Below are 41,453 nucleotides of genomic sequence, written 5' to 3' on the forward strand. Positions count from 1 at the left end.
ATTGGACACTACAGCAAACCGGTGGCAATCTTTATGCCCTTTTCAATAATGGCGCTTACGGCCAGCCAGGTGCCGTTGAAGATTTATCCCGCGATGTACTACGACAGCAGTTTGAAACCAACCTGTTCGGCACATTGGAACTGACTAATTTACTGATTCCGCTTATGCGACGCCAGGGATATGGCCGTATCATTCAAAACAGCTCAGTGCTGGGGCTAATCACCATGAAGTACCGGGGGGCTTATAATGCCAGCAAGTTTGCACTGGAAGGCCTCACCGATACACTACGACAAGAGCTACATGGCAGCGGTATTTTCGTCTCACTGGTTGAGCCCGGGCCTATTACCAGCGACTTTCGAAAAAACGCATATGAAAAGTTTAAACAAAATATCATCGTAAAAGGCAGTGCTCACCAGCAGACCTATGAAGCCGTAGAAAAACGCTTGGCGGCCGATCCCGACCTTGATAGAAAGGACCCTTTCACGTTAGGGCCTGATGCCGTACTGAAAAAAATAATCCACGCACTCGAAGCCAAAAAACCAAAAGCGCGCTATTACGTTACCGTTCCGACCTACCTGTTTGCATATTTAAGAAGGCTGTTGTCGGCCAACATGTTGGATATAGTGCTGCGCAAGGCTTCAGATAGTGAGAATAAGTAGGAGAGAAAATGTGCATTTATCGACATGCACTGCCAAAATTGATAGCTTTTCGACATAAACAAAAGAATTTCGACATATGAGTTTACTGCGAAAACACCTGATTCCTTGAACGAGAGATATAAATGTTTTTATATGACCTGGCCAGTAAAACAATACCCACAGAAGCGGGTATGTTAGTGACCACTTACTTTGCTGTTAATCGAATATCTGAGTAGTAACTAATCGCGCTACTTTTGGAGTTGTCGGTGTCGGTCATGATGGCGATGGCATCAATGTAACGAAACTCTTTGCCAAACAACTGTTGCAGGTCTTCTTTAATATTGCGCTTTTCTGTTACCCAACCGTTGCTATCGTCACTGCCTCTGACGGTGAGCATCATTGCACTGCCATTGGTAAACGGGTTTGGCCAGACATCATTAGTTTGTGATTGATTTGACCACACATAACTGATCGCTTTGGTGCTTAAAAATGTCCAGCCATCCTGCACAACAATATAGATGCGTGCAGCAAAGTCATCGCCGGCCTTTGTTTTTTCATCACCCACCACCGGAAACTTTTCAACCCGCCACGACCAGTTAAGAAACGGCGTTTTATCCAGATCTATCTTCTTCTCGAAAAACAAACCTGATGCCGTTTGGCTGCTGTTGGCAAGAATAACATCGCGTTGCATCTGTTCATCGTAAACAACGCTGTAGGCGGTATTACCGGAAAAACTTTTATGCTTCCAATCAATAACCGAGGCAACCGGGAAGCTGACATCGCCTGCAGCACTGGTTACGGTAAAAGCCATGAATAATGCGGTTAAAGCGACTACTTTTTTCATGTATATTCTTGAATCGTTGTTCATTATCGGCAAATGGCCTTCATCGCTTTTATTAAAACGACTGGATTATGAATAGCGTCATATACGGGCAATACCTGCTTATCTGTCTCGAATAACCCATAAACAGCCATTTGCGCACTGCGCACTGAATATTCGACCGTAAATACGCAATCCTCTGGTACTTCGGCAAACTGACCGAGGAATGCAAAATTAACAGCCCCCTCCGGCAACACCTCGGGGCGATCTCCCTTGGCACACGGCATAAAGAGACTATCGATAAATGGCATGGCGACGGGAATACAGTTAATTTTTTGGGCTTCTACCACGGGGGTCATTAAATCCTTAATGCCCAAATGTCCCCATAGCTCTTCAAGAATCTCTTCTCCATTACAATCTGACATTCTTTTATCGACGTAATTCCCTTTTTTATCAGGGTATAGCCCATAGCCCCAAAAAATTCTGACGTCACCAGGCTGATTTGGAAAGTGTGGTTGACGGGCAATAACAATAGACATCAGCCAGTTTGAATCCGTCATCGTGACCAATCCACCCGTGCCGGCTAAATTCCCACTGAAATCTTCCATATAATCATTGAACGTGCGGTCTTTGAGGGTAACGGTAAAGGAATACCATTTTTGTCGATCGATATCGTCACAAAAAACACCAGGATTGCCAAAGGAGCTATCTTTCTTCGCTATGCTTTCCCATAACATCCATGAACCCGAACTGGATTTATCTTTTAAGACAGGTGCATCTTTCCACGAACCATTATCAGTGCTTTCGGTAATGGAGCCATTAGTAATGAACACATAATCACCAGCACCTAAGGTGATCTGCTGCAGGTTTTTATCTTTATCTCGTGCATGTATCGCTATCGCTTTTTTGTGGCTGGGCAAAAGCTCAAAATCAATATCAACGACTTGCGTCTGCAATTCAAAATTAACCCCTCTTTGTTGCAGATATCGTTGCAGAGGTATAACCACCGAGTGATATTGGTTGTACTGAGTTCGCATGATGCCACCCAAGGTGGGCATCCCATCCAACAAATGGATAAAGCGTTTCATGTAGCGCCTCATTGCGGCCACACTGCTCCATTTCTGGAAGGCAAACATTGAGGTCCAGAGATACCAATAATTCGTCTCAAAGAAAGATGCTTCGAACCAATCCTCAATCCGCACATTGTTTAAGGTGGCTTCTGATACAAAGGTCAGTTTGAGTAAATCTGCCTGGTGTTTTAACGAGAGCCCGAACGATGAAACATCCATCCGTTTGCCACTTTTCAGCAACCGGGCCTGGGCATGAGTAACATATCGGGCATTAAACTCAAATGATTCGTCGGTGACAGAAATAGCAGGATCATCATAAGATGGGATATGTGATAACAAGTCCCAGTAGCATACAAAATGTTTTTCATGCATGCGGCCACCACGGATAACAAAGCCGTTATCGGGGTCACCACAACCATCCAGTGCGCCTCCTAACGTCGTATTTTGCTCTAAGATATGAATATTATTAGCCGGCACATAAGCATCGTTGATGAGATACACGGCGCTTGCAAGAGAAGCCAGGCCTCCTCCAACCAGGTAAATTTTTGAGTTTTCCGGATCTGTATTTTTTTCCCGCTGCATCGCTTAGCACTCCTTAAGATAAATATCTTGAAGAGCCACCACTATCAGGCTTCAGTCATGCCGGGAAAAAGGAGAAACTTACTAGCCTCTCACTTTTCATTACCTATTAAGCTTTGCGTGCTAAATAAACCGTATTGGTTGAGTCTTTTCCCAGGTAAGGATTCGGAAAGCTAACTACATGCGATTCACAAGACTCAAAAATACGATCAAGTAACGCCATAAAATCTGCTGCTGGTGGCTCGTCTGACCATAAACCAAATATCCCTCCTGAAAGAATTTTTTCAGATAGATCACGTAAGCCCTGCTCTGTATAAAAAGCACTGTTTCCGGGGTTCAACCAATAACCGGGGGAGTGATCAATATCCAATAACACCGCATGTACTTGTGGGTGAGGTGCGCTCTCTTGATACGGCAGACCATCGAAGCCTTTTGTTTTGGAGGTGGCGACATCAAAAAAGTCGGCATGTATCAGTGTGCAACGCGGGTCTGCGCTCAGCGCTTTTCCCAGTGGAACCAAGCCACGCTGATGCCAGTCGATGACCGGCGCCATGACATCAACCACTTTTAGTGAGCGAACGCTGGCGTGCTCTAATGCCGCCTTGGCTGTGTAACCTAAGCCAAGCCCACCGACAATTACATCCAGCTCATCCCCTTGTAACGCAGCAAGACAAATCTTTGATAGTTGAATTTCTGCTTCGGTAAACAAGCTCGACATCAGAAACTCGTCATCTAATTTTATTTCATACAGAATTTGATTATTCAACCTTGGCTCGGATCGGCGCCTCAGACTGATGACGCCCAATGGAGTTTCCTGATAATCCAGTTCTTCAAATACAACGGTCATAGATGGCATCCGATTAAAAGCATAAAGACCCATTATTCACTGACGCATGAGTCCCCGCAAGCAAGCTTTGCTGGATTCTGACACCTGAGCGACTTAAGAATATGGCTAAGGACATTAAAAGATTGAAAGATGGGTTATCACGAAACCGGAAAAAATAGATTTTTATTCATATATGTGCTGCATTCTTAGTGCTACATGAAACTTTAGCGTTATAATGCGCATCGTCTAAAATAGCGGGGTTTGTCATGAGAGTGTGTGGTGTTGAGTTTAAAAACAATGAAGCGATTGTCTGCCTGCTGTCGTTGTCCGATGGGTTGTTTGATATACCTGACTGCAGGACAAGCCGCATTACTATGGTTGATAGCAATGACCGCCAGAGTTTAAAGGATTTCCAGTTTAGTTTTAATAAACTGATGGCCGACTATAAAGTAGAAAAAGTGATTATCAATCAAGCTCCGATGAAAGGTAAGTTTGCCGGAGGCGCACTCGGATTTAAAATGGAAGCGGCGCTTCAATTGATAGATGAGCTGGATGTTGTGATTATGACGGCGCCGGAAATCAAAAAAATCATGAAACAAAATCCGATGACTATTTCGTTTAAAGACACGGGCCTGAAACAGTTCCAGGAAGTTGCGTTTAATACGGCGTTTGCTTTCCATAACCGTCACTTAGTAGATTAATCCGTCACTACGACCGTAAAAAATATCCGTAAAAAAGAGCAACACCTCAAGCTAGCGTCTGGCTAACTTGAGGTGCTTTCTAAAAGCGCCAGTTCTACATGAGCCCTTTCTAAATGAGCCCTCTCCAGATGTCCTTTCTAGATGTGCTATTTACCAGCGGGCTCTATTTAAGCGTTATATGCTGCTAGATTTTTGCCGGAAGAACGGTACTACTCACTTCACCAAAACCGATGCGTGCGGCCCCTTCTTTCTGACACCAGCCTTTGAGTACAACCGTATCGCCATCATTAAGGAAGGTTCGGCTTTCGCCGTTACCCAGGTCAATGGCTTCTTTTCCGCCGCAAGATAGCTCCAGCATGGAACCCGCTTGCTCAGGCTCAGGGCCAGACTGCGTGCCACTACCGAAGAAATCACCGGGTTTAAGGTTACAACCATTCACGGTGTGATGCGCCACCAACTGCGCAACGGTCCAGTAGGAATAAGAGAAGTTAGATAATGAAACAGACTTGGCTTGTTGCTTTTCATTACGCATTTTCTCGGTCTGGATAAGCACTTCCAGCTTGATATCAAAAGCACCCTGCTGGCGGTTGGTTTCAGATTCCAGATAGGGCAACGGCTGAGGATCAGCAGCATCGCGTGTCCAGGGCGTCCGGTACGGTGCCATCGCTTCGAGCGTGACAATCCACGGAGAAACCGTCGACGCAAAGTTTTTTGCCAGAAACGGACCCAGCGGCTGATATTCCCATGCCTGAAGATCACGCGCAGACCAATCGTTAAACAGGCAAAAGCCGAATACGTGGTCATCACTATCATCCAACGCAATGGCATCACCCATCTCGTTACCCTGACCTATATAGATCCCCAGCTCAAGCTCATAGTCCAACCGTTTACAGGGGCCTAGCGACGGGACTGCAGCATCAGGTGCTTTGGTTTGTCCTAGCGGACGATGGAAGGTCTGGCCAGATACGCCAATCGAGGATGAACGACCGTGATAGCCAATCGGTACCCATTTGTAATTCGGCAGTAACGGGTTATCGGGACGGAACAATTTACCGACGCTGGTGGCATGGTGAATCGAGGTGTAAAAATCGGTGTAGTCACCAATGGTAGCCGGCAATTCGAATTCGATATCAGACTGCGCAACTAAGCAGCTTTCTAATGATTTATCAGCACCTTCTCTTAGTGCACGAGATAGCGCCAAACGCAATGCGGAAGCATAAGCAGAACCCATACCCATAAACTGATTCAGCGTCGGTTGTGTACATGCCCGCGCAGCAAGGGCAGCGTCGCCAGAGAAAAGCTTGTTTTCAGCAACGCAGGCCATATCGACAACCTGATCGCCAATCGCTACGCCGCCACGAAAAGCTTCGTTTGAGCCTGCACGACGAAAAATAGCAAAGGGCAGGTTCTGAATAGGAAAGTCACTATTCGCCTGATTCGCACTGCTGACCCAGCTTTTTAATGTAAGGTCGTGGGTTTCATTTAGCTTATTCATATGATTAATTCTCAACTCTTGTTCTGCCTATCTGAAACAACAAAAACGAAAGCCAGCCACTGGCTTTCGCATATCTTTTCACACATAAATGTCAGGAGTCTATTTTGAAGAAAACTCTTCTTCGTGCATCCAGGCCGCATGCTTAGGTGCTTTTTTGGTGCGAGACCATTCTTCTAACATCAAGGGTGCGACTCTTTTTAACTCTTTCATTTGCTCATCGCTGCCCGTCAGACAGGTCAACTCAAGACGATGGCCATTCGGATCAAAGAAGTAGATCGACTTAATAACACCGTGATTGGTTGGGCCTAATACGTCGAGCCCTTTAGCTTCCAGATCGGCTTTTGCTTCCATCAATGCCGCTTCGCTTTCTACACGAAAAGCAATATGTTGCACCCATTCAGGAGTCATACGGTCACGATCCATTTTCGGCTTAGTCGGTAATTCAAAGAACGCGAGAATGTTACCATTCCCGGCATCCATAAACAGATGCATGTAGGGATCTGGTTCTTTTGTCGAAGGCACAAGATCTTCTGCGATGGCTACTAAAAATTCCATATTGAGCATATTCTGATAGAACTCAACGGTTTCTTTTGCATCGTTACAGCGATATGCGACGTGATGGATCTGTTCAATTTTAATCATGACTGTGCCCTCGGGTAAACATGTGTTTATTGTTGATATAGAACCCATAATAGTAACATTGGTTACCAATGTCAAAAAAGTTATTCCCGACCTAACCATATGTTAAATAAAGATTTAAAATCAAATAGCCGATTCATTCTTCTAAGGAAATTGTTATTTTACTATTAACGTCCTAAAATAGATTTTTCTTTAAGCAACCCCTAAGATGTTATGACTCTTGCAGAATCGTCACAAAAAGCAGCACTCGAACCCTCAGATGCATTGCAGTTAAGTGATTTTTTTCCTTATCGGCTGGCCATGCTTAATTCGTCCGTGAGCGAGGTGATCGCACAGCTATATTCAGGGCGTTTCAATTTAAGCCCTCAGGAGTGGCGTGTGATGGCGGCATTGGGCGAAAATGCACAGATGTCCGCGAAAGAGATAGCCAAATTCACCAGCATGGAAAAAATGCAAGTGAGTCGAGCCATCTCGGCGCTTAAACAATCTGGCCTGTTGTGCCAAAAAACAGACAGTAATGACCGCCGCTTTTCCAGTGTTTCACTCTCAGAACAGGGTAAACAGATTTATCTTAAGATAGTGCCATTGGTGACAGCCCGTGAACGTTATTTGCTGTCGGTGTTAACCGATGAGGAGCTGCAATTGTTTAATCAGTGTGTCGATCGGATAGCCCAACAAGCCGAAACACTTAAACAGCTAGGGTGACTGATAGTTTATTAATAGTGTAATGTCATAAAAATTTAACATTACACAGCAAGCTTTTTTGTGACAATGCGCCCCTATCTTAACATTCTGACCGAGAGCCCTACCGATGAAAATAAAGAAAAGTGATTTAACCACTGTTATTCAATGGATTGATGTACAGCTAAGCAAAGATGATAAATTTCCTTTAGATCAACAAGGTGCTTCGTCAAAGACATCGAAAAAACACCTCAAAGCACTGAAAGCCTGGCGTAAATGCTCAACTAACATAAAAGAGGTCCGTGAGTGGTGTGACGAATGGTTAGACCAAAAATACGCTGATAAATTAGCCCAGGCTTTAGAGCAAACCAAAGCCCACAAAGCAGATCATGTCATCAAACTGACTGAAGAAGCGCATGATCTATTGCTGATGCTGGCAGATAAACATGATTTATCCCCTTCTCAGCTCATTGTGAAGCATCTGTCTCCTAAGGCTTAATATAAGGAGTGCTTTCGCAACCTGACACCACTTGCCAGCAGCACACCCCCGGTAATAAACCCAAGCCCTAGCCATGCAGCCAGCTGAACGGGTTCGCCTAACAGATATAGACCGGCTAATACGGCCAGTACTGGTGTTAGTGCACCAATCGCCGACGTTTTTTCAGCGCCTAATTGGCGCACCGCAAACCCATAACTGAATCCGGTAATTAAGCCGACACACAGCACTTGCACAAATATTTGATAGAGCGTTTGTTCAAACGGTGCTGTCATAATAGTGATCTCCCATATTCCCGACAATAAGCCCGCCAGCAAGATGCCCGCTGAGGATACACATAGCCACGCAGCGGCATCCCAAGGGCGTAATCCTGATAGTTTAAGGCTTACGGTAAACAGCGCCCATGAAGCGCTGGCGCAAAGAAAGATGATATCGCCTTTCCAATGATCCACGCCTGCGTTCAGACCTGTGTTGAGCGCAGTCAGATACAATATTGCAACAACACCCACCAGAATCAATACCAATCCCCAGGCACGTTGCTGTGTGAGCTTTTCCCGGTAGAAAGCCACGGCGGCAAAGCTGACAAACAGCGGAAATGTTCCGGTAATCAATAAACCTGCATCCGCTACAGGCGCATAATGCATTCCCAACGATGATAGATAAAAAAATGGCAGACCCGCACCAAACACAATGCCTGACAGGTAACGTTTAGGTGTTTTTCTGATGCGAGGCAGGGCTTTAATAAAAACAGGGAATAGGACTAATCCGGTGAAGCCATAGCGCAAGACCGCCAGATCGATTGTTGAAAGTTGCGACCCCACCCCTATTTTCATAGAGATCAACCAGCTTGCCCAGATGAGTATGGTAACCAGTGCGGCTATAACGCCCCCCTGATTAGGCGAGATACCGGAGTAGCGCTTGATCGCGTATGTAGTCATGATGTGCTCTTTACTATCAAAACACTATTATCGTGAATTCCTGCGGCGCATGTCCTTGCTAACTTTGCCTCTTTTTAGATAAAAATTAGCATATAATGCCAATATAATTATTAAAATATTAGGATCATATCAATAATGGATAAAATGGATTTGAAAATAGCCGCGCTACTCCAGCATGACGGGCGACTCACCAATGTTGAATTGGCGGATAAGATTGGATTATCGCCATCGCCTTGCTTACGCAGAGTCAAAAAACTCGAAGATGAGGGCGTTATTACTGGATATTATGCGGCTCTGGATCGTCAGCAGATCGGCTTGGGAATGACTATTTTTGTTGATGTCAGCCTTGATAATCACCGCGATGAAGCCAGTGTACAATTTGAACAGGCTATTTTAGAAATGAATAATGTAATCAGCTGCTTTGTTGTTTCTGGCGCATCTGACTATCGCTTAGAGGTCGTTGTCTCGGACCTTCTCAGTTACGAAGCATGGTTAAAAACACTACAACGTCTATCAGTTGTTAAGGATATCCAAAGTAATTTTGCGATACGTGCCGTTAAAACCCGTGCACCGCTACCGATCAGATATTAGGCGCTACTTGCACTACCTAACCTGATGCAATCTCGTCCTGCATCTTTTGCATCATAAAGAAGATCATCGCTGCGCTTAAAAACATCTTCCACTGTTGTATCGGAATCGAGGATCTCTGTAACGCCGATACTAATGGTGTAGCGAATATTTAAATCGTTATATACCACTGCGTTATGGCGATTTGTATGGAGAATGCGTTTTGCCAGGCACAGCGTTTCACTCAGTGAGGTGCTGGGTAGCAGCACGACAAACTCTTCGCCGCCATACCGGGCAAACAGATCACTGTTGCGTAATAAATCTTTAGTCACTCTTGCTAATGATCGTAATACTTCATCCCCTGCCTGATGCCCGTAATTATCATTTACCTCTTTAAACAGATCAATATCCATAATCATCAAAGAGAAAGGCTGCTGGTACCGACGTGCCCTGGCAAACTCTTTTTCCAGGTTCTGCTGAAATACATAGCGGTTGCTAATACCCGTTAAGCTATCAAGTTCAGCTTGGTTTTTCAGGGTCTTTTCGGCTTCCTGACGTTTTTTTATCTCTCGCTTTAATGCCGTCGTCAGAGAAAAGAGATACCAGATAATACCTGCCGCTACCAGAAAGGGGATGATGAGTAATTGAAGCCAGTGTTTATAGTTTTCCCACTGATTCTCTCGTTCAGAATGATAAAGAAAACTATCCAGGTTGACGTCGCTGATCAAGCCTAATGACCGATAAATCTCTGCAATTTTCTGCCATCGTTCTTTGTTGATATAGCCGATTTCAATCACATCTGAATTCATTAACTCTTTGATTTTTTCAGCTTCATAAATAAGAAAGTCCTTATCGTAAGCCTCATTACGGGTCGTATAATTTTTCAGAATCAATTCGGCAATCTCGTCAGTATGCTCCATCGCATACTTCCAGCCTTTTATACTGGCTGTACGGAATTTTTTTACTGTCTCCGGCTGCTTGTCGAGCATACTCTGACGAGTAAAAAGCAGGTCACCGTAAAAATCAATACCATAGTCTCTGGGCTGAATAACCACAGGAAGCTGTCCGGCTTTTTTAACAAAATAGGGTTCATCAGTACTGTAAGCCGGAGCGAGCTGAGTATGTCCGGCTAACAGATCATCTAATTCCCATGTAGGAAAATGGTTGTTGAGTTCTGTTAAATTGACACCAGCAACCTTTAAGGCGGCGATCGCTTCTGCATCTATCCGCTGATCCCCACTACCTGGTAAGTTTAATGAGATAGGACGCTGCGTGCCGATATCTTCCAGACGCTTAAAGTCATATTGGTCTGTTGTTAAAAAGATGAAAGGCGAGTGCTGCATAATGTTCGCCAGTACAACGAAAGGTACTCCCTGGCTGTGATTGATTAACAGGTCTGTGCGGGTAGAGCCGAATTGCGCCCGATTAAAAAGCACCTCGGCCTCGGGCAAAATGGCACGGCCATTATTGTCATAGCCACCATCTTTGATAGTAACTTCCAGCCCAGCCTCTTCGTAGAACCCTTTAGCTAACGCTGCATAATAACCGGCAAATTGAAACTGATGGTGCCATTGTAATTGAAGCGTAACGGGTTTAAGCCCGGAATCGGCTTTAACTGTGCTTGCAAAAAGTAACCCGAGTGCTGTAAAAACAACAACCAGGCAACGATTCCGATAAAATAGGGATTGAGTCGATTTAAACATCCTTAATCTCTGATGAACAACTTTTATCATACACATCAGCATAGCAGACAGATAAGATTGTACTAGTCGATTACTATTTAAGTTTTATGACGCTTTGCGCATCCGTTTAGTGAGCTTAACCGCCTAATATCAATAACTAGTATAAAACAGGAGCGATAATGGGTTTATTAACATCACTTTTGAGTATATTTCGTACTTCTCAGGGAAGCACATCAGAGGCAAGCCCTGCTGCTGAGGAAGAATATAAGGGCTTCATCATAATTGCCACACCGGCAGCAGAAGGGTCACAGTATCGTGTTAACGGGCTGATCCGTAAGCGTGAGGATCAAGGTGTGCGTGAACATATCTTTATTCGGGCAGATGTCCTCCCTACCCCGGAACTATGCACTCAGGAAACATTTCGCAAAGCCAAACTGATGATCGACCAGCAAGGTGATAATATTTTTCATTAAGGGGCAAGCAGCATGTCTGTTTGCATATTAGACGCTGCCTAATGACAAATATGGAAAAGCAGGAGAAAATTTCACCTGCTTCTATAACGCGCTAAAGCGAAACATTTTAAAAAAATCCAGAGTCTTCGTTAGCTCTATCCGTTATTCAATAATAGGTAATTGTATGTGAACAGTTGAGCCAACGTTCACATCAGAAGTGACAGCCATATGCCCCTTATGCTGTTCGGTAACAATGTAATGCGAGAAAGAGAGGCGCTGCCCTGCATCAAAATCAGTTCCGGGTGCTTTATTACTGAAGAACGGCTCAAACAAGCACATCTGCTCTTCGTTATTCAGCCCTACGCCGTTGTGCTGAATTTTTATCCAGAGACTGTCATAGCATTCAGCCAGGATGATTTTAATCGTCGGCTTAAATCCGGGATCGGTCGAAGCGGCCGCCATTTTAAGCTCAAGGGCATGACAGGCATGGCGGAAAAGACTAATAAATACTTGTTGAAGCTCCGTAATATAACAAGGGGTTAGCGGCAAATTCTTTTCAAAACTTCGTACCAGAGTGACCTTGCTAAAGGGAAGCTTAGCTGAAACTGAGACCACATCGTTGGCGAGAATGATAGCATTTTCCATCACATCAACAATATCAGCTAACTGCTTTTTCTCATGTCGACTGCGCGCAAATGCGAGCAAATTACCGATGATCGTTGAGACCTGATCGCCTTTGCTGGACATATCATGAAGAATGGTATTCAGTTGCCTGGCTTTCTTATCGTCAGCCGCTGTTTGTGTGTTCGCCTGGTCAGCCAGTGTATGCTGGAAGCTTTTCAGATCCATTAAAATAGCTTGCAGCGGTACATTGATATCATGTGCCATCGTGGACGCAAGCTCTCCCATAAATGACATTTTATCATTATGAATCAGCATGTTTTCTGCCGCGGTCTGTTTGCTGATATCGTCAACAAGAATGACAACGCCCGCTTCTGTCTGACCTTGCAACGGATAGATCGTAATATCGAAATGCGCCATGCTTCGCAAACTTTGTTTCAGGTGTATAGGTTCATTTTTCTTAATCACCTGCTGGATCTGTTCCGGTGTAATTGACACAGTAGGGTAAGCTTCCCAGAGTGTTTTGCCCAAGGCCTGCGAAGCTGGGATTCCCGAGGCTTCTTCAACCTGCTTATTCCATTGTGTTACCTTACCGCCCTTATCCAGACTGACGAGCATCAGCGGCATGGAGGCTAAAATATCTTTAATATAAGACTCAGAAGAGCGTAAGTGCTCACTGGTAATGATATGTTGCGACACCTCTTCTTCTAATAAGTGGTTACTCTGGGTTAGTTGTCGGTTCGCCTCATCCAGTGTCGCGGTACGATCTTTAACCCGCTGCTCAAGATCTTTACGAATTGCAGTGAGCTCAAGATTGGCTTTATTAGCACGACGTCGGGCAAAAAACAGATTAACCGCCACAATAGATAGCAGAATGATTAGTGTACCGCTGCTCCAGTTAGCGAGTATTTGCCAGTTGGTTTTACCATTCTCGTCTTTAAAGATCGTTGTAATACCGGCAAGAGCCCAGGGAGATTGTGTAACAAGCAACAGAACGAATAAAATATTTTTCATAAAAGTCCAATATGATCAGATAATTACAATCAAATCTTAAGAAATCAAATCCTTGAGGGAGTTAACTTAATGTCGCAAAGATTACCTACATCGGTGCGTATAAACAACCTGCCAACGGGGTTTCTTAACCAGCATATCCGGCCACAAAAACCGTACGCCAATACTGAACCTGATCTTTAAAACAGCTATTTGGCAATCATTACTATAAATTATCTATATTTTCTTATTTTTTCAGGAATATTCTTTAAAAAATGTGTAATTAGTTAATTATAGTGACGATAAATGCTGCTCTGACTTGTCCCTAACGACACATATCCATAAAATGATCCAATTTTCACGTGAACTTTGTAAAGGTCTATACCATGCGCGCAAGCCAATTTCTTATCGCAACGCTCAAAGAGACTCCTTCTGATGCTGAAGTCATCAGCCATCAGCTGATGCTACGCGCCGGTATGATCAGAAGAGAAGCTTCAGGTCTCTATTCCTGGCTACCCATGGGTTTACGCACACTTCGTAAAGTAGAACGCATTGTCAGAGAAGAGATGGACAATGCAGGCGCAATGGAGGTTCTGATGCCTGCGATCCAGCCGGCAGAACTATGGCAGGAATCCGGACGCTGGGAGCAATACGGCCCTGAGCTGCTTCGCTTGCATGATCGTCACAACCGGGAGTTCTGTGTCGGCCCTACACATGAAGAAGTGATCACTGATGTGGTACGTAACGAAATTAAAAGCTACAAACAGTTACCCGCCAATTTCTACCAGATTCAGACAAAATTCCGTGATGAGATTCGTCCACGCTTTGGCGTGATGCGCTCACGCGAGTTCATCATGAAAGATGCGTACTCTTTTCATGCCTCCCGCGAATGCCTGGAAGCCACATACGATACTATGTATCAGGCCTACACCAATGTTTTCAACCGTTTGGGGCTCGACTTTCGCCCGGTTATTGCGGATAACGGTTCGATTGGCGGCAGTGGTTCACATGAGTTTCATGTACTGGCAGAATCGGGTGAAGATGATATCGCTTTTTCAGATAACAGTGATTTTGCAGCCAACGTTGAAATGGCAGAAGCACTCGCTTTAGGTGAAAGAACAGCGCCTACTGCAGAAATGACGCTGATTGATACGCCCCATGCAAAAACCATCAAAGCACTTGTTGAGCAGTTCAATCTGCCGATTGAAAAAACAGTTAAAACATTAGTCGTTGCCGCTTCACCAGAGAGCGAAGCAGACTTTGTTGCGCTACTGGTTCGTGGCGATCATGATCTGAATGAAATCAAGGCTGAAAAACAACCTGGCGTTGCTTCACCGTTATGTTTTGCGACAGAAGAAGAGATACTTAAAGTGATGGGTGCGGGCCCTGGATCATTAGGCCCCCTGAACCTGACTATTCCCTGTATTATTGATCGCAGTGTAGCCAACATGGCTGATTTTGCTGCTGGCGCCAATATTGAAGATAAACACTACATCAATATTAACTGGGAACGCGACCTGCCTACACCGGCTATTGCTGATTTACGCAATGTAAAAGAAGGCGACCCCAGCCCTTGCGGTCAGGGAACATTACAGATCAAACGCGGCATTGAAGTTGGGCATATATTCCAGCTGGGTACCAAATACTCTGAAGCGATGAATGCCACTGTACTGAATGAAAACGGTAAAGCAACCATTCTTGAAATGGGTTGCTACGGCATCGGCATAACACGAGTCGTGGCGGCTGCTATCGAGCAGAACTACGATGATAACGGCATCATCTGGCCATCCAGTCTTGCGCCCTTCCAGATCGCGTTGGTTCCGCTGCATTACGACAAATCTGAAAAGGTTCGTGAAGTCTCGGATCAAATTTATGCCGACCTCAAAGCCGCCGGTATCGAGGTGTTAATGGATGATCGTAAAGAGCGTCCTGGTGTGAAATTTGCCGATATGGAGCTGATGGGCTTACCGCATCGTTTAGTGGTTTCTGAGCGCGGTATTGAAGCCGGTGCATACGAGTACAAAGGTCGCCGTGATGCTGACAAACAGGATGTTGCAGCTGAAGGTATTGTTGAATTCCTTAAACAGAAGATCGTGAATTAAGAGATAATCACGCTGCCGTCCGATGACTTATAGCTAATAAAAAGGCCGCTTCAAATAAGCGGCCTTTTCTTGCAATCCAGCTTATTCTTCGAGAGCATTGCACGAGCCGAAATTGTGTTTATTGGCAAGGCAAAACGCACGGAAAAAAGGGAGTTTATCTTTACAAATGACCGATTGAGTACGTTTATAACACCACAAGAAGACAAAAGAGTAATCGTGAAAAGGTCTCGCTGCCAGGTTATTTGGCTATCTCGGGAAGGTCACCTTCCAACCCCATCGCAAAGGCCATCACTTTGTGCTTCAGTGGAGATGCTTTACCGGCGACACCTAAGCCAACGTTGCGCAATACTTTGAGTGGTAACAGATCATTGCTAAATACCCGATAAAACAGGTCCATCGCCTGCATCATGATAAAATTATGGCGACGTCTGTGTTTCTCATAATGGCTTAATACTGCCATTGAGGAGATATCTGCGCCTTCTTCTAATGCAGTCATCAGTGTCTGCGCTAACGCAGCGGCATCCAGCAAACCGATGTTGACTCCCTGGCCTGCCAGAGGGTGAATCATATGCGCCGCATCACCCACCAACACAACACCCTCTTTTGCATATTGCTGAGCATGCTGACGACGCAGTGGGAAGCTTGCTCGCCCTAACAGGGTTTCTATATTACCGAGTGCTGCCGGGAAGCGGCTGGTTAGCTCAGCAAGGAATTGCTCATCCGTGGTGCGCATAAGGCGCTTCACTTCAGCCGGCGTGTTGTACCAGACTAACGAGGCATGATGACCGCTCAGTGGCAGAAAAGCTAAAGGCCCTGTGGGTGTGAATTGCTGCCAGGTAATATCTTGCTGAGGGTCTTCAGTAATAACCGAAGCAACCAGCGCATGCTGCTCATAATCCCATTTTTGAATACCAATACCTACGGCTTGCCGGACGCGTGATTCACCGCCGTCTGCAGCCACCAGCAGACGAGCGACTATCTGGCGGCCATCATCCAACTCAACAATGCTGAATCCGGGTGAATAATCAATCTTGCGGGTTTTAGCCGGGGTGATCAGATCAACATTGTCTAACGCTTTCATCTGATCGATCAATGCTAACTGGATAACCCGGTTTTCAACTATATGGCCTAAGTGGTCATATTTCAGCTTTACAGAATCAAACAGCGTGGCGGCATGCTCTTCACTGGCTTCCCAGACTTTCATACGTCGATAAGGACATGATCGTCTATCTAAAATCCCCTGCCAGCTGCCGACTGATTTGAGAATATTTTCAGAAGCGATACTCAACGCTGATACACGCAGATCGTGATCCTGCGTCAGATCAAATGCAGCCGGAAGCTGTGTTTCGATTACGGCTACTTTAAGTGATGTATTTCCTAATGCGCAAGCAAGCGTTCCACCGACCATACCACCGCCAACAATGACGACATCGTAACAAGACTGCATCTTGATTCTCTTCCCAGATTTTAGATTATTATAACTGATTATAACCTGCAGCATATCGACTCGGGCCATGTCTGCTGATCTTTGCCTGATAGCGTATTAAGCAGCGCGAAAAATCACAATAGATAAAGTCGGGTTGTTAAGTTAATGTACCCGAAAGTAACCTTATCATTGTTATAACAATGCCCTCTCAGTGGAGAATTTTCATGCGCACGTTTTACGCTAGCCTGGTCATATCATTCATGCTTTTGCTTCAAGGGTGCGCGACGTTAAAGCCCCTGGACTTCGAAGATCCAACCGTGACGGTTAACTCTGTCAAGATTGTACCCAGCGAAGGGATCGCACCTAAGTTTGAGATCAGCCTGCATATAGTCAATCCCAACAGTGTCGCTTTACCCTTAAGAGGCGTTGCCTACTCTGTCACGATTGATGACCAGAAAATTCTTAACGGGGTATCAAATAACATGCCCGAGATTGCTGCTTACGGGGCTGGCGATATCACACTAAGCGCCAATGCGAATCTACTTAACAGTGTGCGGCTAATCGCATCATTAGTGCAGCAAAACCGCAAAATGGTGGCATATGAAATGAATGCGAAACTTGATTTAGGCACATTTACACCGAACATTTACATTAAAGACGTGGGCGAAATATCACTCAACCCAAGCGTTCAATAACCGATGATTACGCGGGATCTGCTATAAAGAAAAAAGACGGCTCCCTGGCCGTCTTTTTTTTAACGCTTATTTACGTTTGTTTTTTGCTTCGATTTTTCACTTGTTTTACTAGCGCTGGCTAGCCGCGCTTAACACTGCGCTGCTGATTTTTCCTGGAGGCAGGCTTCTTCCCTGCCGCTTTTTTACGTGCTGCTGCGGTTGGGCGGTTCGCCAGTGAAGGTTTCGCTGTTACCGCGCCTTTTTTAGTAGCCGGGCTATTTTTGTTTGTGCTAGCTGAGCGCGAATAGTGCGTTTTTACTTCTGCAGGAACCAGTTGCCATTCGGCATTACCGATCAGATCTCCACGCCCCATTTTTTCTAACACTTCACGCAAACGCGGCCAATTATCTTCATCATGATAGCGCAGCAGTGATTTTTGAGAACGACGCTCCTCAAGTTCGCGAGGGATATAGAGCTTCTCGCTCTTATAACTCACTTTTTTAAGCGGGTTTCTGCCAGAGTGGTACATCGCTGTTGCCAGCGCCATCGGTGACGGGTAAAAAGTCTGTACCTGATCAACACGGAACTTATGTTCTTTCAGCCATAACGCAAGGTTCAACATATCTTCATCTTCGCAGCCCGGATGCGCGGCGATGAAATAAGGGATCAGATATTGCTTCTTGCCTGCTTCTTTTGAGTATTTCTCGAACATCTGCTTAAAGCGGTCATAGGTGCCCATGCCCGGCTTCATCATTTTCGAAAGCGTACCCTCTTCACTATGCTCCGGTGCAATCTTCAGATAGCCACCGACATGATGTGTCACCAGCTCTTTAACATACTCAGGGTCTTCAACCGCCAGGTCATAACGTAAGCCCGAGGCAATGGCAACCGTGTGAACACCCTCAATTGCACGTGCTTTACGATACAGCTGAGTGGTTTCGCTGTGGTCTGTTTTCAGGTTTTTACAGATCACCGGATAAACACAGGAAAGCTTGCGGCAGGAAGCCTGAATCTCTGCATCATTACAGTTAAGGTGATACATGTTGGAGGTCGGACCACCTAAATCAGAGATCATACCGGTAAACCCGGGTACTTTATCGCGTATATCTTCGATCTCTTTAATCACAGACTCCTGCGAACGGCTCTGTATCACGCGGCCTTCGTGCTCAGTAATGGAGCAGAAAGTACAGCCCCCAAAACAGCCACGCATGATATTGACGGAAAACCGAATCATGTCATAGGCAGGAATCTTTGCTTTACCGTACATAGGGTGCGGAATACGTTGATAAGGAAGCCCGAACACGGCATCCATCTCAGAGGTTTCTAAGGGTATCGGTGGTGGGTTCGCCCAAATCTCACGCTTACCATCACGCTGCACCAGCGCTTTTGCATTATGCGGATTCGATTCCAGATGCAGAATTCTGGATGCATGTGCATACAATACCGGATCCTTACTGACTTTATCCAACGAAGGTAAACGGATATAGGTCTGCGTACCATCCAGTCGCTGCTTACCTTTCAGCGGCTCAGGAATAATGCGTAACGGCATCACTTCCTGAGGGTCACTTTTTGCTTTGTCTGAGGCGCATTTTGACGGCTCAGCAATATATTCATATGGATTCTGGAACTGATCTATATGCCCCGGCCAATCGACACGAGTCGAGTCGATTTCGGTATAGCCCGCCGGAACAAAGTCACGTGCGATCACGGTGCCACGCAGGTCATTAATATCTTCTATCGGCTCGCCCTTAGCCAATCGGTGAGTTAAATCAACGATGGCCCGTTCGGCATTACCGTAAAGTAAGATATCAGCGCCGGAATCGATCAGTACGGAGCGACGGACTTTATTGCTCCAATAATCATATTGTGCAATACGTCGCAAACTGGCCTCAATACCCCCGATAACAACAGGAATATCTTTATATAACTCCCGACAGCGTTGCGTATAAACGATAACAGCACGATCCGGCCGCTTTCCTTCAGCACCATGCGGTGTATAAGCATCATCATGTCGAACGCGCAGGTCGGCAGTGTAACGATTGATCATCGAGTCCATATTGCCGGCAGTAACGCCGAAGTACAGATTGGGCTTACCCAACTCAGCAAAAGCTTCTGTCGAGCGCCAATCAGGCTGAGCAATAATACCGACACGAAAGCCTTGCGCTTCAAGCACGCGCCCCATAACAGCCATGCCAAAACTTGGGTGGTCTACATAGGCGTCGCCTGTGACTAAAATAACATCACAGCTATCCCAGCCCAGTTGATCCATTTCCTGGCGAGTCGTCGGAAAAAAAGGGGCGGGTCCGAAACATTCGGCCCAATAGGGAGTATGCGAGAAAAGGTCTGGCGCTGTTCTTATCATGGAGTAATAGCAATCTTGTTGGGTTAACCCGCTATTATTCCAGAAACAGTCCGATTCGCCTAGCTATTATAAACAAATCAAGATGAAATTATTGCATACTCAGGATTGTAACTTCGCCCGTATTATTAGTTAGCTGAATAACCCTATTATCTGTCATAGATAGTACGAGTGTCTTTTTCAGCTCATTTAATAATAAGTATTCCTGAAACATAACCACTTTTGAACAAAGTTTACGTGTGGTTATCAGCTCATCTATTTCAAGGCGCGAATCAAGAACCGTATAACTCCCCCTGAACCGATTACATCCTGAAAAACCGCTGATTTCGGTTTCCTTAAATGTGAATGTCAGTTTCGGATAGTCCATTAAACCACGGCTGGCGACCGACGGGACATTCCAGGAGCTGTTCTTAAGTGAAGTCACGGGGTATGAATGCTTATTGGCGTGCGGGGTCGTATTAACCGGTGTCGTTTTACAGCTAACGGCCAGAAATGAAAAAAGAATAATACATACTATCCTTAGCATCTTGATGAATCCTTTCTTACAAACTCAGTATGAATAATATAAAGAAATAATGTTAAATTCAATAAAAACCCTGCACTGAGCAGGGTTTATTTGAATTATCAATATCGCTTACAGATCAATAACATCAAAATCGACAATGGGATTAACATCCGCGTCATAATCAACATTTTCAAGAGTAAAGCCAAACAATTTTAAAAATTCAACTTTATAGGCAGCGTAATCTGTTAATTCAAAAAGATTCTCTGTTGTCACCTCTTTCCACAAATCTTTGCAGTGATCCTGTACATCATCACGTAACTCCCAGTCATCCATACGATAACGGTTTGCATCATCGATAGCACCGCTGTCACCATATAAGCCGGTGCGAAATAAACGATCTATCTGCTCCATACAGCCTTCATGAAGGCCCTTTTCTTTCATGATTTTGAAAACCATGGATAAATAGAGTGGCATCACCGGAATGGCTGAACTGGCCTGAGTCACAACTGACTTAAGTACACCTACATTAGCCTGGCCACCTTTAACAGCTAACAGAGCGTTTAGCTCTCCCGCAGCACGGTCCAGATCCTGCTTGGCTTTACCCAGCGCACCATCCCAATAGATAGGCCAGGTGATCTCTGTACCGATATAGCTATAGGCAACTGTTTTACACCCTTCAGCGAGTACCCCGGCATCATTCAGGGCATGAATCCACAGCTCCCAGTCTTCGCCACCCATAACGGTAACGGTGTTAGCGATTTCTTCTTCATTAGCCGGTTCTATTTCTGCATTGATGATCACATCTTTATTCGTATCAATCGCCGTAGAATGGTATGACTGGCCAATAGGTTTAAGCACTGAACGAACCACTTCTCCGCTGTCAGGCATCTTACGGACCGGTGATGCCAGCGAGTAGACCACTAAATCAATCTGGCCCAAATCGGCTTTTATTAACTCAACCGCTTTTTGCTTAGCTTCATGAGAGAAGGCATCGCCATTAATGCTTTTAGCATAAAGGCCCGCTTCACGAGCTTGCTGCTCAAATGCAGCGGCATTGTACCAACCGGCAGTACCTGTCTTTTTCTCAGTCGCTGGCTTTTCGAAAAAAACACCAATGGTAGAAGCCCCCGAACCAAAGGCCGCTTCAATACGTGAACAAAGACCATAACCGCTGGAAGATCCCACGACTAAGACACGTTTAGGGCCATTCTCAATGGGGCCTTTCTGTTTAACATACTCAATTTGTTCGCGAACATTTTGAGCACAACCGGTAGGGTGAGATGTGGTACAAATAAAACCACGAATTTTTGGTGTAATGATCATGGCTAGCAATAATCTCTATCAATTGATCGGAAATATACTGGCAGACACCTTACCCGATTTTCGCGGTATTGAATAGCAAAACACCCGCATGAGCGGGTGTTTACAAAAGCCACTTAAGCCAACTTCCGCTTAACTGAACGCAGACTCTAAGTGCTCATCTGTAAAGGCCATAATGGCCTCACTGCCGGTATCCACTACAGCAGCATAGCTCAGGTAGCGCGGTAAAATCTGATCCATGTAGAATAAAGCAGTTAACTGTTTTGCTTCCAGGTAAGGATCGCTTTCACCTTGGGCCTGCTTGCCTTCCGCAGCCAGCCCACTACGTAGTAACTGCCAGCCGCCACACAGTGTGCCCATCATCATCATATAATTGTAGGCCACAGCACCTGGAAAATAAGCATTTTCAGTAGACTGGGCTAACAACTGAGATGTTGAATTTTGTGCAACGACTAACGCCGCCTGCAATTTTCTTGCAGCACTACTGAACCGGGCCGATGCTGATGCCTGTTCAACAGTAGCACTTATCTCTTTCATGATGGCGTGTGCAGCGACACCCTGATCAGACAGTGTTTTTCGGCCAACAAGATCTAAAGCCTGAATGCTGTTCGTGCCTTCATAAATAGGCAGAATGCGTGCATCACGGAAATGCTGCGCAGCACCCGTCTCTTCAATAAAGCCCATACCACCATGTATCTGCACGCCCAGAGATGTCACTTCCTGAGCCACTTCTGTGCACCAGCCTTTAACAATCGGCGTCAGATAAGCAGCACGGGCTTTTTCTTGTGCAGCCAGTGTCTTATCTTCATGAGCATGTGCAAAATCCAGGCTTCCACACGCATCGTAAGCCAGTGCACGCCCCGCCTCAGTGAATGCTTTCATGGTCATCAGCATGCGACGAATATCTGCATGGCGTAAAATCGGCCCTTCTTCTGTAAAGCCGACAGCTTTACCCTGAGTACGGTCACCGGCATACCACAGAGCTTGCTGATAGGCGCGCTCAGAGATAGCAACACCCTGTAAACCTACCGCTAAGCGTGCATTGTTCATCATGGTGAACATGCAGGCTAAACCTTTACCCTCTTCACCAATCAGATAACCCACTGCGCCCGCTTTTTCACCAAAAGCCATGACACAGGTAGCGCTGGCATGGATACCTAATTTATGCTCAAGTGATGCCACTGCAACATCATTGCGTTCACCCAATTCACCACTCTCATTAACCAGAAATTTAGGCACCAGGAATAATGAAATACCGCGCACGCCTGCAGGCGCATCCGGCAGGCGAGCCAGTACCAGATGAATGATGTTATCAGCCATCTCATGGTCTCCCCATGTGATGAATATTTTTTGTCCGGTTACTAAATAGTGATCGCCTTCGGGAACGGCTTTGCTACGAATAACCGACAGATCAGAACCCGCACCGGGTTCAGTCAGGTTCATGGTGCCCGTCCACTCTCCGCTGATCATATTCGGCAGATAGGTACTTTTTAATTGATCGCTACCGTTCAGATAAAGTGCTTCTACAGCCCCCTGGCTCAGCAATGGGCATAAACCCCACGACATATTTGCGGATTGCCACATTTCCATAACGGATGTAGATAAAGAATAAGGTAAACCCTGACCACCGTATTCAGGATCAAATTGTAACGACCCCCACCCACCTTCTGCATATTGCTTGTATGCATCAGCAAAACCGTCCGGAATTTTAACGGTTCCATTTTCAAGACGAACACCCTGTTCATCTCCTGTAACATTCGTGGGAGCAATAACAGCAGCTGACACACGACCAGCTTCTTCCAGAATGGCGCTTACCATATCGGGAGTCGCATCTTCAAAGGTAGTCATTGCAGCCAGTTGAGGCATGCGGGATATATTTTCCAGTACAAACTGCATATCTTTTACAGGCGCTTTATAATCAGCCATGTGTCATCTTCTCTCTGTAGCCAGGTTAGGAGACCAAATGATAGATACATCTCTCTCGCATCTATCAGGGAATTCACTTATTCTATCATATAATTTTAGATCGCTACGGATTTACCCTAATACTTTGGATTATATGTATAGTCTAGAGTTACCCAATTTATCATAGGAGATTAATATGCAGGAACTTCACGGTTATTATCTGGAAGATCTTGAAGTGGGCATGAGTGCTTTTTATGCTAAAACCATTTCAGAATCAGATGTATATATGTTTGCCGGTATTTCAGGTGATAACAATCCGATTCACATCAATGACGAATACGCTAAAACAACCCCGTTTAAAAAGCGTATTGTGCACGGCATGTTCAGTGCTGCACTCATTTCGACCGTTGCCGGCACACGCCTACCCGGGCCAGGCGCTATTTATATTGATCAGCAAATTAAGTTTCGTGCTCCCGTTTTTATTGGCGACACGGCAAAAGCGACACTGACGATTTCCGAGATAGACGAAAAACGCCGTCGCGTCACTACTAAAACTGATGTACATGTAGGCGACACACTGGTTGCGACAGGAAGCGCTACTTTCATGGTAGATCGTCGCGAAACAGCATAATTCATTCTTTTATTATAAAAACGCCCCGAAATTCGGGGCGTTTGTTGTTACATCACAGTTACAACACGAATAGATTACACAGTGTTATTTTCCATTTGCCTGATCGCGTAACAGAAACTTCTGTATTTTGCCGGTAGACGTTTTAGGCAGATCACCAAACACTACTTTTTTAGGTGCTTTAAAGCGAGCCATGTTGGCACGGCAGAATTCCATCACTTCCTCAGCGGTAACCTCTGCACCGTCTTTTACTTTAACAAAGGCACAAGGCACTTCGCCCCACTTTTCATCCTGCTGAGCAACAACCGCGGCTTCCATGATAGAACTGTGGCGATAAAGTACATCTTCTACCTCGACACTGGAGATATTCTCTCCGCCGGAGATGATGATATCTTTAGAGCGGTCTTTGATATCAATATATCCATCAGCATGCCATACCGCCAAATCACCTGAGTGTAGCCAACCACCTTCGAAAGCTTCATCAGTTGTCGATGGATTTTTCAGGTATCCTTTCATGACAAGGTTACCGCGCATGAATATTTCGCCGATGCTTTTACCGTCTTGAGGAACAGGCACCATCGTTTCAGGGTCAGCAACCATAAGGCCCTCTTGCATAGGCACCTTAACGCCTTGACGGGATTTCAGACGAGACTTCTCTTCTACGGTTTTTTCGTCCCACTCATCATGCCATGCACACACAACACAAGGCCCGTATGTTTCAGTCAGGCCATAGACATGTGTCACGGAAAAGCCCATCTCTTCCATACCTTGAATAACCGATGCCGGAGGTGGCGCACCTGCAGTCATCACTTTCACCTGATGATCGATGCCTGCCTTAAGCTGATCGTCCGCATTGTTGAGCATATTAAGAACAATCGGCGCTCCACAGAAATGATTCACTCGTTCGTCGCGGATAGCATTATATATGTCATCAGCCCGGACATGACGCAGACAAACATTCACACCCGCACATGCAGCCATACTCCAGGGAAAACACCATCCATTGCAATGAAACATTGGCAGTGTCCACAGGTACGAAGGGTGGGAGCCCATGTTCCAGGAAATCAGATTGCTGACAGCATTCAGGTGTGCACCGCGATGATGATAAACCACTCCTTTCGGGTTACCTGTGGTGCCTGATGTATAATTCAGCGTGATGGCATCCCATTCATCTTCGGGTAACGACCAGTTAAAGTCTTCATCACCTTGTGCGATAAAAGCTTCATAGTCAGTTGTGCCTATCAGCTCACCGCCTTCATAGTACAAGTCATCAATATCGATCACTACCGGCTTATGCTGCACCATTTTTACTGCACGGGAAATGACTTCAGAAAACTCACGATCAACAAAAATCATTTTTGCTTCGCCGTGTTGAATAATGAAAGCAAGCGCCTCAGCATCAAGACGTGTATTTAATGCATTCAGAACGGCACCTGCCATTGGAACACCAAAATGCGCTTCAAATAATTCTGGAATATTGGGTGCCATAAAAGCAACGGTATCGCCTTTCTTGATACCATTTTTTGTCAGTGCGCTGGCAAGCCTGATAGAACGCTTATAGGTTTCTGACCAGGTGCGACGGGTATCATGATGGACAACGGCCGGATGGTTTGGGTACACACTGGCAGAGCGCTGAATAAAAGACAAAGGACTTAATACAGAATAATTGGCTTCATTCTTATCAAGTCCCATAATATAAGGATTGTGATTAATGTGTGACATTATGTTCCCTTTACTCACTATGAGTTATAAATACTTAAAGGTTTAGCGCTATACCAATGCATTTAAAACGCCTGAAAATAAGCAAAAACCCTTACTTCTGCATAATGATACGCAATTTTCCTTGTTACACAACCTAGCCTAAAGTCATACTATATTTGTAAATATACGCAGCATAGGCAAGCCAAGAGACAAAAATGCACGAAAGTATCGCACATGAACTTCGAAAATATCGCGAAGAAGCAGACAGGTATCGCCTACTTGCTGAACAATCTACCGATATGATTTCTCGCCACACGGCAACCGCTGAATGGATATTCATCGATGTTAACCCGGCAGTAGAGCGCGTACTTGGCTACAGTGTAGAAGAAATCATTGGCACTAAGGGATACGACCTGTTTCATCCCGAAGATGCAGATAATCTGCTTAAAAGAGCGGAAACGGTTCATTACCGACGCGGCATGTATACCAATACCTACCGATATCGACACAAGGATGGCCATTACATCTGGCTGGAAACAACCAGCAAAACCATCCGTGATGAAAAGGGTAAGTCCGTTGAAATCATCTGTGTTTCACGGGATGTGACGGAACGCGAGATGGCTCAACGCTCTATCCGGCGTCTTGCCCGTGTCGTTGAGGCATCCAGCGATTTAATCATGTTCTGTAATCATCAGTCCATGCAGTTAACTTATATGAATGAATCGGCCTACCGGACATTGGGGAGTGAAAAAGAAAACCTGGTCGTCTTTTATCTCGACCAGATCTTTGAAACGGATATTTTTAATACGCTCGTTCAGGACGCACTCAACCATGCGGCACAACATGGTACCTGGTACGGGAGTGTACCGATAAAAATGGCAGAAAATCATAACCGCATAGCAGAGATACGTGAGGTTATCGCGCACCGAAATCGCACTGAAAATATGCAGGTAGAGTATTACTCTATTATTGGCCGCGATATAACACTTAAGCGCAGAGCAGAAGAGCAAGCAAAAAGACAGCAACTAGAGATGGCACATATGTCACGCCTTTTGTCTGTCGGCGAAATGGCGACCGGATTGGCACATGAGATCAATCAGCCATTAGCGGCCATTCTGAACTATTGCAGGGGCAGTCTGAGGCGCCTTGAAGAAGGCACCAACGAGTCCAATCTGCCGCAGATAACACACTCCATGAAGCTGATCACTAAACAGGCCAAACGTGCAGCAGAGATTGTTAAGCGGATGCGCAGCTTTGTTAAAAGGACCGACTTTCAGCGTGTCGAATTTTCTATCAATGAGTCCTGTGTTGATGTGATTGGTTTTTTGAACCAGGAAGCTATCGATCATAATATCACCTTCAGTTTTGAGTTAGACCCCAAAGCACCCAAACTCCTGGCAGACAAGATTCAGATTGAACAGGTATTATTAAATTTGGTGCGTAACGCAATTGAGGCTTATAGCGACTGTGATAAAACGTATCGTCCGGTTATTATCACCACCCATCAGTTACACGGATATATTTACATCTCAGTTCAGGATGAAGGGAATGGGATTTCAGCAGAAGGGTTAAATACACTGTTTGAACCTTTCATTACATCAAAATCAACAGGCTTGGGAATGGGCCTCGCGATTTCACAAACGATAGTTGAAACCCATGGCGGACAGCTATGGGCCGAGAGTGATGGCACTAATGGCACTAAATTTCATTTTAAAGTTCCGGTAAGGAAAAATTGATGACACAAAGAGCAAGTGGAACCGTATTTATTGTCGATGACGATAACGATTTTAGAGATTCAATGAAGTGGCTGCTCGAATCAGACAATTTTCATGTCATTGGCTTTAACTCTGCGCAAGACTTTCTGAATCGTTATAAAGGCGATATGGGCTGTATGCTTTTAGATGTTCGCATGCCTGAAATCAACGGTCTGGCATTGCAGCAGATTATGCTTGAACGTCACATCAAGCTGCCCATTATCGTGGTTAGTGGCCACGGAGATATTCCTATGGCCGTCAACGCTATGAAAAACGGTGCACTGGATTTTATTGAAAAACCGTTTGATGATGAAGTATTACTGCGACTGGTTGAGATGGGTCTGCAACGTGCGACCGAGATGTTTAAAGACAATACCGCCCTATCACAATCGCGTAGTCACTATAATTCACTGAGCAAACGCGAAAAAGAGGTGATGGCGCTGGTGGTCAGCGGTCAGTCCAACCGTGAAATTGCGGAATCACTGGGCATTAGTCCAAAAACAGTTGAAGTACACCGTGCACGTGTTATGAGCAAGATGCGGGCAGCCAGTTTGCCTGACCTGGTACAACAGGCAAACCGGTTGAATATCACTTAAGCGCTCGTTGAGTGTTGGCGGCTGTGTTCAACTATTATGCTGAGTTGTGTTGTTTTATAAAACGAACAACAGCAGAGATCATTTTTTCGCGTGCCTCAAAATGTGGAACATGGCCACATTCTGACAGAAAAAGTGACTCAGCCCTCGCGCCTATACCTGCACAAATATCGGTTACCTGTTCAGGCACACCATAATAATCTTCTCGTCCCTGAATAATTAATGCGGGACACTCTATGCGTGGCAGCCAAGGGCGTAAGTTCATCGGCTGCTTACGCTCGCGTAACCAGGTTTCATGCCAGGCACGAAATAACAGATCAGTACGTTCTCCATGATACTTGGCCAATTTATCTTTTAAGTTGGTCGTCTCGTAGCGATCAACAGCTTCTGTAATACCGGCCGTCGTTAAATGATCGATATAAATATGAGCGGCTTCGGTTATAACGCCTTTAACCAGCCAGGGCATGCTCGCCGCACCAATCAGCGCGACCGAACCACCATCACTATGCCCAAGAAGAAAAACGTTATTGAGTTTCAGTTTATCGATTAAGCGGGGTAACCATACCTCCCCCTCCTCTAGCAGATAATCCTCATCGCGAGGCAACTCAATTGTCGAAGATAATCCATATCCCTGCCGCTCATAAACCACCACATCACAGCCTGTCTCTGCGGCAAGTTGCTCAGGAATATCTTTCCACATAGCAATACAGCCCAGCGCTTCATGTAACAGTAATAACACCGCTCGGCCGGCATGCTGCTCTGCGTGTTTACCCAGGCGCACGGACAAACGCATTCCATGCCCCATATCAATGATTTGATCAGACCAGTTAACTGCCATCATTAATGCTCCGGAATTGAGTATGTCAGCGTCACATGTGCAACGGGGTCGTCTTCCCCACGTGAGCTAATGTAAACCTCACCCACACCGAGACGCTTACCTACTTTCAGAATTTCTGCCCGGGCAACAATATCCATATTTGCTTTAGGTTTGCGCAAAAAGTTAATATTAAGATTAGTTGTCACAGCCAGTGCAACCGGGCCAATTTTACTCAGCAGCGCTGCATACATGGCGACATCAGCCAATGCCATCATGGCCGGCCCGGAAACAGTTCCGCCCGGGCGTAAATGTTGTTCATCGATGGGCAGGCGCATTTCAGACCAACCACCTCCCAGCGCCTCAAGCACACCATATTGATCGCCTTGCGGAAATTGCTCAGCAAGAAAGTCACGCATTTCGATGAAACTCATCACTTGAGACATAATAGAAATCCTACTGTTTATTTTTTTGTTTACTTATTCGTGACAGCTAACGTCACTGTCGCTTTTGATACCAAAACAAGGGAGTTATCCGCCTGACGCGCATACACTTCGGACTCAGCTATAATCAGCATTCTCCCGGGCTTCAGAATAGTGCTGTGGCAAACCAGCGCTGATCCTTTAGCCGCACGCAACAGGTTGATTTTAAACTCTGCCGTCAATACCCGCTGGCCCTGTTCAATCAGGGTGACAGCGGCGGTTCCCGCAGTGTGGTCTGCCAGTGTTGCCTGTACGCCCGCATGCACAAAGCCATCCTGTTGCTGGTGCATCTCTTGCAGAACGATATGACTATGGCACACCCCTGCTTCCAGTTTATCGAGCTGGCAGCCCAGTGCTGTGATGAAAGGAGCAACCTTAAAAACACGCCTGGCTTCGTCCAACGATGAATTCATAAATTTTCCCTGAATGGCCATAAACAGATCAGCATAAGAAATTTATTCCTTATGCTGATCGATGCTAAGCAAATTAAAGGTTTAGCGGATGATATCTATACTTCGTCGCGCGCTTGATTACGCAGAATAAAGCGTTGAATTTTACCACTGGGCGTTTTCGGTAACTCATCAACAAACTCGATTTCACGAGGGAACGCGTGTGTCGATAAACGGTTACGTACCAACTGCTTCAACTCTTCCGCTAACTCTACGCTTGGGTCGAACTGTGGCTTGATCACAACATACGCTTTAATGATCGCACCACGCTTCTCATCTGGTTTACCTATGACACCCGACTCAGCAACCGCTTCATGTTCAAGCAAGGTGCTTTCTACATCGGCCGGGCCAACGCGATACCCCGCCGTCGTGATAATGTCATCATCACGACCGGTGAAAGAGTAACTCCCGTCACCGTGACTCATGACGACGTCACCTGTCAGATAATAACGGCCTTTGAAAGGGTCTTTCTCACCCCAGGTATATCCCTGAAAAAAGAAAAGAGGTGACTTTTCAACATCGACCGCCAACTGCCCTATTTCGTTTTCACCCAGCTCTTCATAGTCTGAACTGAGCACGACCACACGATGGCCCGGAAGCGAGAAACCCATTGAGCCGACACGCACAATACTTTGCTCAAGTTCAAGATGGTTGCAACAGGTCATACCGGTTTCTGTCTGGCCGTAGTGGTCCATAACAGTACATCCGAGACGACGCTTAACCCAGTTAATCACTTCAGGGTTTAACGGCTCTCCTGCGCTGCTGGCAACACGCAATCCCAGGGACTCATTTTCTGCCAATACATCATCATTGGCCATCAGCATACGATATGCTGTTGGCGCCGCCGCCAGGTTGGTAATACCGTATTTGCGAATCATGTTGTAGGTTGAATCAGGGGTAAAGCCGTGCTCATCAAAATGCGTACCGTTACCCAACAGCAGTGGGCCAACTACCGCATAGTAAAGACCGTATGCCCAGCCAGGATCTGCAACGTTCCAATACACATCATCAGGGCGCAGACCAATGGCATAACGCATATAGACATAAAAAGACATAATAGCGCGTGCAGGAACAGCGACCCCTTTCGCTTTACCTACCGTGCCTGAGGTAAACATCTGCAGGAATGGCTCATTCGCACCGATGCGAACCGGTTCAAATTCATTTGACTGATTTTTTATTTCGTCGTTAAACGAGAGGTCGCCTGCTTCAGTTTTCACCACGTCTGCATCACCTACCACCATAATAGGAGGACAAGCTTTTACTGAGTCCAGTTTGCTGCGGTTATCAGCATCAGTAACGACCAGTTTTGTTTTAGCGGTGCTCAGACGGTATTCAATGGCTCCCGATCCAAACGCCGTGAAAAGCGGCTGATAAACAGCGCCAGCGCGTAACGTGCCAAGAATAACCACCATGAGTTCAGGTGTGCGTGGTAGTAATGCCGCAACGCGATCACCTTTACCAATTCCCTGTGACGTCAGAAAATTAGCGAATTTTGCTGATTTTTCTTTTAACTCAGCATAGCTGTGCTGGGATGCCGGGCGCGTAACCCCTTCGTAAAACAGACCAATGCGATCACCCTCTGCCCAACGATCACAGATCTCTTCACAGACGTTAAAACCTTCCTTCAAGCTCCCAATCAGCTGCTCTTCTACAGCAGCAGGAGTGAAGTTGTCATAAAATGACTGATAGTCCGTATTGCTCATTTTAGTCCTCTCATTTTTATCATTATTCTTAAAACCTGCCCTAACATCTTGTTAAAAGCGGCTATGTAAACAAACCAGAATCGGCCAGTGTTGTTATCTGTTCCGCAGAAAGCCCCAACGCTTGCAGTACCTTTTGATTATCCTGTCCACACACAGGCGCAGCGGCTACTGATGCTGAGCTCATCCCGTCAAGATAAGGGGTAGGTTTTATCTGTTTTGTACCAGAAGGGTTCTCGGTGATCACCTGACGCGCCATGTTATGCGGATGCACAAGCGCCTCATCCATCGCCAACACGGGCTCCACACACGCATCAGTCGTTGCGAACCGATCAGACCAGAACGCCTGATCCTGCTGAATAAAAATATCAGCAAGACAATGTTTAAGCCGGTCATCCGCTTCATTTATCCACTCCGGGTGACCCAGAACCTCAAGTAGCCGACGCCTGAACTGTGGCTCTAAGCTACCCACCGCCATATAACGCTTATCTGACGTGACGTAATAATCATAGATGCCGGCGCCATTCAGGAAATGTGATTGCGCCTGGATAGTCGTTTCGCCATTTATAACCCCCGGCATCAACAAGGGCTGCAATGCCAGACACTGATCACTCATGGCGATATCAATGTGCTGCCCGGCCCCCGTTGTTGAGCGTTGAATAACCGCCGCAAGAATGGCGATGACAGCTGGCTGGGATCCCGCTGCAACATCAGCAATTTGTACCCCAGCTAACAGGGGTCCCGCTTCGGTTCGACCGGACGATGCAGAGATACCACTTAAGGCCAGATAATTGATGTCATGACCGGCACGATCTCTATACGGACCCGTCTGCCCGTAACCGGTAATGGAGCAGTAAATAAGCTGAGGATTGATCTTAGCCAACTGATCATACCCCAGTCCCAGTCGAGCCATCACACCCGGTCGAAACTGCTCAACAACAATATCGTACTCAGCTAAAAGTGATTGAATGATCTCGGCGCTTTCACTTTTTTTAAGATTAATCGCTAATGATTGCTTGCCACGATTAAGGTATTCAAAGGCAGCCGACTGACCACTCATCTGTGGCGTCATTTCCCTAACAAGGTCAGGCCGTGATGGGGACTCAACGCGTAAAACATCAGCGCCCATGTCCGACAACAACATGGTTGCATAAGGCCCGGGCAGTAAGGTTGAGAAATCGAGAATTTTTAACCCAGCTAATGGTTTCATCTTTGCTTTACCGGTATTCACGCAAGATTTCACGTGCAATAACGATGCGCTGCACTTCGCTGGTGCCTTCATAAATAGACGTGATTCTGGCATCACGTGTCATACGTTCTAATGGGTATTCCTGCATATAGCCGTAGCCGCCTAATAGCTGCAAAGCGGTATAACAGGCCTGGTTAGCTTTTTCACTGGCAAAGAGTTTTGCCATTGAGGCTTCTTTCGCAAAAGGTAAACCACGCTCTTTTTTATCGGCAGCACTCATTAATAATAATCTTGCTGCTTCAAGCTCGGTAGCTCGATCTGCAATCATCCATTGCAAACCCTGAAATTCAGAAATAGGTTTGTCAAACTGTTTACGTTCTGTCGCATACCGGGTTGCATAATCCATCGCCGCTAAGCCAATACCTAAAGCCAGGGACCCAATACCGATACGTCCACCTGCAAGTTCCGCCACCGCAATACGGAAACCGTCATTGAGCTTGCCAAGCACGGCTGAATCAGGCACCAGGCAGTTTTCAAAATGCACTTCGTTTGTAGCCGAACCATGCTGGCCCATTTTTTTCTCGCCCGGCCCTACGGTGATGCCGGGTGTCGCTGCTTCTACAAGAAAGCATGAAATACCTTTGCCTTTAGGCGCGTCTGCATCGGTGACTGCCCACACCACAAACACGCCGGCAAAAGACGCACTGGTGATCCACTGTTTAGTGCCGCTGATAGACCAACCGTCGTCAGTTTTCGTGGCGCGGGTACGCATAGCGGATGGGTCGGAACCGGCCCCCGCTTCAGTTAAACAAAAACTACCGCTGAGGTATTCGCCAGAGCAGATTTTCGGTAAGTATTTTTCTTTCTGCGCTTCATTACCGACTACCTGAATGATTTCAGCAACCATGTTGGTTACCGACATGGTTACTGCCGTTGAAGCACATGCTTTGGCAATCTCAGTAATAGCCAAACTAAACGCGACCACTCCGGCTTCAGTCCCACCGTAGTCAGCATCAATATTCAGCCCCATAAACCCAAGCTCAGCTAATTTCTTACAATGGGCTTTGGTGATTTCATAGTCTTTTGTCTGGTCCAGTTTTTCAGCTACCGGTTGCAATTCACTTTCTGCAAACTTTTTAGCCGCATCCTGAATCATTTGCTGTTCTTCGGTGAGAGATAAGTGCATGGGTGTCTTCCATTAAGTATTTACCCCTAATTTTATATCTGCAATTTACGTATTCGTAAAGAACTATTCATACTTTCCTTTACCTTTACGTAAACAAAAAGTATAGAGTCTTTTAAAATCAATAGGTTATAAAAAATTCATCGATATAGACTTAGGAATAGCACTAAAACAATATTTATTGGTTAGATCACAACTTTATAGCCTTATAACATTGTACTTTGGGCCATAGACGTTAGAATGCGCACCAGACAAACCCGAGACCCTTATAAGAATGAAAAAAATACTCGTGAGTGCCTGCTTTTTAGGTCACAAAGTCAGATATGACGGCCAACACAGCTTGCTCGAACACCCGCAGATTAAACGATGGCAGGAAGAAGGACGCCTGGTTCACTTCTGTCCGGAAATAGCCGGCGGTTTAACAGCCCCACGCCTACCCGCAGAAATCACATCCCGCCACCCTGTGATGGTTGTCAATATTCAAGGAGAGGATGTTACACCCCAGTTCTTAAAAGGCGCGGAACTCGCCGTAGATAAAGTAAAAGAAAGCGGAGCTTGCTGCGCACTGCTCAAAAGCAGAAGCCCGTCCTGTGGTAACCGTCAAACTTACAACGGTGAGTTTAATGACACACTAACACCGGATAGCGGTGTAACGGCATCGGAACTACAGCGACACGGCATACCCGTCTTTAATGAACGTGAGATTGATCAATTAATTGAGTTTATTCAGATGCAGGAAACACCTGAAGTCATTCATTCGCAAGAGTGGTAAAAAGCATCAGACGCACAAGTGGCCAATAGAGAATATTGGCCACTTTTTTGCTGCTACCTTTTAATTTTGCCTACTACCTCTTGACCCTTTCCTCCCCTTAACTACTGGCAAAGAGTAACTAACCAGCAACAGCCACTCTATCTCACTCAGCAGTCGCCGCTACAAACGCAATTTCAAGCAGATAGGCCGGATTGGCTAATTCTACTTTTACACAAGCTCTGCTTGGGGCACATCCGACCGGCAACCAAGCCTCCCATGCCATATTGAGCGTATCTAAATGAGCAAAATCAGTCACATAAATAGTCACTGATAAGAGCTGCGATTTATCACTGGCGACACTCGCCAGAGATGCTTCAGCTTGAGAAAAAACCTGGCTAACCTGCCCTGCCAGATCTTGGCTGGCATCCTCCGGGACTTCTACAAAATGAGCAATGCCTTTAAAGACAGTAACATCTGACCAACGAGCACACGGGTTTATACGCTGAATATCCATAACACCATCCATAATCATATCTATACAAAGTAAAATCTGGTTGATTAATTCAACATGCCATCTGCTCTGTATTTATGTAGCTTTTTATAGCTCTCAATCAACTTTAGGTGCCTATCCAGGCCTTCCAGTTTCATGCTGGTCTTGGTTAACCCATAGAATTTAATCTCTCCGGCAACCGAGCCAACGACATTCTCCATCGTATCGGCACCATACATTCTGGCCAGGTTAGGCAAATAGTCTTCAAGTTCAAGTTCATCATCCAGCACAATATCGAGCACAACATTGATCGCTTGATAGAACAAACCGCGAGCCACTGTATTGTTATTGAAGCTAATGTAATCTTGTACGAGCTCACTTGCCTCTTCATATTGCTCAAGGGCCAAATAGATAAGGATTTTTAATTCACCGACATCAAGCTGTCCCCATGCGGTATTCTCATCAAATTCAATACCGATGAGTGTTTTAATGTCGGTGTAATTATCCAGCTCACTCTCTTCTAAGCGCTCAACTAAACTGACCAACTCCTCATCATCCAGTGAATGGATGTTTAAGATATCTTCCCTGAAATAAAGGGACTTGTTGGTGTTATCCCAGACAAGGTCTTCTACCGGATAAATCTCTGAGTATCCGGGCACTAAAATCCTGCATGCCGTTGCACCTAAATCCTCATGCACGGCAATATAAACCTCTTTGCCAAGGTCAGCCAATATGTTCATGAGACAGCTGGTTTCTTGCTCGTTAGTCCCTGAGAAATCCCATTCACAGAACTCATAATCATGCTTAGCGCTAAAGAACTTCCAAGAAATAATGCCGGTTGAATCAATAAAATGTTCAACAAAATTATTCGGCTCTGTAACTGCCATACTGTTAAAGGTCGGAGGCGGCACATCATTTAAGCCTTCGAAGCTTCTGCCTTGTAAGAGCTCAGTCAAGCTACGCTCTAAAGCCACTTCAAAGCTTGGATGCGCACCAAAAGAAGCAAAAACACCGCCTGTTTTAGGGTTCATCAAGGTGACGCACATCACAGGAAACACGCCCCCTAAAGACGCATCCTTAACCATGACAGGGAAACCGTTCTCTTCCAGCCCTTTTATACCCTCAAGAATTTGCGGATATTGTTGCAGAACATGTTGCGGAACATCAGGTAAAACAATTTCCTCTTCAATAATCTGCCTTTTGACTGCACGTTCAAATATTTCAGAAAGACACTGTACCTGGGCTTCGTAGATATTATTCCCGGCACTCATACCATTACTGAGAAATAAATTTTCTATAAGATTAGAAGGAAAATACACGGTTTGCTGATCTGATTGACGAACAAAAGGTAAAGCACAAATGCCACGTTCGCTAAGGCCGGAGTTTGTATCAATTAAGTTAGATGCTCTGAGTTCATCATCCGGATTGTAAATCGCTAAACAGGCTTCATCCATCAGCCCCGCAGGCAATGCATCGTTCGGGCCTGCTTTAAACCACTTTTCATTAGGGTAATGAACAAACTTACTGTTACAAATATCTTCGCCGAAGAACTGATCGTTATAGAAGAAGTTACAGCTGGCGCGTTCGATGAACTCACCCAGCGCCGAACACAGTGCGCTTTCTTTGCTCGCTCCTTTCCCATTCGTAAAACACATCGGTGACGCCGCGTCACGGATATGCAGCGACCACACATTCGGGACAATATTTCTCCACGAAGCAATTTCTATCTTAATACCCAGATCAGCCAGAATCGCTGTCATATTGGCAATGGTTTTTTCCAGCGGAAGGTCTTTACCAATAATTCTTGTATTGGCATCGCTTTCGGTACTGTCCGTGTACAAAAGCGACGCTTCATCTTCGAGGCTCTCGACTTGTTCAATTTTGAAATCCGGGCCTTGTTGAACGACTTTTTTAACAGTGCATCGGTCGATAGAGCGCAATATGCCTTCACGATCCCGATCAGAAATACTCTCTGGAAGCTCTACCTGTATTTGAAAAATCTGTTTGTATCTATTTTCCGGATCAACAATATTATTTTGCGAGAGCTTAATATCGTCTGTGGGGATATCCCGCGCCAAACAATAAACCCGCACAAAATACGCTGCACAAAGCGCCGACGAAGCTAAGAAGTAATCAAAAGGACTGGGTGCAGATCCATCACCTTTATAACGAATAGGCTGGTCTGCGGTGACGGTGAAATCATCAAACTTGGCTTCGAGTCTGAGATTGTCTAAAAAATTTACTTTGATTTCCATTTGAATATTATTTCCGGGATCGTTTGACGCTAAATGAGTGTTGAAGACAAGCATTTTAACACTAACGGGAGGATTAAAACGAAGACAATCTGGAAGTCAGCAATGACGGGGCTGCCGCAAGTTTGAAACCCACAGCCATAGCACAGAGCATCTGGCCAATATAGTGACTGAAGCGTAGCGTAAGGTGCTCAACTTGATGGCTTATTAAGCCCTTAATGAGTAGCCACTTAGTTAGTAACCCATAATTTTTAAAGCAATATAAGGTGAAACCATAAAAACCAATGTCACTACCTTATACTGGCTCAAAAAATCCAAATACTTAGCGCTTAATTCCTTTTCGTCAATATTAAACATCTTGCTATGAAGAGAAGATACCGCTCCTCTCATATACATAAGAATGAGAGTGGCAAAAAAAAGGTAGCCGACATTAAGCGCTGATGCCCATCCTAACAACTCAGTTAATTGTGAAAGAGTAATCAAAATTCTTACCTCTTGTTATCAAATGACTCCACGCAAGTGCTTAACACCGTGCTTCAGCCTGTTACATTATGGAACGCTACAGGAATCTCCATTAGCCAATTGGCATGAACGCTTATTTGGCAGCAGAGCAGCACCTGTGCGAGGGAACTCCTCATTAAAGCAGCTCTGTACTGGGGCCGTCGCAGGCGCCCAGGACCTGGGATGAGCGGCGATGTGTTCGGTAATAAAGGCCATCGTAAAATCGGTAAAACGCTCGTTATAGATGGCGTTGTGATCAGCGATGACCCCTGCATCCGTTTTGACGACCAGGTATGGGTATCGGCCTGTGTACATCGGATCCAATGTCGACTGACCAGGCTTGGTGAGGCAATGCTGGAAAGTATTTTCCTCGATCGAGCACTCCCAGGGTGCTGGAGTCAGCATGACCTGCTGTCCGTAGGGTTTCAGGCCGGGCTCGCTGTAGGCCCCGGCAATAGCGTTGTCTATAATTGTCGAGTACAGGGGCAACAACATCGTCTCGACATCCCTATCAGATGTTGCCTCAAGATACTTACAGGGGCACGCCCTCTTGTCTGGTATCTCTTTTGCTTTTTTACCGTCCGACGTCAGGCGATGCGTCAGGTACCTGTCATTGTGGCCTATGGTTTTGTGCATGCTGTCTTTCTGTTCGGAAGACTTCGCATGCTGAAGGATCGTGCCCAGAGCACGGCCCATAGGAAATGCGCTGCCGGTAGCTTTATCTGCTTCGGAGGTAACGATCATCATCACCGGCTTTTGTTTGGGGTCGTAGCAGCGATTAATGGCGATGTTAAACAGAGGCTCGTACATCGAGCCCTCAAAGGCCGGATTGACTAATATCACGAAATCTCCAAAGCTCTGCGCCCTTTCGTATTCCGCCCCCTTGCCGTTGCTGGTGGTTTTTGCAGCGCGCTCCATCAAGGCGTGCGACAGCGCCGAGTAGATGACGAGGCCACCGAAGCTATGCCCGCTGATCACAAGTTGTGTAGGATTACTGTTAGGCGGATTCATAGACTCACGGTTCACCGTGTTCTCATGCGGTAAATCTTTTGCAGCAGCATAGCGTGCACAGTCTGGAAAATTTTGCAGACGCGCCTGGGAATCAATGCTGTCCTGCTTCAACTGATTAACACAAAAGTCCTTGAACCGATTGTCGCGGTAGTCCTTCAGGCGCGTTAAAAGCTCGAAGACGCCACCGCGCCCCACGCGCGCCGCGGTATCTTTGCGGGACCAGAAAGACAGGTTGTTAAGGGGGCCATTAAAGGGCAGCCCCCGCCAACCGATGTAAATTCCGACCACGTTTCTGGGCAGAGTAGCACTGTCTGCATTTACCCGCTGCAGGAGGTCAGTACGCTCCAACAGCCTGGAAAAGCAGACAACATTGTTGTCGCAAGAACTCGCGTTGTGCTTCCATCCATGCGCGTAAACGTAAATCAGTGTGGAGCCGTCGTTCTTTTCCTCTAGTGTCTTGAGGAGCTCAAAGAGCGCTTCCATCTGGCGGCGGTCGGCGAACCAGCCCTGGTCATCAAACTCGACGAAAGAAAGGTGATAGTCCCCTTTCTTCCTGCTGATTTTATCCGGATTAGCCCAGACCTGGTAATAACGATGCTGGATGGCATGTGAGCCGGTAGATGTCGGACTGTCACAGAGTTCCAGGGCCGTGTCGGGCATGTTTTCATCAATCAGACTTGGAGGACTATCATCCACCTTACACTTGAACGGCGTGTACTCTGCGGATTTCGGATCTGGCATTTCGGTTCGATAAGGTGTGAACTGGGCGCAGGCTGAAAGCAACATACTGGCTAGCAAGATGAACAGATAATGCGGATTATTCATAAATTGCTCCATGTATCCCTGATGGCGGAAAACCCGTCAGCAGTCAATCGCAAAGACTGAGCATCTGGCACTTGCTGGCGGCGTGATGCCTTTATCTTGGTGTCATCCTAAAGGTTGTAGCACACTGTGCAAACGTTGGGTTAGGTGTTTTGGGTAGGCATTAGTCAAAGACACCGAGTCACATTGTTAAAACTGACAGAATTGTCTGATGGCTTTGACAAAGGCAGTAATAACTGAATCTTCGTTAAAATCGTATTGTTCCAGATAGAAATTGATCTCTAAATGGCTGCTTTTTCGATACGCTTTACAATCCATCCGCCCAATAAATTACCACGGTAAAGTAACGGTAAGCAAAAGTAGAGGTCAGGCCACCATCAATGGCGGTTTAGCGCCCTTGGCTTTGTGTGGCCGTTCATGATTGTTAAATTATCCACGACATGAAATGAGTGGCTACTGGCTTGCTAACTTTCGCAGCACATCTTTGTAGCTGCCCTGCGTGTGCGCACCAGTCATGGCACTGCTGCGGTTGAAGATCACTGTTGGCACACCTGAAATCCCCTGTTGCTGCCACTGAGCCTCTTGGCCTAATACGCGGCGACGACGCTCGGTATCATCCAAGGCTAACGCCGCAGCAGCGGGATCCAGACCTACGCTCTCAGCCTCTGCCAGCAAGACGGCGCGATCTGATACATCCTTATGCTCCGAAAAGAAGGCGGCAAACAAACGCTGTTTTAGCTGATGCTGCAAGCCCTCTTCATGGGCAAAATCCAGCAACAGATGCGCATCGCGGGTGTTAACGATCTTCATCTCTTCAAAATAATCAAAGGTAAACCCATACTCAGCACCCTGGGCACTGATGTTAGCGCGGGCTTTGTCACTGTCGTCGCGCTTGGCACCGTATTTGCGCAGCACATGGGCGCGCAGATTCTCGCCTTGCGATGGCATGTCGGGGTTCAGTTCAAACGGCTGCCACTCAATTTCTACCCTATCTTGCAGTCCCAGTTCGTTGATGGCGGCTTCCAGGCGTTTATAGCCAACGATGCACCATGGACAGACAACATCGGATACAATATCTAACTTAATCTTGTTGCTCTTTTTATCGTTCACGGTGTTGTTCCTCGTTATGCTATTAACTGGCGGATGAATTGTGTTAGCGCAGCTCTTCAAATATATCGTCAATGAACTTTTCTACTGCATTAATATCATTGGTTACCTGAGCATAAGTTCTTAAGCCTATGAGTTGAATTTGGAAGTAACGCGCTAATTCAGCCGGACTCTTCTGTGTGTTGATTTCACCATTATTGATGGCTTGTTGGAAAATATTAGTAAAAGACGCCTCTATAGTTTGTAAAATGCCCTTTGCCTGAGCCAGTAAATCAGGGCTATCGTTTTGCGTTAGTTCAGCGACACTTTTAACAATCATACACATGCCACTTGGCGTAGTGCCTTTATTACAAATAATCACATTACGCAGGAATCGCTTTAACCCTCCAAGAACGGTTGTTTCCTGCGCCATACTGTCGGCAAGATTCTCAGCACTTGTCTCGGCATAACGATTTAACGCTTCTTTAAACAAATTATCTTTACTACCGAAAGCCGCGTAAATACTGCCAGGACGCATATCAACCACATCTTGTAGATTTC

Annotated in this window: 38 protein-coding genes; 12 read left to right on the plus strand and 26 right to left on the minus strand. The window is 45.9% G+C overall.

Annotation, left to right across the window (positions count from 1 at the left end; all coding sequences use genetic code 11):
- Positions 1 to 659 (plus strand): SDR family NAD(P)-dependent oxidoreductase (locus ABY436_RS04295; protein ID WP_372737792.1); only part of this gene is annotated, 659 nt, incomplete at its 5' end.
- Positions 660 to 843: 184 nt separating this feature from the next.
- Here ABY436_RS04295 and ABY436_RS04300 read toward each other — a convergent pair.
- The 3 genes from ABY436_RS04300 to ABY436_RS04310 form a co-directional block, all read right to left on the minus strand.
- Positions 844 to 1,482 (minus strand): DUF3047 domain-containing protein, encoded by a 639-nt coding sequence (locus tag ABY436_RS04300; protein WP_372737793.1) that lies wholly within the window; start codon positions 1,480 to 1,482, stop codon positions 844 to 846.
- Positions 1,483 to 1,505: 23 nt separating this feature from the next.
- On the minus strand, positions 1,506 to 3,110 hold the full coding sequence (locus ABY436_RS04305) for an oleate hydratase (RefSeq protein ID WP_372737794.1): 1,605 nt from the start codon (positions 3,108 to 3,110) through the stop codon (positions 1,506 to 1,508).
- Positions 3,111 to 3,216: 106 nt separating this feature from the next.
- Positions 3,217 to 3,954: a spermidine synthase gene (locus ABY436_RS04310; RefSeq protein ID WP_090727144.1), complete on the minus strand. Its 738-nt coding sequence runs from the start codon at positions 3,952 to 3,954 to the stop codon at positions 3,217 to 3,219.
- A gap of 245 nt (positions 3,955 to 4,199) precedes the next feature.
- Between ABY436_RS04310 and ABY436_RS04315 the strand changes: the two genes are divergently transcribed.
- Positions 4,200 to 4,634 (plus strand): DUF3010 family protein, encoded by a 435-nt coding sequence (locus ABY436_RS04315; RefSeq protein ID WP_090727147.1) that lies wholly within the window; start codon positions 4,200 to 4,202, stop codon positions 4,632 to 4,634.
- 184 nt (positions 4,635 to 4,818) lie between these two features.
- Here ABY436_RS04315 and fahA read toward each other — a convergent pair whose 3' ends face one another.
- Positions 4,819 to 6,129 carry a fumarylacetoacetase gene (gene fahA, locus ABY436_RS04320; protein WP_372737795.1) on the minus strand — a complete coding sequence of 437 codons (1,311 nt, stop codon included), beginning with the start codon at positions 6,127 to 6,129 and terminating at the stop codon, positions 4,819 to 4,821.
- Positions 6,130 to 6,228: 99 nt separating this feature from the next.
- On the minus strand, positions 6,229 to 6,771 hold the full coding sequence (locus ABY436_RS04325; protein WP_372737796.1) for a VOC family protein: 543 nt from the start codon (positions 6,769 to 6,771) through the stop codon (positions 6,229 to 6,231).
- A 210-nt stretch (positions 6,772 to 6,981) separates the two neighbouring features.
- Between ABY436_RS04325 and ABY436_RS04330 the strand changes: the two genes are divergently transcribed.
- Complete coding sequence (locus ABY436_RS04330; protein ID WP_372737797.1) at positions 6,982 to 7,473, plus strand: MarR family winged helix-turn-helix transcriptional regulator; 492 nt, start codon at positions 6,982 to 6,984, stop codon at positions 7,471 to 7,473.
- Positions 7,474 to 7,579: 106 nt separating this feature from the next.
- Positions 7,580 to 7,948, plus strand: coding sequence for a hypothetical protein (locus ABY436_RS04335; RefSeq protein ID WP_372737798.1), 369 nt, complete (start codon positions 7,580 to 7,582; stop codon positions 7,946 to 7,948).
- On the opposite strand, the gene ABY436_RS04340 is transcribed toward ABY436_RS04335, so the two are convergent.
- Complete coding sequence (locus ABY436_RS04340) at positions 7,945 to 8,883, minus strand: DMT family transporter (protein ID WP_372737799.1); 939 nt, start codon at positions 8,881 to 8,883, stop codon at positions 7,945 to 7,947. The genes ABY436_RS04335 and ABY436_RS04340 overlap by 4 nt on opposite strands.
- A 135-nt stretch (positions 8,884 to 9,018) precedes the next feature.
- Here ABY436_RS04340 and ABY436_RS04345 point away from each other — a divergent pair, with 135 nt between their 5' ends.
- Entirely contained in the window at positions 9,019 to 9,474 is a 456-nt protein-coding gene (locus ABY436_RS04345) for an Lrp/AsnC family transcriptional regulator (protein WP_372737800.1), read from the plus strand.
- Here ABY436_RS04345 and ABY436_RS04350 read toward each other — a convergent pair.
- Complete coding sequence (locus tag ABY436_RS04350) at positions 9,471 to 11,153, minus strand: diguanylate cyclase (RefSeq protein WP_372737801.1); 1,683 nt, start codon at positions 11,151 to 11,153, stop codon at positions 9,471 to 9,473. The two genes, ABY436_RS04345 and ABY436_RS04350, sit on opposite strands and share 4 nt — an antisense overlap.
- Before the next feature lie 158 nt (positions 11,154 to 11,311).
- Here ABY436_RS04350 and ABY436_RS04355 point away from each other — a divergent pair, with 158 nt between their 5' ends.
- The gene (locus ABY436_RS04355; RefSeq protein ID WP_372737802.1) at positions 11,312 to 11,605 is read left to right on the plus strand and encodes an HlyU family transcriptional regulator; all 294 of its coding nucleotides are present in this window, start codon (positions 11,312 to 11,314) and stop codon (positions 11,603 to 11,605) included.
- Positions 11,606 to 11,746: 141 nt separating this feature from the next.
- On the opposite strand, the gene ABY436_RS04360 is transcribed toward ABY436_RS04355, so the two are convergent.
- Entirely contained in the window at positions 11,747 to 13,219 is a 1,473-nt protein-coding gene (locus ABY436_RS04360; RefSeq protein ID WP_372737803.1) for a nitrogen regulation protein NR(II), read from the minus strand.
- A 362-nt stretch (positions 13,220 to 13,581) separates the two neighbouring features.
- Between ABY436_RS04360 and ABY436_RS04365 the strand changes: the two genes are divergently transcribed.
- Positions 13,582 to 15,297, plus strand: a complete 1,716-nt coding sequence (locus ABY436_RS04365; RefSeq protein ID WP_372737804.1) for a proline--tRNA ligase — start codon at positions 13,582 to 13,584, stop codon at positions 15,295 to 15,297.
- Positions 15,298 to 15,535: 238 nt separating this feature from the next.
- On the opposite strand, the gene ABY436_RS04370 is transcribed toward ABY436_RS04365, so the two are convergent.
- Entirely contained in the window at positions 15,536 to 16,744 is a 1,209-nt protein-coding gene (locus ABY436_RS04370; RefSeq protein ID WP_372737805.1) for a UbiH/UbiF/VisC/COQ6 family ubiquinone biosynthesis hydroxylase, read from the minus strand.
- Between the two features lie 203 nt (positions 16,745 to 16,947).
- Here ABY436_RS04370 and ABY436_RS04375 point away from each other — a divergent pair, with 203 nt between their 5' ends.
- Positions 16,948 to 17,418 carry an LEA type 2 family protein gene (locus ABY436_RS04375; protein WP_372737806.1) on the plus strand — a complete coding sequence of 157 codons (471 nt, stop codon included), beginning with the start codon at positions 16,948 to 16,950 and terminating at the stop codon, positions 17,416 to 17,418.
- Between the two features lie 118 nt (positions 17,419 to 17,536).
- On the opposite strand, the gene ABY436_RS04380 is transcribed toward ABY436_RS04375, so the two are convergent.
- From ABY436_RS04380 to ABY436_RS04395, 4 genes are all read right to left on the minus strand, one after another.
- Entirely contained in the window at positions 17,537 to 19,759 is a 2,223-nt protein-coding gene (locus ABY436_RS04380; RefSeq protein WP_372737807.1) for a YgiQ family radical SAM protein, read from the minus strand.
- Between the two features lie 88 nt (positions 19,760 to 19,847).
- Positions 19,848 to 20,282: an META domain-containing protein gene (locus ABY436_RS04385; RefSeq protein ID WP_372737808.1), complete on the minus strand. Its 435-nt coding sequence runs from the start codon at positions 20,280 to 20,282 to the stop codon at positions 19,848 to 19,850.
- 108 nt (positions 20,283 to 20,390) lie between these two features.
- Positions 20,391 to 21,584 carry an enoyl-ACP reductase FabV gene (fabV, locus tag ABY436_RS04390; RefSeq protein WP_372737809.1) on the minus strand — a complete coding sequence of 398 codons (1,194 nt, stop codon included), beginning with the start codon at positions 21,582 to 21,584 and terminating at the stop codon, positions 20,391 to 20,393.
- 129 nt (positions 21,585 to 21,713) lie between these two features.
- Positions 21,714 to 23,507, minus strand: a complete 1,794-nt coding sequence (locus ABY436_RS04395) for an acyl-CoA dehydrogenase (RefSeq protein WP_372737810.1) — start codon at positions 23,505 to 23,507, stop codon at positions 21,714 to 21,716.
- A gap of 175 nt (positions 23,508 to 23,682) precedes the next feature.
- On the opposite strand from ABY436_RS04395, the gene ABY436_RS04400 reads away from it, so the two are divergent.
- Positions 23,683 to 24,117 carry a MaoC family dehydratase gene (locus ABY436_RS04400; RefSeq protein WP_372737811.1) on the plus strand — a complete coding sequence of 145 codons (435 nt, stop codon included), beginning with the start codon at positions 23,683 to 23,685 and terminating at the stop codon, positions 24,115 to 24,117.
- 84 nt (positions 24,118 to 24,201) lie between these two features.
- Here ABY436_RS04400 and ABY436_RS04405 read toward each other — a convergent pair whose 3' ends face one another.
- Positions 24,202 to 25,836 carry an acyl-CoA synthetase gene (locus ABY436_RS04405; protein ID WP_372737812.1) on the minus strand — a complete coding sequence of 545 codons (1,635 nt, stop codon included), beginning with the start codon at positions 25,834 to 25,836 and terminating at the stop codon, positions 24,202 to 24,204.
- A gap of 194 nt (positions 25,837 to 26,030) precedes the next feature.
- Between ABY436_RS04405 and ABY436_RS04410 the strand changes: the two genes are divergently transcribed.
- Together ABY436_RS04410 and ABY436_RS04415 are read left to right on the plus strand one after the other, a co-directional pair.
- A complete protein-coding gene (locus ABY436_RS04410; protein ID WP_372737813.1) occupies positions 26,031 to 27,551 on the plus strand; it encodes a PAS domain S-box protein in 1,521 nt (506 codons plus the stop codon).
- Positions 27,551 to 28,165, plus strand: a complete 615-nt coding sequence (locus ABY436_RS04415; protein ID WP_372737814.1) for a response regulator transcription factor — start codon at positions 27,551 to 27,553, stop codon at positions 28,163 to 28,165. Before ABY436_RS04410 ends, ABY436_RS04415 begins: the two co-directional genes overlap by 1 nt.
- Positions 28,166 to 28,199: 34 nt before the next feature.
- Here ABY436_RS04415 and ABY436_RS04420 read toward each other — a convergent pair whose 3' ends face one another.
- The 6 genes from ABY436_RS04420 to ABY436_RS04445 form a co-directional block, all read right to left on the minus strand.
- The gene (locus ABY436_RS04420) at positions 28,200 to 29,003 is read right to left on the minus strand and encodes an alpha/beta fold hydrolase (protein WP_372737815.1); all 804 of its coding nucleotides are present in this window, start codon (positions 29,001 to 29,003) and stop codon (positions 28,200 to 28,202) included.
- Positions 29,003 to 29,422 carry a PaaI family thioesterase gene (locus tag ABY436_RS04425; protein ID WP_372737816.1) on the minus strand — a complete coding sequence of 140 codons (420 nt, stop codon included), beginning with the start codon at positions 29,420 to 29,422 and terminating at the stop codon, positions 29,003 to 29,005. The genes ABY436_RS04420 and ABY436_RS04425 overlap by 1 nt, the downstream gene beginning before the upstream one ends.
- Positions 29,423 to 29,451: 29 nt before the next feature.
- Positions 29,452 to 29,871: a PaaI family thioesterase gene (locus tag ABY436_RS04430; RefSeq protein ID WP_090727507.1), complete on the minus strand. Its 420-nt coding sequence runs from the start codon at positions 29,869 to 29,871 to the stop codon at positions 29,452 to 29,454.
- Positions 29,872 to 29,966: 95 nt separating this feature from the next.
- Complete coding sequence (locus ABY436_RS04435) at positions 29,967 to 31,610, minus strand: AMP-binding protein (protein WP_372737817.1); 1,644 nt, start codon at positions 31,608 to 31,610, stop codon at positions 29,967 to 29,969.
- A gap of 61 nt (positions 31,611 to 31,671) precedes the next feature.
- The gene (locus ABY436_RS04440; protein ID WP_372737818.1) at positions 31,672 to 32,817 is read right to left on the minus strand and encodes a CaiB/BaiF CoA transferase family protein; all 1,146 of its coding nucleotides are present in this window, start codon (positions 32,815 to 32,817) and stop codon (positions 31,672 to 31,674) included.
- A gap of 7 nt (positions 32,818 to 32,824) precedes the next feature.
- Positions 32,825 to 33,982: an acyl-CoA dehydrogenase family protein gene (locus ABY436_RS04445; protein ID WP_372737819.1), complete on the minus strand. Its 1,158-nt coding sequence runs from the start codon at positions 33,980 to 33,982 to the stop codon at positions 32,825 to 32,827.
- Between the two features lie 271 nt (positions 33,983 to 34,253).
- On the opposite strand from ABY436_RS04445, the gene ABY436_RS04450 reads away from it, so the two are divergent.
- Positions 34,254 to 34,751 carry a DUF523 domain-containing protein gene (locus ABY436_RS04450; protein ID WP_372737820.1) on the plus strand — a complete coding sequence of 166 codons (498 nt, stop codon included), beginning with the start codon at positions 34,254 to 34,256 and terminating at the stop codon, positions 34,749 to 34,751.
- 142 nt (positions 34,752 to 34,893) lie between these two features.
- Here the strand turns inward: ABY436_RS04450 and ABY436_RS04455 are convergent, their stop codons facing one another.
- The 6 genes from ABY436_RS04455 to ABY436_RS04480 form a co-directional block, all read right to left on the minus strand.
- Positions 34,894 to 35,244 carry a RidA family protein gene (locus tag ABY436_RS04455; protein ID WP_372737821.1) on the minus strand — a complete coding sequence of 117 codons (351 nt, stop codon included), beginning with the start codon at positions 35,242 to 35,244 and terminating at the stop codon, positions 34,894 to 34,896.
- 44 nt (positions 35,245 to 35,288) lie between these two features.
- Positions 35,289 to 37,475, minus strand: a complete 2,187-nt coding sequence (locus ABY436_RS04460; protein WP_372737822.1) for an OsmC domain/YcaO domain-containing protein — start codon at positions 37,473 to 37,475, stop codon at positions 35,289 to 35,291.
- A gap of 231 nt (positions 37,476 to 37,706) precedes the next feature.
- Positions 37,707 to 37,955, minus strand: a complete 249-nt coding sequence (locus ABY436_RS04465; protein ID WP_372737823.1) for a DUF6868 family protein — start codon at positions 37,953 to 37,955, stop codon at positions 37,707 to 37,709.
- A gap of 66 nt (positions 37,956 to 38,021) precedes the next feature.
- Positions 38,022 to 39,809 carry a hypothetical protein gene (locus ABY436_RS04470; RefSeq protein ID WP_372737824.1) on the minus strand — a complete coding sequence of 596 codons (1,788 nt, stop codon included), beginning with the start codon at positions 39,807 to 39,809 and terminating at the stop codon, positions 38,022 to 38,024.
- Between the two features lie 450 nt (positions 39,810 to 40,259).
- Positions 40,260 to 40,916 carry a DsbA family oxidoreductase gene (locus tag ABY436_RS04475; protein WP_372737825.1) on the minus strand — a complete coding sequence of 219 codons (657 nt, stop codon included), beginning with the start codon at positions 40,914 to 40,916 and terminating at the stop codon, positions 40,260 to 40,262.
- 43 nt (positions 40,917 to 40,959) lie between these two features.
- Positions 40,960 to 41,453 (minus strand): TetR/AcrR family transcriptional regulator (locus ABY436_RS04480; protein WP_372737826.1); only part of this gene is annotated, 494 nt, incomplete at its 5' end.

Source organism: Neptunomonas sp. (genome assembly GCF_041601355.1).
GTDB lineage: Bacteria > Pseudomonadota > Gammaproteobacteria > Pseudomonadales > Balneatricaceae > Neptunomonas.

What these genes read in the sequence shown, in the direction of transcription:
- ABY436_RS04300 (WP_372737793.1), bottom strand. Translation starts at nt 1,482, where the DNA reads ATGAAAAAAGTAGTCGCTTTAACCGCATTATTCATGGCTTTTACCGTA.
- ABY436_RS04305 (WP_372737794.1), bottom strand. Translation starts at nt 3,110, where the DNA reads ATGCAGCGGGAAAAAAATACAGATCCGGAAAACTCAAAAATTTACCTG.
- ABY436_RS04310 (WP_090727144.1), bottom strand. Translation starts at nt 3,954, where the DNA reads ATGACCGTTGTATTTGAAGAACTGGATTATCAGGAAACTCCATTGGGC.
- ABY436_RS04315 (WP_090727147.1), top strand. Translation starts at nt 4,200, where the DNA reads ATGAGAGTGTGTGGTGTTGAGTTTAAAAACAATGAAGCGATTGTCTGC.
- fahA (WP_372737795.1), bottom strand. Translation starts at nt 6,129, where the DNA reads ATGAATAAGCTAAATGAAACCCACGACCTTACATTAAAAAGCTGGGTC.
- ABY436_RS04325 (WP_372737796.1), bottom strand. Translation starts at nt 6,771, where the DNA reads ATGATTAAAATTGAACAGATCCATCACGTCGCATATCGCTGTAACGAT.
- ABY436_RS04330 (WP_372737797.1), top strand. Translation starts at nt 6,982, where the DNA reads ATGACTCTTGCAGAATCGTCACAAAAAGCAGCACTCGAACCCTCAGAT.
- ABY436_RS04335 (WP_372737798.1), top strand. Translation starts at nt 7,580, where the DNA reads ATGAAAATAAAGAAAAGTGATTTAACCACTGTTATTCAATGGATTGAT.
- ABY436_RS04340 (WP_372737799.1), bottom strand. Translation starts at nt 8,883, where the DNA reads ATGACTACATACGCGATCAAGCGCTACTCCGGTATCTCGCCTAATCAG.
- ABY436_RS04345 (WP_372737800.1), top strand. Translation starts at nt 9,019, where the DNA reads ATGGATAAAATGGATTTGAAAATAGCCGCGCTACTCCAGCATGACGGG.
- ABY436_RS04350 (WP_372737801.1), bottom strand. Translation starts at nt 11,153, where the DNA reads ATGTTTAAATCGACTCAATCCCTATTTTATCGGAATCGTTGCCTGGTT.
- ABY436_RS04355 (WP_372737802.1), top strand. Translation starts at nt 11,312, where the DNA reads ATGGGTTTATTAACATCACTTTTGAGTATATTTCGTACTTCTCAGGGA.
- ABY436_RS04360 (WP_372737803.1), bottom strand. Translation starts at nt 13,219, where the DNA reads ATGAAAAATATTTTATTCGTTCTGTTGCTTGTTACACAATCTCCCTGG.
- ABY436_RS04365 (WP_372737804.1), top strand. Translation starts at nt 13,582, where the DNA reads ATGCGCGCAAGCCAATTTCTTATCGCAACGCTCAAAGAGACTCCTTCT.
- ABY436_RS04370 (WP_372737805.1), bottom strand. Translation starts at nt 16,744, where the DNA reads ATGCAGTCTTGTTACGATGTCGTCATTGTTGGCGGTGGTATGGTCGGT.
- ABY436_RS04375 (WP_372737806.1), top strand. Translation starts at nt 16,948, where the DNA reads ATGCGCACGTTTTACGCTAGCCTGGTCATATCATTCATGCTTTTGCTT.
- ABY436_RS04380 (WP_372737807.1), bottom strand. Translation starts at nt 19,759, where the DNA reads ATGATAAGAACAGCGCCAGACCTTTTCTCGCATACTCCCTATTGGGCC.
- ABY436_RS04385 (WP_372737808.1), bottom strand. Translation starts at nt 20,282, where the DNA reads ATGCTAAGGATAGTATGTATTATTCTTTTTTCATTTCTGGCCGTTAGC.
- fabV (WP_372737809.1), bottom strand. Translation starts at nt 21,584, where the DNA reads ATGATCATTACACCAAAAATTCGTGGTTTTATTTGTACCACATCTCAC.
- ABY436_RS04395 (WP_372737810.1), bottom strand. Translation starts at nt 23,507, where the DNA reads ATGGCTGATTATAAAGCGCCTGTAAAAGATATGCAGTTTGTACTGGAA.
- ABY436_RS04400 (WP_372737811.1), top strand. Translation starts at nt 23,683, where the DNA reads ATGCAGGAACTTCACGGTTATTATCTGGAAGATCTTGAAGTGGGCATG.
- ABY436_RS04405 (WP_372737812.1), bottom strand. Translation starts at nt 25,836, where the DNA reads ATGTCACACATTAATCACAATCCTTATATTATGGGACTTGATAAGAAT.
- ABY436_RS04410 (WP_372737813.1), top strand. Translation starts at nt 26,031, where the DNA reads ATGCACGAAAGTATCGCACATGAACTTCGAAAATATCGCGAAGAAGCA.
- ABY436_RS04415 (WP_372737814.1), top strand. Translation starts at nt 27,551, where the DNA reads ATGACACAAAGAGCAAGTGGAACCGTATTTATTGTCGATGACGATAAC.
- ABY436_RS04420 (WP_372737815.1), bottom strand. Translation starts at nt 29,003, where the DNA reads ATGATGGCAGTTAACTGGTCTGATCAAATCATTGATATGGGGCATGGA.
- ABY436_RS04425 (WP_372737816.1), bottom strand. Translation starts at nt 29,422, where the DNA reads ATGTCTCAAGTGATGAGTTTCATCGAAATGCGTGACTTTCTTGCTGAG.
- ABY436_RS04430 (WP_090727507.1), bottom strand. Translation starts at nt 29,871, where the DNA reads ATGAATTCATCGTTGGACGAAGCCAGGCGTGTTTTTAAGGTTGCTCCT.
- ABY436_RS04435 (WP_372737817.1), bottom strand. Translation starts at nt 31,610, where the DNA reads ATGAGCAATACGGACTATCAGTCATTTTATGACAACTTCACTCCTGCT.
- ABY436_RS04440 (WP_372737818.1), bottom strand. Translation starts at nt 32,817, where the DNA reads ATGAAACCATTAGCTGGGTTAAAAATTCTCGATTTCTCAACCTTACTG.
- ABY436_RS04445 (WP_372737819.1), bottom strand. Translation starts at nt 33,982, where the DNA reads ATGCACTTATCTCTCACCGAAGAACAGCAAATGATTCAGGATGCGGCT.
- ABY436_RS04450 (WP_372737820.1), top strand. Translation starts at nt 34,254, where the DNA reads ATGAAAAAAATACTCGTGAGTGCCTGCTTTTTAGGTCACAAAGTCAGA.
- ABY436_RS04455 (WP_372737821.1), bottom strand. Translation starts at nt 35,244, where the DNA reads ATGGATATTCAGCGTATAAACCCGTGTGCTCGTTGGTCAGATGTTACT.
- ABY436_RS04460 (WP_372737822.1), bottom strand. Translation starts at nt 37,475, where the DNA reads ATGGAAATCAAAGTAAATTTTTTAGACAATCTCAGACTCGAAGCCAAG.
- ABY436_RS04470 (WP_372737824.1), bottom strand. Translation starts at nt 39,809, where the DNA reads ATGAATAATCCGCATTATCTGTTCATCTTGCTAGCCAGTATGTTGCTT.